Annotated in this window: 53 protein-coding genes (1 of these 53 cut by a window edge); 19 read left to right on the forward strand and 34 right to left on the reverse strand. The window is 63.6% G+C overall.

The features are described 5' to 3' along the window. On the forward strand, positions 1 to 268 hold a 268-nt coding region (locus Q0L57_RS18910), incomplete at its 5' end, for a hypothetical protein (protein WP_296744629.1). A 188-nt stretch (positions 269 to 456) separates the two neighbouring features. Here the strand turns inward: Q0L57_RS18910 and acs are convergent. The 4 genes from acs to Q0L57_RS18930 all read right to left on the reverse strand — a co-directional run bounded on the left by acs (position 457) and on the right by Q0L57_RS18930 (position 6590). Continuing rightward, entirely contained in the window at positions 457 to 2739 is a 2283-nt protein-coding gene (gene acs / locus Q0L57_RS18915) for an acetate--CoA ligase (RefSeq protein ID WP_296744630.1), read from the reverse strand. Beyond that, positions 2739 to 3773 (reverse strand): alcohol dehydrogenase AdhP, encoded by a 1035-nt coding sequence (adhP, locus tag Q0L57_RS18920; RefSeq protein WP_066278433.1) that lies wholly within the window; start codon positions 3771 to 3773, stop codon positions 2739 to 2741. The genes acs and adhP overlap by 1 nt, the downstream gene beginning before the upstream one ends. A 79-nt stretch (positions 3774 to 3852) precedes the next feature. After that, positions 3853 to 5373, reverse strand: a complete 1521-nt coding sequence (gene adh, locus Q0L57_RS18925) for an aldehyde dehydrogenase (protein WP_183937418.1) — start codon at positions 5371 to 5373, stop codon at positions 3853 to 3855. Between the two features lie 140 nt (positions 5374 to 5513). Continuing rightward, positions 5514 to 6590, reverse strand: coding sequence for a GAF domain-containing protein (locus tag Q0L57_RS18930; protein ID WP_296744631.1), 1077 nt, complete (start codon positions 6588 to 6590; stop codon positions 5514 to 5516). 298 nt (positions 6591 to 6888) lie between these two features. Between Q0L57_RS18930 and Q0L57_RS18935 the strand changes: the two genes are divergently transcribed. Further along, positions 6889 to 7646 (forward strand): IS5 family transposase gene (locus tag Q0L57_RS18935; protein ID WP_251652389.1). Its coding sequence is split into 2 segments (ribosomal slippage): positions 6889 to 7210 and positions 7210 to 7646, totalling 759 coding nucleotides; the frame shifts between segments, so codons are not numbered across the junction. 770 nt (positions 7647 to 8416) lie between these two features. Here the strand turns inward: Q0L57_RS18935 and Q0L57_RS18940 are convergent. Genes Q0L57_RS18940 through Q0L57_RS18945 form a run of 3 tightly spaced genes read right to left on the reverse strand, consistent with a single transcriptional unit; the run spans position 8417 to position 10360 of the window. Then, positions 8417 to 9370 (reverse strand): replication initiator protein A, encoded by a 954-nt coding sequence (locus Q0L57_RS18940; protein ID WP_296744632.1) that lies wholly within the window; start codon positions 9368 to 9370, stop codon positions 8417 to 8419. Between the two features lie 46 nt (positions 9371 to 9416). Beyond that, entirely contained in the window at positions 9417 to 9710 is a 294-nt protein-coding gene (locus tag Q0L57_RS34290; protein WP_366940933.1) for a ribbon-helix-helix domain-containing protein, read from the reverse strand. Between the two features lie 2 nt (positions 9711 to 9712). Further along, positions 9713 to 10360 carry a ParA family protein gene (locus Q0L57_RS18945; RefSeq protein ID WP_296744633.1) on the reverse strand — a complete coding sequence of 216 codons (648 nt, stop codon included), beginning with the start codon at positions 10358 to 10360 and terminating at the stop codon, positions 9713 to 9715. 284 nt (positions 10361 to 10644) lie between these two features. On the opposite strand from Q0L57_RS18945, the gene Q0L57_RS18950 reads away from it, so the two are divergent. Further along, complete coding sequence (locus Q0L57_RS18950; protein ID WP_296744634.1) at positions 10645 to 14274, forward strand: ATP-binding protein; 3630 nt, start codon at positions 10645 to 10647, stop codon at positions 14272 to 14274. Positions 14275 to 14279: 5 nt separating this feature from the next. Next, a complete protein-coding gene (locus tag Q0L57_RS18955; RefSeq protein WP_296744635.1) occupies positions 14280 to 14657 on the forward strand; it encodes a response regulator in 378 nt (125 codons plus the stop codon). A gap of 304 nt (positions 14658 to 14961) precedes the next feature. On the opposite strand, the gene Q0L57_RS18960 is transcribed toward Q0L57_RS18955, so the two are convergent. The 5 genes from Q0L57_RS18960 to Q0L57_RS18980 all read right to left on the reverse strand — a co-directional run bounded on the left by Q0L57_RS18960 (position 14962) and on the right by Q0L57_RS18980 (position 19838). Further along, complete coding sequence (locus Q0L57_RS18960; protein WP_296744636.1) at positions 14962 to 15570, reverse strand: hypothetical protein; 609 nt, start codon at positions 15568 to 15570, stop codon at positions 14962 to 14964. A 147-nt stretch (positions 15571 to 15717) separates the two neighbouring features. Next, the gene (locus Q0L57_RS18965; protein WP_296744637.1) at positions 15718 to 16779 is read right to left on the reverse strand and encodes a BsuBI/PstI family type II restriction endonuclease; all 1062 of its coding nucleotides are present in this window, start codon (positions 16777 to 16779) and stop codon (positions 15718 to 15720) included. Beyond that, entirely contained in the window at positions 16776 to 18548 is a 1773-nt protein-coding gene (locus tag Q0L57_RS18970) for an N-6 DNA methylase (RefSeq protein WP_296744638.1), read from the reverse strand. Before Q0L57_RS18970 ends, Q0L57_RS18965 begins: the two co-directional genes overlap by 4 nt. Then, positions 18545 to 19120: a recombinase family protein gene (locus Q0L57_RS18975; protein WP_296744639.1), complete on the reverse strand. Its 576-nt coding sequence runs from the start codon at positions 19118 to 19120 to the stop codon at positions 18545 to 18547. Before Q0L57_RS18975 ends, Q0L57_RS18970 begins: the two co-directional genes overlap by 4 nt. A 241-nt stretch (positions 19121 to 19361) precedes the next feature. Next, positions 19362 to 19838 carry an acyl-ACP desaturase gene (locus Q0L57_RS18980; RefSeq protein WP_018251177.1) on the reverse strand — a complete coding sequence of 159 codons (477 nt, stop codon included), beginning with the start codon at positions 19836 to 19838 and terminating at the stop codon, positions 19362 to 19364. Between the two features lie 197 nt (positions 19839 to 20035). Here Q0L57_RS18980 and Q0L57_RS18985 point away from each other — a divergent pair, with 197 nt between their 5' ends. The 5 genes from Q0L57_RS18985 to Q0L57_RS19005 all read left to right on the forward strand — a co-directional run bounded on the left by Q0L57_RS18985 (position 20036) and on the right by Q0L57_RS19005 (position 23785). Next, positions 20036 to 20317: a PepSY domain-containing protein gene (locus Q0L57_RS18985; RefSeq protein ID WP_018251178.1), complete on the forward strand. Its 282-nt coding sequence runs from the start codon at positions 20036 to 20038 to the stop codon at positions 20315 to 20317. A 2-nt stretch (positions 20318 to 20319) separates the two neighbouring features. After that, positions 20320 to 20922 (forward strand): cytochrome b/b6 domain-containing protein, encoded by a 603-nt coding sequence (locus Q0L57_RS18990; RefSeq protein ID WP_043060773.1) that lies wholly within the window; start codon positions 20320 to 20322, stop codon positions 20920 to 20922. After that, entirely contained in the window at positions 20903 to 21589 is a 687-nt protein-coding gene (locus Q0L57_RS18995; RefSeq protein ID WP_026189132.1) for a response regulator transcription factor, read from the forward strand. Before Q0L57_RS18990 ends, Q0L57_RS18995 begins: the two co-directional genes overlap by 20 nt. Next, on the forward strand, positions 21582 to 22910 hold the full coding sequence (locus Q0L57_RS19000) for a HAMP domain-containing sensor histidine kinase (protein ID WP_018251181.1): 1329 nt from the start codon (positions 21582 to 21584) through the stop codon (positions 22908 to 22910). Before Q0L57_RS18995 ends, Q0L57_RS19000 begins: the two co-directional genes overlap by 8 nt. 164 nt (positions 22911 to 23074) lie before the next feature. Then, positions 23075 to 23785, forward strand: a complete 711-nt coding sequence (locus Q0L57_RS19005) for a VIT family protein (RefSeq protein ID WP_018251182.1) — start codon at positions 23075 to 23077, stop codon at positions 23783 to 23785. A gap of 102 nt (positions 23786 to 23887) precedes the next feature. Here Q0L57_RS19005 and Q0L57_RS19010 read toward each other — a convergent pair whose 3' ends face one another. Together Q0L57_RS19010 and Q0L57_RS19015 are read right to left on the reverse strand one after the other, a co-directional pair. After that, complete coding sequence (locus Q0L57_RS19010; RefSeq protein ID WP_018251183.1) at positions 23888 to 27055, reverse strand: CusA/CzcA family heavy metal efflux RND transporter; 3168 nt, start codon at positions 27053 to 27055, stop codon at positions 23888 to 23890. Beyond that, positions 27052 to 28308: a TolC family protein gene (locus Q0L57_RS19015; RefSeq protein ID WP_018251184.1), complete on the reverse strand. Its 1257-nt coding sequence runs from the start codon at positions 28306 to 28308 to the stop codon at positions 27052 to 27054. The genes Q0L57_RS19010 and Q0L57_RS19015 overlap by 4 nt, the downstream gene beginning before the upstream one ends. Before the next feature lie 408 nt (positions 28309 to 28716). Here Q0L57_RS19015 and katG point away from each other — a divergent pair, with 408 nt between their 5' ends. Continuing rightward, a complete protein-coding gene (gene katG, locus Q0L57_RS19020) occupies positions 28717 to 30987 on the forward strand; it encodes a catalase/peroxidase HPI (protein ID WP_231376779.1) in 2271 nt (756 codons plus the stop codon). 521 nt (positions 30988 to 31508) lie between these two features. Here katG and Q0L57_RS19025 read toward each other — a convergent pair. Both Q0L57_RS19025 and Q0L57_RS19030 read right to left on the reverse strand, forming a co-directional pair. Then, complete coding sequence (locus Q0L57_RS19025) at positions 31509 to 31862, reverse strand: hypothetical protein (RefSeq protein ID WP_018251186.1); 354 nt, start codon at positions 31860 to 31862, stop codon at positions 31509 to 31511. A 23-nt stretch (positions 31863 to 31885) separates the two neighbouring features. Beyond that, the gene (locus tag Q0L57_RS19030; RefSeq protein ID WP_018251187.1) at positions 31886 to 32395 is read right to left on the reverse strand and encodes a hypothetical protein; all 510 of its coding nucleotides are present in this window, start codon (positions 32393 to 32395) and stop codon (positions 31886 to 31888) included. 340 nt (positions 32396 to 32735) lie between these two features. Here Q0L57_RS19030 and Q0L57_RS19035 point away from each other — a divergent pair, with 340 nt between their 5' ends. Next, the gene (locus tag Q0L57_RS19035) at positions 32736 to 33380 is read left to right on the forward strand and encodes a recombinase family protein (RefSeq protein WP_038069700.1); all 645 of its coding nucleotides are present in this window, start codon (positions 32736 to 32738) and stop codon (positions 33378 to 33380) included. Between the two features lie 23 nt (positions 33381 to 33403). Here Q0L57_RS19035 and Q0L57_RS19040 read toward each other — a convergent pair whose 3' ends face one another. Further along, a complete protein-coding gene (locus Q0L57_RS19040; protein WP_232834220.1) occupies positions 33404 to 34837 on the reverse strand; it encodes a transposase in 1434 nt (477 codons plus the stop codon). Positions 34838 to 35042: 205 nt separating this feature from the next. Between Q0L57_RS19040 and Q0L57_RS19045 the strand changes: the two genes are divergently transcribed. Genes Q0L57_RS19045 through Q0L57_RS19055 form a run of 3 tightly spaced genes read left to right on the forward strand, consistent with a single transcriptional unit; the run spans position 35043 to position 38261 of the window. Further along, on the forward strand, positions 35043 to 35639 hold the full coding sequence (locus Q0L57_RS19045; protein WP_043061477.1) for a recombinase family protein: 597 nt from the start codon (positions 35043 to 35045) through the stop codon (positions 35637 to 35639). Further along, positions 35632 to 37284, forward strand: a complete 1653-nt coding sequence (locus Q0L57_RS19050; protein WP_043061476.1) for an IS481 family transposase — start codon at positions 35632 to 35634, stop codon at positions 37282 to 37284. Before Q0L57_RS19045 ends, Q0L57_RS19050 begins: the two co-directional genes overlap by 8 nt. Beyond that, a complete protein-coding gene (locus Q0L57_RS19055) occupies positions 37284 to 38261 on the forward strand; it encodes an AAA family ATPase (RefSeq protein ID WP_043061475.1) in 978 nt (325 codons plus the stop codon). Before Q0L57_RS19050 ends, Q0L57_RS19055 begins: the two co-directional genes overlap by 1 nt. A 106-nt stretch (positions 38262 to 38367) precedes the next feature. On the opposite strand, the gene Q0L57_RS19060 is transcribed toward Q0L57_RS19055, so the two are convergent. The 3 genes from Q0L57_RS19060 to Q0L57_RS19070 all read right to left on the reverse strand — a co-directional run bounded on the left by Q0L57_RS19060 (position 38368) and on the right by Q0L57_RS19070 (position 39829). Then, entirely contained in the window at positions 38368 to 38742 is a 375-nt protein-coding gene (locus Q0L57_RS19060; protein ID WP_296744640.1) for a hypothetical protein, read from the reverse strand. A 119-nt stretch (positions 38743 to 38861) separates the two neighbouring features. Beyond that, the gene (locus Q0L57_RS19065) at positions 38862 to 39509 is read right to left on the reverse strand and encodes an abortive infection system antitoxin AbiGi family protein (protein ID WP_043061332.1); all 648 of its coding nucleotides are present in this window, start codon (positions 39507 to 39509) and stop codon (positions 38862 to 38864) included. Positions 39510 to 39562: 53 nt separating this feature from the next. Next, a complete protein-coding gene (locus Q0L57_RS19070; protein WP_366940935.1) occupies positions 39563 to 39829 on the reverse strand; it encodes a DUF2026 family protein in 267 nt (88 codons plus the stop codon). A gap of 31 nt (positions 39830 to 39860) precedes the next feature. Here Q0L57_RS19070 and Q0L57_RS19075 point away from each other — a divergent pair, with 31 nt between their 5' ends. Then, the gene (locus Q0L57_RS19075) at positions 39861 to 40625 is read left to right on the forward strand and encodes a hypothetical protein (protein ID WP_296744641.1); all 765 of its coding nucleotides are present in this window, start codon (positions 39861 to 39863) and stop codon (positions 40623 to 40625) included. A gap of 64 nt (positions 40626 to 40689) precedes the next feature. Here Q0L57_RS19075 and Q0L57_RS19080 read toward each other — a convergent pair whose 3' ends face one another. Genes Q0L57_RS19080 through Q0L57_RS19090 form a run of 3 tightly spaced genes read right to left on the reverse strand, consistent with a single transcriptional unit; the run spans position 40690 to position 43597 of the window. Beyond that, the gene (locus Q0L57_RS19080) at positions 40690 to 41556 is read right to left on the reverse strand and encodes a hypothetical protein (RefSeq protein ID WP_116462766.1); all 867 of its coding nucleotides are present in this window, start codon (positions 41554 to 41556) and stop codon (positions 40690 to 40692) included. Then, on the reverse strand, positions 41553 to 42980 hold the full coding sequence (locus Q0L57_RS19085; protein WP_241769347.1) for a relaxase/mobilization nuclease domain-containing protein: 1428 nt from the start codon (positions 42978 to 42980) through the stop codon (positions 41553 to 41555). The genes Q0L57_RS19080 and Q0L57_RS19085 overlap by 4 nt, the downstream gene beginning before the upstream one ends. Beyond that, positions 42977 to 43597: a ribbon-helix-helix domain-containing protein gene (locus Q0L57_RS19090; RefSeq protein WP_217498064.1), complete on the reverse strand. Its 621-nt coding sequence runs from the start codon at positions 43595 to 43597 to the stop codon at positions 42977 to 42979. The genes Q0L57_RS19085 and Q0L57_RS19090 overlap by 4 nt, the downstream gene beginning before the upstream one ends. A gap of 314 nt (positions 43598 to 43911) precedes the next feature. Between Q0L57_RS19090 and Q0L57_RS19095 the strand changes: the two genes are divergently transcribed. Beyond that, positions 43912 to 44178, forward strand: a complete 267-nt coding sequence (locus tag Q0L57_RS19095; protein WP_043061316.1) for a hypothetical protein — start codon at positions 43912 to 43914, stop codon at positions 44176 to 44178. A 725-nt stretch (positions 44179 to 44903) separates the two neighbouring features. Here the strand turns inward: Q0L57_RS19095 and Q0L57_RS19100 are convergent. The 3 genes from Q0L57_RS19100 to Q0L57_RS19110 form a co-directional block, all read right to left on the reverse strand. After that, complete coding sequence (locus Q0L57_RS19100) at positions 44904 to 45245, reverse strand: hypothetical protein (protein ID WP_043061317.1); 342 nt, start codon at positions 45243 to 45245, stop codon at positions 44904 to 44906. Continuing rightward, a complete protein-coding gene (locus tag Q0L57_RS19105; protein WP_244885654.1) occupies positions 45242 to 45916 on the reverse strand; it encodes a ParA family protein in 675 nt (224 codons plus the stop codon). Before Q0L57_RS19105 ends, Q0L57_RS19100 begins: the two co-directional genes overlap by 4 nt. Positions 45917 to 48471: 2555 nt before the next feature. Then, complete coding sequence (locus Q0L57_RS19110; RefSeq protein WP_061780325.1) at positions 48472 to 48864, reverse strand: DUF3768 domain-containing protein; 393 nt, start codon at positions 48862 to 48864, stop codon at positions 48472 to 48474. A 265-nt stretch (positions 48865 to 49129) separates the two neighbouring features. Between Q0L57_RS19110 and Q0L57_RS19115 the strand changes: the two genes are divergently transcribed. Continuing rightward, positions 49130 to 49456, forward strand: a complete 327-nt coding sequence (locus Q0L57_RS19115) for a hypothetical protein (RefSeq protein ID WP_043061319.1) — start codon at positions 49130 to 49132, stop codon at positions 49454 to 49456. Positions 49457 to 49468: 12 nt separating this feature from the next. Further along, complete coding sequence (locus Q0L57_RS19120) at positions 49469 to 50122, forward strand: SOS response-associated peptidase (protein ID WP_052814254.1); 654 nt, start codon at positions 49469 to 49471, stop codon at positions 50120 to 50122. A 13-nt stretch (positions 50123 to 50135) separates the two neighbouring features. On the opposite strand, the gene Q0L57_RS19125 is transcribed toward Q0L57_RS19120, so the two are convergent. The 8 genes from Q0L57_RS19125 to Q0L57_RS19160 form a co-directional block, all read right to left on the reverse strand. Then, positions 50136 to 50327 carry a hypothetical protein gene (locus Q0L57_RS19125; protein ID WP_043061320.1) on the reverse strand — a complete coding sequence of 64 codons (192 nt, stop codon included), beginning with the start codon at positions 50325 to 50327 and terminating at the stop codon, positions 50136 to 50138. A gap of 133 nt (positions 50328 to 50460) precedes the next feature. Next, positions 50461 to 50625, reverse strand: a complete 165-nt coding sequence (locus Q0L57_RS19130; protein WP_165800937.1) for a hypothetical protein — start codon at positions 50623 to 50625, stop codon at positions 50461 to 50463. Positions 50626 to 51263: 638 nt separating this feature from the next. After that, entirely contained in the window at positions 51264 to 51728 is a 465-nt protein-coding gene (locus Q0L57_RS19135; protein WP_043061321.1) for a hypothetical protein, read from the reverse strand. Further along, on the reverse strand, positions 51728 to 52660 hold the full coding sequence (locus tag Q0L57_RS19140) for a hypothetical protein (protein ID WP_043061322.1): 933 nt from the start codon (positions 52658 to 52660) through the stop codon (positions 51728 to 51730). The genes Q0L57_RS19135 and Q0L57_RS19140 overlap by 1 nt, the downstream gene beginning before the upstream one ends. Positions 52661 to 52670: 10 nt before the next feature. Further along, entirely contained in the window at positions 52671 to 52847 is a 177-nt protein-coding gene (locus tag Q0L57_RS19145) for a hypothetical protein (RefSeq protein ID WP_156477747.1), read from the reverse strand. Positions 52848 to 53067: 220 nt separating this feature from the next. Next, on the reverse strand, positions 53068 to 53475 hold the full coding sequence (locus Q0L57_RS19150; RefSeq protein WP_043061323.1) for a single-stranded DNA-binding protein: 408 nt from the start codon (positions 53473 to 53475) through the stop codon (positions 53068 to 53070). Between the two features lie 887 nt (positions 53476 to 54362). Continuing rightward, positions 54363 to 54860: a MucR family transcriptional regulator gene (locus Q0L57_RS19155; RefSeq protein ID WP_043061324.1), complete on the reverse strand. Its 498-nt coding sequence runs from the start codon at positions 54858 to 54860 to the stop codon at positions 54363 to 54365. A 237-nt stretch (positions 54861 to 55097) separates the two neighbouring features. After that, positions 55098 to 56057: a DUF2493 domain-containing protein gene (locus Q0L57_RS19160; RefSeq protein WP_052814255.1), complete on the reverse strand. Its 960-nt coding sequence runs from the start codon at positions 56055 to 56057 to the stop codon at positions 55098 to 55100. Positions 56058 to 56675: 618 nt separating this feature from the next. Here Q0L57_RS19160 and Q0L57_RS19165 point away from each other — a divergent pair. Beyond that, positions 56676 to 56831: the 5' portion of a hypothetical protein gene (locus Q0L57_RS19165; protein ID WP_157846251.1), read on the forward strand. 9 nt of this gene lie beyond the right edge of the window; 156 of the gene's 165 nt are visible here — the first part of the coding sequence; the start codon lies at positions 56676 to 56678; its stop codon lies beyond the right edge, outside the window.

Below are 56831 nucleotides of genomic sequence, written 5' to 3' on the forward strand. Positions count from 1 at the left end.
TATGATGCTATCGCCAGCACTTGCGCGACACCGATACCTTCTACAGGTGTGCTTCATCGCGGTCGCATCCACGGTCTGCGTGTTGGTGACAGACGCATTTGCGTTCAGATCACCGGCCAATCTGGCCTGGATGATCGGACTCCCCGTTGCAGTGGGAATGATCGCGAACGTCGGTTGGGGTCGACGATGCTTCATGGCTATGGCCCTGCTGGGCGTTGCGCTGATCGTCGGAACGTTGATTGGTGTGAACTTCACCAGCTATGGCTGATGTCCGTCATCGCATCCTCAGACTGGCAGAAAGCGTGAGCAGGCCGACTACGATTGCGAGCGGGCGCGGATGATGGCGAGCACATTGTCATTTAGCATGAGCAGCCCGTCCCGCCCGCTGTCAGGTAATCTGAGCAGGAAGTCGCTCTGTTTGCGAGCAGAGGCTGCTATGATTGCAAGCGCCTACACCTAGGCGCTGATGCGGTTGGCCACGAGTTCGTCGACCACCGCAGGGTCGGCCAAGGTTGACATGTCTCCGACTTCGCCCGGTTTCCCTTCGGCAATCTTGCGCAGAATGCGGCGCATGATCTTGCCGCTGCGCGTCTTGGGTAGGCTGGGCGCAAACTGGATCGCATCGGGCGTGGCGATCGGACCGATCTCGCTGCGCACCCATTTGCACAGCGCGGCACGCAGGGCCTCGTCGCCATCCTGATCCGCGTTGAGCGTCACGAAGGCGTAAATGCCTTGTCCCTTGATATCGTGCGGCATGCCCACCACCGCCGCTTCCGCCACACGCTCATGCGCCACCAGCGCGCTTTCGACTTCGGCGGTGCCCATGCGGTGGCCCGATACGTTGATCACATCATCCACCCGGCCGGTAATCCAGTAATCGCCATCGGCATCGCGACGTGCGCCGTCTCCGGTGAAATAGCTGCCCGGGTAGGTGCTGAAATAGGTCTGAAAGAAGCGTTCGTGATTGCCGTAAACCGTGCGCATCTGACCGGGCCAGCTACGGGTGAGGACGAGATTGCCCTCCACCGCGCCGGCCAGTGTGCGGCCTTCGGCATCGACCAGTTCCGGAAATACACCCGGCAGCGGCTTGGTCGCCGATCCTGGCTTCGCCTCCGCCGTGCCGTTCACGGGCGCGATCAGCGCCGCGCCAGTTTCGGTCTGCCACCATGTGTCGACGATGTCGCAACGCTCGCCGCCGATCACGCGGTGATACCAGTTCCAGGCCTCGGGATTGATCGGCTCGCCTACGGTGCCGAGCAGCCGCAGCCGGGACAGATCGTGTTGTTTCACCGGCTCCTCTCCTTCGCGCATCAGCGCGCGGATCGCGGTCGGCGCGGTGTAGAACACGGTGACGCCCAGACGCTGGCACGTTTCCCATAGGCGTCCGGCATCAGGATAGGTCGGCACGCCGTCAAACATTACCGTGCTGGCGCCGTTCGCGAGCGGCCCGTAAACGACATAGCTGTGGCCCGTGATCCAACCGACATCGGCCGTGCACCAGAATAGATCGTCGTCGGCTAACCCGAATAGAAGATCCGTGGTGAGCGTGACCCACAGGAGATAACCGCCGGTGCTGTGCAGCACGCCCTTGGGCTTGCCGGTCGATCCGCTGGTGTAGAGAATGAACAGCGGATCTTCCGCATTCATTGGCTCGGGCGGACAATCGGCATCGACCCCTTTGCTCAAGTCGTGCCACCACCAATCGCGGCCCTCCTTGAGATCGACCTCGGTCGTCGTCCGCTGTACGACGATAACCGTTTCGACCCCGCCCGCCTTTGCACAGGCCGCGTCGACATTGGCCTTTAGGGGAACCGACCTGCCGCCGCGCCTGCCTTCATTGGCGGTGATAACGAGCTTGGCGCCGCAATCGGAAATACGATCAGACAGACTATCGGGTGAAAAGCCACCGAACACCACCGAATGTACCCCGCCGATTCGTGTGCAGGCAAGCATGGCGATCGCGGCTTCGGGTACCATCGGCATGTACAGGACTACCCGATCTCCCTTGGCGACTCCGCGGCCCTTCAACACATTGGCGAAACGACAGACTTCCGTATGCAGTTCGCGGTAAGTGAGGGTTCGCCCCTCGCCCGGCTCGTCCCCTTCGAAAACGATGGCGGCGTTGTCGCCACGGGCATCCAGATGGCGATCGAGGCAGTTGACCGAAACATTCAGTTCGCCGTCGGCAAACCAGCGAATGCCGAAGTCGGCTTTGTCGAAGCTGCTCTCGTCCGCTTTGGTCGGGAAGACGCTCCAGTTCAGGCGGCATGCCTCGGCCAGCCAAAAGGCGTCGGGATCGCGCTCCACCGATGCTTGCATCGCGTGAAGCCTGTCGGTTGCCGCCAACATGGTGATCTCGGCCTTCTCATAGACACGGCTTCGCACGAGAAAGCGTCGGCCCGTTCCGTTGTCGAGGCTGAACATCCCGCCCCGTCCCTCCACCACGTCGAGGATCAGCTGCGTGTGCTTCCATGCCGCGAATTGCTGCGCCCCGATATAGACTGGCGTGGTGCCTATGGTGCCGAGCAGCACGTCCGATCCGCCAAGGCAAAACTCGCTGCGGGGATAAACCATCGGGCTGGAACCGTCGCAGCAACCGCCCGACTGGTGGACCAGCACCGGGCCGTGACGGTCGACGATTTCGGCCAGCAGCGCCGCTCCCGCCTCGGTGGCAATCACACGGCGAACCAAAGCGGCCCGCCCCATTTTTCCCTCGTCCTGCTCGTCACCGTTCGCCATTATACGGTCAGGTCGAGGACGACCCGCCCTTCGATCTGGCCCTGCCGCATACGGTCGAACACCGAGTTGATGTCTTCGAGACCGGCAGTCGAGATCGTCGCCTTCACCTTGCCGTCGCCAGCGAATTCGAGCGATTCCTGCAGGTCCAGCCTGGTGCCGACGATGGAGCCGCGTATGGTAATACCGTTCAGTACCATGCCGAAGATGTTGAGCGGGAAATCACCCGGCGGCAGGCCGTTAAGCGCGACGGTGCCGCCGCGCCCGATCATGCCGACCGCCTGTTCAAAGGCCTTTTCGCTCACCGCGGTCACCAGCGCGCCGCGCGCGCCTCCGCTGGTCAATCGCCTTACCGTCGTGGCGGGATCATTGTCCGTCCGTGCGTTGACCGTCTCCACCGCACCGAGCCTGCGGGCGAGGTCGAGTTTGGCGTCGTCGACGTCGACGGCGACCACCTTCATCCCCATGGCCACCGCATATTGTACCGCCATATGGCCGAGACCGCCGATGCCGGAGATGACGACCGCATCGCCGGGCCGGGTATCGGTCATCTTCAGGCCCTTGTAGACCGTCACGCCCGCGCACAACACCGGCGCGATTTCGTTGAAGCCGACATTGTCCGGCAGGTGGCCGACATAATTGGGGTCGGCCAGCACGTAGTCGGCGAACCCGCCATTGACCGAATAGCCGGTGTTCAACTGGCTTTCGCACAGCGTCTCCCATCCACCGAGGCAGTGCGTGCAGTGACCGCAAGCGGTGTAGAGCCAAGGCACGCCGACCCGGTCGCCTTCCTTCACGTGGGTCACGCCCTTGCCCACAGCGGAGACAAAGCCCACGCCTTCGTGGCCCGGGATAAAGGGCGGCTCGGGCTTTACCGGCCAGTCGCCTTCTGCGGCGTGGAGGTCGGTGTGACACACACCGGAGGCCTGAATGGCAACCTGGATCATGCCGGGCTGGACCTCGGGCACCGGAACTTCCTCGATCCGCAGTGGCTCGCCAAAGGCGCGCACGACGGCGGCTTTCATGGTCTTGCTCATGACATCTCTCCTGTAGTTTTATCGTTCGAAGGCCGGGCGGCGGGCGAAACTCCGCGTCGCCGTGCCCGGGCTGTTCGCCTCAGAAGAAGCCGAGCTTCTTCGGGCTGTAACTGACCAGCATGTTCTTGGTCTGCTGATAGTGGTCGAGCATCATGCGGTGGTTTTCGCGCCCGATGCCGGATTGCTTGTAGCCGCCGAACGCCGCGTGGGCGGGATAGGCATGGTAGCAATTGGTCCACACACGTCCCGCGCGGATCGCGCGGCCGAAGCGGTAGCAGGTGTTCGCATCCCGGCTCCACACGCCCGCGCCCAGGCCATAAAGCGTATCGTTGGCGATGTTCAGCGCCTCATCCTGGTCCTTGAAGGTGGTGACCGACAGGACCGGTCCGAAGATTTCCTCCTGAAAAATCCGCATCCGGTTATGGCCACGGAACACGGTGGGTTTTACATAGTAGCCGCCTGCAAGATCGCCTTCGAACCGGGCTGCCTCGCCGCCGGTCAGCAGTTCGGCGCCCTCCTGTTTGCCGATATCGATGTAGGATAGGATCTTCTGCTGCTGTTCGGATGATGCCTGCGCGCCGATCATTGTCTCCAGATCGAGCGGATTGCCTGCCTTGATCGCCTCAACGCGCTGGATCGCGCGTTCCATGAAGCGGTCGTAAATGTTCTCATGCACCAGTGCCCGGCTTGGACAGGTGCATACCTCGCCTTGGTTGAGCGCGAACATCACTAGGCCCTCGATCGCCTTGTCGAGATAATCGTCGTCCTCGCGACATACGTCCTCGAAAAAGATGTTCGGACTTTTCCCGCCGAGCTCCAGCGTCACCGGGATCAGGTTCTCGCTGGCATATTGCATGATGAGCCGACCCGTCGTCGTCTCGCCCGTGAAGGCAATCTTCGCGATGCGGTTGCTGCTGGCGAGCGGCTTGCCGGCTTCCAAGCCGAAGCCGTTGACCACGTTGACCACCCCGGCGGGCAGCAGGTCGCCGATGATTTCCATCAGGACCATGATCGACGCCGGCGTCTGTTCGGCCGGTTTCAATACCACGCAATTGCCTGCCGCCAGTGCCGGTGCGAGTTTCCACACCGCCATCAGGATCGGGAAGTTCCACGGAATAATCTGGCCGACCACGCCCAGTGGCTCATGGAAATGATAAGCGACCGTATCGTGATCGATCTCCGAGATACCGCCTTCCTGCGCGCGGATGCAGCCTGCGAAATAGCGGAAGTGATCGATCGCCAGCGGAATGTCCGCGGCCATTGTCTCGCGTAGCGGTTTTCCGTTGTCCCAGGTTTCCGCGATGGCGAGCTCGCGAAGATTTTCCTCCATCCGGTCCGCGATCCGATTGAGGATCAAGGCTCGCTCGCTAACGCTGGTGCGGCCCCAGGCCTCCTTCGCCGCATGCGCCGCATCCAGCGCGGCTTCGACATCGGCCGCCTGACTGCGTGCCACCTGACCAATGGATCTGCCGGTAATCGACGAGATGTTGTCGAAATAGCGCCCGTCCTTGGGCGCGGTCCACTTTCCGCCGATGAAGTTGTCGTAGCGTTCCGCGAACGGCACCGTCATCGAAGTGGCGGGGTTGGTCTGTATGTCCATCACGTCATCCTCTCGAAACCGCCGGATCCTTCCGGTCGCGAGGACGATAGTTCCGCGAGATGGCGGCGGTGCACAGGGACTGCCGGTTGATGGAATGGGTCGATTGTCTCGCTATCGAGACAATGGGGAGACCAGATATGTCAGCGACGCTGCAAACCTACCCTTTCCATTCGACGATAGAGAGTAGCTCGACCGATGCCGAGTTCCTTTGCCGCCTTGGTGGCGTTGCCGTCTGCCCGCGCCAGCGCGCGGCGCAAGAAAGCCCGTTCCGAGTCAGCGAACGAGGTGGCTTCTTCGCCACCGAGGATATTCGAAGCCGTGCGGCGGCCCCCGAGACACGCGTTGGTCAGTTTGAACCGATGCCTTGCAGCGAAGGTCGCGCCGATGACCAGATCGTCCCGATCAACGGCCAGCAAGGCTGCATCGCCGCCTGGCAGATTGGCATCGATGATCCGGTACGAGGCGAAATGCGCGCGAAAGATGCCGCTCTCGATCCGGCGAGCGGCATCCTGCACGATCTTCTGAACGAGCATTCCCATCGCGGCGCTGTGGTCGTAGCGGCAGTTCGAGATATCCAAGGCGCCGACAAGCTGGCCGGTCGCATCGCGCACCGGCGCATCCATGCAGCTTATGCCCGTATTCCGGCTGGCGAAGTGTTCATCTCGATGGATCGTGACCGGTCGACCCTCGATCAGGCAGGTGCCGATCCCGTTCGTGCCTTCCCGGCTTTCGCTCCACACTCCGCCGGGCGTCAAGCCGATCCGATCGAAAAGCTCGCGGTCACCCGCGAGGCTACGCGCTTCCAGAACGACACCGTCATTGTCCGACAGCATCACGGCGCAACCCGTGGCAGAGACGATCTGGAACAGCTGGTCGAGCAAGGGACGCGCGACCTCCAGCATCAACTCACAGCGTTGCCGCCGCTGAATCAGGTCACTTGCAGATACAAGATCTGGAACCCGATCGGCTCCTGCGTCGAGACCGTGCTTTAGGCCCGAACGACACCAGCTGGCAGCAACAAGCGAATGCGCGGCACTGGCTGAGCAATGCAGGACCTCTTCGACAACTGCTTCATGCCGATCCTTCATCGCGCCGGGATACACGAAATGTCGCCAGTTGTCGAACCAATGCCGTAGTGTTCTGCATCCCGCCAGCGGCCTTTGGTGTGAAGAAAGGTATCCTTGCGTCGATAAATTGACATCACGCTGACCGGTCACCCTGCCTGCATCGTGCCATCCGGCAATTGCTTGCAGCCGCCCATCGGTTCGTCCGTCAGTCAGGACAGGTCGCTCATTTTGCGCTTACTACGGAGCCTGAACCAGATCCAGACGTTTCCATCATTGAACTCCAACCTTGAGCTGAGAAGATTTCCGATTTCCGATTTCCGAACGGAAACGGACTGTTCTGACTGTCTTTCATACCCTTCCGATCGGGAATGGTATGAGAGCCTAGTTAGGGGCAGGACCCATTGATGTGAGCGTCGCGATCTGATTCAGGCTCCGCGAGGAGACCGGAATGAGTGACCTGTTTTGGCTGACGGATGAGCAGATTGAGCGGCTGCGGCCGTTCTTTCCCAAGAGCCACGGCCGGCCGCGGGTGGACGACCGACGGGTTCTGAGCGGCATCGTCTTCGTCAACCGCAATGGGCTGCGCTGGCGAGATGCGCCCAGCGCCTATGGGCCACACAAGACGCTCTACAACCGGTGGAAGCGCCGGGGTGAGGCAGGCGTGTTCACGCGGATGATGGAAGGGCTGGCGGCGGCAGGCGCCGAGCCGAAGACGGTTATGATCGACGCCACCTACCTGAAGGCGCACCGCACGGCATCGAGCCTGCGGGTAAAAAGGGGGGCCTTGGCCGCCTGATAGGCCGCACCAAGGGCGGCATGAACACCAAGCTCCATGCCGTAGCCGATGCGAACGGACGCCCCTTGAGCTTCTTTATGACCGCCGGGCAGGTCAGCGACTACACCGGTGCGGCCGCGTTGCTGGACGACCTGCCGAAGGCTCAGTGGCTGCTAGGTGACCGCGGCTACGACGCCGACTGGTTCAGGGATGCGCTCCAGGCCAAGGGCATCCAACCCTGCATCCCAGGGCGGCGGTCCCGCAACGAGCCGGTCAGGTACGACAAGCGCCGCTATCGGCGACGTAACCGCATCGAGATCATGTTCGGCCGCCTCAAGGACTGGCGCCGCGTCGCAACCCGCTACGACCGCTGCCCGACCGTCTTCTTCTCCGCCATCGCCCTCGCTGCCACCGTCATCTTCTGGCTGTAATCAACGAGTCCTGACCTTAAAGCATGATCGCGCGCTTGGTGGGTGCCACTGCGGTAAGCATGTAACTGTCCCAAAACACCATCGTTTTTGGGACGGCAGCTATCGCCTGCGGTCTCCCGAAAGCCGCATGTCCGGAAACCACCCAGACCTAGCCATTAGATCGGCTCCGGGCACAACCCGGAAGCGGTCATTGAGTGTGGGGCGCTCCGCTGGACGGCGGTGCCCGGACGCATACACAATCACACGTCCCACCAACTTGCTGCTGTTCGCTATCCGTTCGCGTCTAGCGTACGTAAACCGCACTTTCGTGCAGTGAGCCCCGATAGGCGCACACCGCCGGATCGGCTTGGCTTCTCCCGGAAGCCTGCGGCCGATAGGCCGCCCCTGTGGCGGCGATAGCCGGCACGCAGCAAAGGCTCATTGCCCCTTAGGGCAATTCCGCATCCCCTTTCCTTGTCGTTTGATCCGCGTGTCCGCGGTTAAGTGATTCTGTTAAATAGGAATCGTTAAAAAGGTTAAGGGTCGAAAAGAGGTCAAAAAACCGCGTTTGTGCAATAGGTTGAGAAACCGTCCGGTGTGTGATCCCACGTGATTCGGTGTGTGATCCCACGATAGTGGGGTGTGTGATCCCACGACGGTTAGGTGTGTGATCCCACGATGACCGCTTGCCTCTTTGCGGGTCGATTATTGCTCAATCCACACTCTCAGCGCTCGTTGTCCGCTGTCGCCTTTGATGCGGATGAGCCTTGCGGTGTGTGATACCACGATAGTCAGCGTTCTCCGGCGAGCTTGTCCATTAGGTCGTCCACCTCGGCAGCGCGGCGGCGATCGGCATCGAACCGGTTCCGACGTTCCTGCTCGGCTTCCAACCTGGCAGTCAGCGCCAGCGCCTCAGCTTCACCCCGAAGTCGGAACAGCACGGCAGGACTGCCATCGGCTGTTGCAGCCATCTGCATCGCATAATCGGGGAGCTGGTCGGCCTCCACCACTTTGCGCAGCATCCGATTGAACTCTTTCGGTTTGCTGTCGCTGCCGGTCTTGTCGCGCAACACCTCAACGCGACACGTCCACCCGCCCTTCTGGTTGCCGGCGTGCTTGCGCGCGATACGATACAGGGCGCGCTCCAGCCCGCCAGTCAGCAGGAAATAATCCTGGTGCATGGTGAGAAGCGACCGCTCCCCCATTATGCCCTCATACACCCAATCCGACAGCGTGATGGTCATCCCGCGCGGTTGATCGGTGTCCGGGTCCACCTCCAGCGTCCATTTATCGAGCCAGTTGAAACCGGCCTTGGTGCGCCGCTTGGGTGCGCGGATCGAGGTCGATATAGAAGTCGTCTGAAGCCGCTGGAGTGCGGCTTGCAGCTCCTGATAGGCCCGGCCGCTAGTATCGCGCTTGATCGCCCTCAACAGGTCATAGGACGTTGTTTTAAGTGTTCGGGGAAGGTCGTTGACGCCCTGCTCCCGCATCCGGTTGAGCGTGGACGCGGCCCATATCAGAATATCGGCGTCCCAGATCGTCGCCATGCCATAGGCAGGGATCGCCTCGATCTTCACCCACGTCTCGCCGTCCGGGCTGCTATACTCGATAGGCTTCACCCTCTTGCGTTTCTGAAGCGAGAAAAACGGCCGCTCCATCGTCTCCCGCTGATCCTTCAGCGGAAGGTCGCCCATCAACGGGATGAACAGATCAAACTCGGGATTGGGATTCTGGCGCTTGGTCATGTCGCTTCAATCCTGCCGTTCTGCATTATTGCAGATGTGCACATTATCACATACGGCCGAATTGCTTGTCGGCGTCATACTTGGCGACCAGCTCGCTGATCGCCTCGGCAAGAAGGTCTTGGTGGCTGCGCCGGGTCCGCGCGGCCAAGACACGAAATGCCTCCGCCGTAGGATCGGCCGGATCGAAATATGCTCCGAGGTGATACTTTCCCGGCCGCTTGCCACTCGACCGTGCTGCACTCGAGGGTGAGGTCGACGGAGCCGGCTGATGATCCGGCTCGGGTTCGCGAGGGGAGGGGGACACTACTGCCGGCCCCAGCAGGGAAGTTCGTTTCGCCATAATCAAGCCTTCACATTTGCAGGTGTGCAATTCATCACATCATCAAATATGTGTTTCTGCAAGGCTGCAACCTCTAGAGCAGCCTTGCCTTTCGGCTCATGCTCGATGACGCCCAAGCCATAAGGCCATGCCGCTCGGTAGGCGCTGCGCTCCCGCAACACTGCACGCGCCACTCGCAAGCCGGTCGCCTCAGCAAGCGTTCTGGCATCGTCCAGCAACGTGGTTGCGGTAGGCGGGGCGGCATTCAGCACGACCACGCCCGTTCGCCCGGTACTGGTGATAAGCTGCGCCGTGCGCTTGATCGCATCGAGGTCGATCAATGACGGACGACAGGGAATGACGACCAGATCGGCACGCTGCGCCGCTGCGGCGGCTTCCGCACCCGCTGCCGGCGGTGTGTCGATGATCGTAAGCCCAAAGCCGTTGGCCTCTGCCGCATCGATCGCCTGATCAAGGCGGCGCGCACTGATCGGTTCGACGTGGGGTAATTCGGCTGTCCGTCGCTCGCTCCAGGCAGTCGCACTCTCCTGCGGATCGAGGTCGAAAAGAGCGGTCTTTATCCCGGCCGCTTCAGCGGCAACCGCCAGATTCACCGCCAGCGTCGTTTTACCGACACCCCCTTTTTGCGCTGCAAGCGTGATAATATGCAAGTGTGCACACCCTCAATAATGCTGAATTGATGATATGCAAAATGGCAGGATCGCACAATTGCTATTGCGCGAGTGCCTCATGTCCAGAGCAGAACTGTGGATTGCGCCAACGACTGACCAGCGACGGGGCGTTGCCTACGGCTGTCCCTTTTGGGGATGATGGAGCGAGGATCGCTCATCTAACATAAGTGGCTGGATCGGGCCGCTTTCTAAGTGCCGCCCGATAATCTATCTCTCGTCAGCGGCGATCGCCGTTCATGCAACTCTCAGGTATGTCGGCCGTCTTGCTCCAAGCACCAACCAGCAACACCGCTTTCCTCGATTTTCCCGGTGAGATGGCGCGCCTCATCCGCGAGAAGGATTGGACCGATACGCCGTTCGGCCCGATCGAAGGCTGGTCGACGGCGCTGCGCTCCGCCGTCAGCATCATCCTCGGCTCGCGCTTTCCAATGGTGCTCTATTGGGGCGAGACGCGCGCGCTGATCTATAACGACGCGTGGTCGCCGGTGCCGGGGCAGAAGCATCCCTGGGCGCTGGGGCGTCCAGGATATGAAGTCTGGGCCGAAATCTGGGACATCATTGGTCCGATGTTCGATCAGGTCATGAACGAAGGCTTGGCCACCTGGTCCGACGACCAGCTCCTGCCTCTCAACCGCTTCGGCTATGTCGAGGAATGCTACTTCTACTATAGCTATTCGCCGGTACGCGGCGAAACCGGCGAGGTCGAAGGCGTCTTCACCGCGGTTACCGAGACGACGCACCGCGTGCTGACGGAACGACGCGAGCGGCTGCTGCGCGAGATTTCCGAGGCGACATCGCATACGCGGACCTCGGACGATGCCGGGCAGGTCGCGGCCCAACGCATGGCCGGACTGCCGGAGGAAGCGCCGTTCTTCCTCGTCTATCTGCGTGACGAGGACGGTGCGCTGCGCCTTGTCGGCAAGGCCGGTCGTATCGATGGTGAAGACCTCGCGCCCACAAACATTCCTGCCGAGGGCCACCCGATCTGGCCATTCGTCGACGTGATGCGCAGCGGCATGCCGCTTAGGGTAGAAGGGTTGGCGCACCGTTTCGGCGACCGCCTGCCCGGCACGCCCTGGCCCGAGCCGGTCGAACAGGCGCTCGTGGTGCCGATCCTGAGCAGCCGACCGGAAGCACCCTTCGGCTTCCTCGTGGCAGGGCTTAGTGCGCGGCGCCGGCTCGACGCTGACTATCAGACGCTGTTCGAGCGCGTGGCAGGCCATATCGGCACTGCCGCCACCAATGCCGAAGCCTATGCCGAGGAGCGGCGTCGCGCCGAACAGCTCGCCGAGCTGGATCGAGCCAAGACGGCGTTCTTCTCGAACGCCAGCCATGAGTTTCGCACCCCCTTGACGCTGATGCTGGGTCCCGTCGAGGACATGCTCTCGCGTGCGGAAGGACAAAACCGCGACGAACTGGCGTTGGTGCAGCGAAACGGGCAGCGCCTGCTGCGTCTGGTCAACACGCTGCTCGATTTCAGCCGAATCGAGGCGGGCCGGGTACGTGCGGCGTTCGAGCCGACCGATCTGGCCAGCTATACCGCCGATCTCGCGTCCACATTCCGCTCGGCGATGGACAAGGCAGGGCTAGCCTACGTCATCGACGCAGCACCTCTCGATCAGCCGGTATGGGTCGATCGCGAGATGTGGGAGAAGATCGTTCTCAACCTTCTCTCCAACGCCTTCAAATATACGTTGGCGGGCGGCGTCACCGTCAAGCTTCGCGCGGAAGGTGAGAATGTCCGGCTCGATGTGATCGACACCGGCGTCGGAGTGCCCGAGGCCGAATTGCCGCTGGTGTTCGATCGCTTCCATCGCATCGAGGGGCAGCAGGGCCGCACCCACGAGGGCACCGGGATCGGCCTTGCACTGGTCAAGGACCTCGCGCAGCTTCACGGCGGCAGCGTCGAGGTTGCAAGCCGCCCTGGCGAAGGCACGACCTTCACCGTTACCGTGCCGTTCGGTCGCGCTCATGTCCCCACGGACGTTCCGGCTGCACCGGCCCAGCTTTCCACCGCAACGCGGGCCGAGACGTTCGTCTCAGAGGCGCTGCGCTGGTTGCCGGGCGGTGGAGATGCACCGGCGCAGACCCTGGCTGATCCCGCCACGAGCGAAGCATCGCGCGGGCAGACGGTTCTGCTTGCCGACGACAATGCCGACATGCGTGGCTATGTGGAACGGCTGCTGAGCGATGCCGGCTACCGGGTCGAGGCGGTTGCCGATGGGGAGGAAGCAGCCGAGCGGGTAGTGGAAGTAGCGCCCGACCTCATCCTGTCCGACGTGATGATGCCGCGGCTCGATGGCTTCGGCCTCATCAAGCGGCTGCGCTCGGACCCGGACACCGCCGATCTGCCGATCATCCTGCTGTCCGCCCGCGCCGGCGAGGAAGCATCGATCGAGGGGATCGAAGCCGGTGCCGACGATTATCTGGTGAAGCCGTTCGCCGCCCGCGAACTGCTGGCAAAGGTGGAGGGCGCGATCCGGCTAGCCCGGTTGCGCGGCGAAAACGCGGCGGAGTTGCGTGAGGCAAACCGCCAGCTTGCCGATCGCGAAGCCTTTCTGGCCGGTGTGCTGGCCAGCTCGACCGACTGCATCAAGGTGCTCGACCTCGATGGTCGCCTGACCTTCATGTCGGAAGGCGGACAGCGGATCATGGAGGTGAGCGACTTTAATCAGGTCGCAAGCTGTCCTTGGCCGGACTTCTGGACCGGCAGCGGCAACGAGCAAGCGAGGGCAGCGGTCGAGGCTGCACGCGCTGGCGAGACGCGCAGCTTCATCGGCCGGGCCAACACTTTCGCCGGCACACCGCGATGGTGGGACGTTGCCGTCAGCCCGATCATGGGGCCGGATGGCAAGCCCGAACGCATCCTGTCGGTGTCGCGCGACATCACCGCGACCCGCGAGAACGAGGAGGAGCGCAACCAGCTTGTCCGCATCGTCGAGAACAGCACCGACTTCATCGGTATGGCACGAACCGATGGCACGTCCTTCTTCCTGAACGATGCCGCGCGTGAGCTCGTCGGACTGGAAGATGCCGACATCGGCGCGATCTCCATCGCCGACTATTTTTCACCGGAGGAAGCGCGGATCGTCGCCGACGAGGTGCTGCCGCACGTCGACGAAACAGGTTCATGGTCAGGAGAGCGCACCTTCCGGCATTTCCGGACGGGTGAGCGCATTCCCGTGCTCTGCACCATCTTCCCGGTGACCGACAGCGACGGGCGACCGATGGGCTATGGCACCGTCACTCGCGACATTCGCGACCGCAAGCGTGCCGAGGAACAGCAACTGCTCCTCAACAACGAACTTGGCCATCGCCTCAAGAACGTCCTCACCGTCGTCCAGTCCGTTGCTTCGCAGACGCTGCGTCAGGCCGACAGCACCGCAGCAGCCGCGCAGGCGCTTGCCTCGCGCCTGTCGGCATTGGGCGAGGCGACCAACGTGCTGACCGCAGGCTCATGGGAATCGGCTGACCTGTTCCAGCTCGTCAGCAAGGCGTTGGCACCGCATGGCGGAGTGGGCGAGCGTATCCATGCCTCTGGCCCTAGGGTCACGCTTCAGCCCCAGGTGACGCTGGCGCTCGCACTGGCACTCCACGAGTTGGCGACCAATGCCGCAAAATATGGAGCACTATCCACACCAGAGGGACATATCGATCTCACCTGGGCTGTAACGAACGGACACAATGGCGAAGAACGCCGTTTTTCGCTGCACTGGAAGGAGGTTGGCGGACCTGAAGTCCACGTGCCGACACGGCGTGGGTTCGGTTCGACGATGATCGAGCGATCGCTTCGTGCGTATTTCCGGGGTCAGGCGCAGATTGCCTATCCGGCAACCGGCGTCGAATTTGAACTGCAATGTCCGCTCGGTGATGCGGGAACGGTGAGCGAGTAAGCGTCGTGGGTCAAAGCAAGCCGATCGATATGAACTCGATACTGATCGTCGAGGATGAAGCTATCATCCGCTTCGAGCTGATCGACCTCTTCGAGGACGAGGGTTACCGCGTCTTCGAAGCCGAAAACGCCGATGAAGCCATCGCGATCATGAAGCGGAACAGCACCATTCGCATCGTGCTGACCGATATTGACATGCCCGGGTCGATGGATGGGCTGAAGCTCGCGCATTATCTCCGCGAACGCTATCCCCCGACCCTGCTGCTCATCGCATCCGGGCGAGTGTCGGTTCCAGAAAAGGATTTGCCGGACTACAGTGCTTTTCTGTCGAAGCCGTTCGATCCAGCGCGCCTTATGCGGACCATTGATCGGATGACGCGATAGCCGGAACGGCAACTTCAGAATCAAGCATTCGGTGCCAGCTTCCCGATTTGGATCGAATGACGGGAATCCCGCCGCGCCGATCGCGCTGACGGCCGACTGCGGGTTCCGCTTTCCCAAAAACCTGTTCCCGATTGCCTCTTCTCAAAATGCCATGCCGGAACGGAGAAATGGGAAAGCGGAAATGCCATGGGACCGAACGAAGGAGGCCCGCCAGCGGCGGGCCTTGAAGTTCCTTTGACGATGAGGGGAGGCTATCGCTCACATTCTCAAAGCCGGAAAAACCAATGTAGCGGCACTACAGATTTTAGAATCCGCCTTTGATAAGGCGTTGTATCCTTGCAACCTCCTGCGCCGCTTCAAGCGCCGCTCTCATGGTCGGACTGCCTTGCAACTCTCGCATTGCCCGCATCGTCGGACTGTCGTGCAGTTCGCGCATCGCTCGCATAGTCGGATCATCGTAAAGGGTGCGCGCGGCGCGCATCGCCGGCGAGTCATAGACCTCACGCATGGCTTTCATGCCCGGCTCGTCATACGCCGCCCGCAAGGCTGCGGAGGTCGAGTTCTCCCAAGTTCCGGTTCCCAGCATACCAGACACCTTCCTCTGCGCTTCGGCAATCTGACGCACCATTCGCGGTGAATAGGAGGGAGCGACACGACGCGCCGACATCGACGCGACAGATCGACGGTCCTGTGCCGCAGCCAGATGCTTGTCGCGGCCGGTCTGCCACTTCACCTGCAACCGCCGGACGGTTGCGGCATCGGGATTGCCGAGAACCTGTCGAATGGCTGGCGTGACTTTCAACCTCGGATCGGCCGCCATCAGGTCGGCCACCTTATTGAGGGTGGGGGTGTCATCCTTTCCCGTCCCGATCGGCCGTCCGCGGCCCCGCTTACTGCTGTTCATCATGGTCATCCTTCATCTTGCTGCGGCTAAAATGACCAAGAAATCAGCACGTTCAAGTGAGAAGAAATAAAGTCGAAAAGCGAGGATAAATAGGCCGTTAGACTACGAGTGCTTCTTCTGCAGCGAGGATAAATGCCAACATTATCCTCGCTGCCTTCAAGGCCGCCCCCGCAGCCCTCCAGACGCCTGACTGAACACCACCAGCCTCTCCGGCTCGGCCGCGAACCAAGCGTAGCTTCCCCATGCGAGGCTATCGACCGTCTTCTTGAACGGCCCGGCGCTGCGATCGAGAAACGCCGTCACGAACGCAACATGCTCGGCAGGGAAGCCCGTCTCGGTGACCAACGCCTCCAGCGCCTCCTTGCGACGTTCGCTGATCGGGCCATCGGTCGCGACCACCTCCACGAACACCAGCAACGGATGCGTCGGCCCAAGGTCGACGAGGATTGTGTCGGGCAGGTTCCGATCTGCCTGAATGGTAAGACCGATCGACCGCGCCAGCTCGTCGTCGCGTGCGACCACCTTGTTGCCGCTCTCGCTGAGGAACAAGACGGCAGGATCGGCAAGGAAGGCGGGGGCGAACACCTCAACCACCGCCTTGGTGATCTCCGAGCTGGGGCCGGGCTTCATCCGGCGTGTCTCGCCGTTCGGAAAGGTGACCAGCACCTGGTCAGCACTGACGCCGGCACCACGGCGAACAATCGCCAGCCGGGCGAGGGCTCCCTTGTTCAACGCCTCGGCCTGCCACGCCGCGATCCGGGTCTGCAGCACTTCGCCGGCGAGGTCCGGGTCGAACAAAGCGGCGAAGCCCGCCTTCAGCGCATAACGCGGCTTGCTCGACGTGGTGGCAAGGTCGGTGCGCTCGGTTACCGCGCCGATCGCCACTAGCCCCTCGCGCAGCGTCTCGTCGCGGATCGGCTCGCGAGTGTTATCCTGATACCAGCGCCGGCCAGTGATCTGGCTGCCGGTGCGCAGGACGCCCGTCGCATAGCTGGCCCGGTCCAAGGCGTCGGTACGCGCCGCCTGTTCGTCAGTCATGCGATAGACGTGCTTGGGACCGAGATACGTCCCGCTGCCCTCAACCGCATCGATATATAGGGCGACGAACACCGTGCTCGCCGCCAGCATCCGGGTCAGATAAGCGCGATTGGGCGCTCCATCGGGGAAGATCTCCTGCAGCCGGGCATGAACCTCCTCACGGGTCAGCAGCGGCGTCATGGGGCGACCTGCCCATAGAGGCGCGCCAGTTCGTCCTCGATGGCGACACCGCGGCAGACCAGTGCCTCCACCTTTTTCATCGCGGCGGGTGAGGGCAGGGGCAAAGCTTCCATCTCGAACGCCGATACCGCGACACTGCCGTTAATGCAGCGGAAGAGCTGGTCGACGATCGCGCTGTTCAACACTGCCGCGACCGTTGCCGGCGACACCGCCGGTCGCGCGCATGGCCTGACCATGTTCAGATGGTTCTCGACCACCACGCCGCCATGCTGCGCGATAAAGTCCGCCGGCAGCTCGGCCGCGATCAGGCGGCGCGCCTGCTCCTTCGCGGTGGTACGCTGGACCAGAACGCACGCCTCCTCGACCAGCAGCCAGGCGTCGCCACGCTCGATCTTGAAATAGGGCGCGTGATTGCGCTTCTCGGCCCGGAACGCGAAGCGACCGTCCGCCGACACCGCCTCCGCCCAGATCAGCGGATGTGCCCCGCGTGCGGGGCGGAGCCGCATCTGGTCCTTGTAGCGGTTCCACACCAGCGGCCCCGTCGAGACGCGGTAGCCCCAGTCGGCAAGCCGCGCTGGCATTGTCTCGGCCTTGGCGATCAGGGCGCTGTGCCGCGGCTCGCGCGGCGCCAGCCACGGTTGCGAGGCGGGGGAGGGCAGGCCGATCGTACCGTTGCGGATGACACGGGCCTCGCGCTCGTTCGCAACCTCGACATAATGAACCTGGGCGCGGCCGGGCTTGGCGCCCCGCTTGTAGGCCGCCAGCAATGTCTCCTGAAGCACGTCCTCGAACACGCCGCGTCGGGCATGGACGAAATCGATCGCGACGGGTGGCGCCTCCTTGGCAATCAGCTCGCGCAGCGCGGAATAGTAATGCCCCGACAGGAAGCTGGTCGGCGTCAGATAGGCGATCGTCCCGCCCTTCTTCGTCCAGCGCACGGCAATATCCGTGAACACACCATAGAGATTGGCGTGACCGTAGAGGCCGCGTGCGAACCGCTGGCGTTGCTCGGGGGTGAGGGTGACGCGGCCATATGGAGGATTCCCGATCACCAAGTCGAAGCGGGCGCTGGGCGCCTCCTCCAGCGTGTCGGCGACGCGCACGATGATCGGGGCGGGGCGACCTGCAGCGGTGGTCACGTCCGCCAGCAGCAACTCGATCGCATTCTGCCCGAAACCGGCGGCATAGGGGTCCAACTCCAGCCCGGTCAGACGGGTGCCGATCTGCCGCAACACGATCGCCGGCTCGGTCGCGGGAAGCGCTGCGATCATCCGTTCGGCTGCAGGCAACAAGAACGCGCCCCCGCCGCTCGCCGGATCGAGTACGCGTGCACGGGTCCAGTCGATCCCCTGTTCCTCGGCCATATCGAGCAACCGGTTCGCCAGCGCCGGCGGGGTGTAGAATGCCCCCATCGCTCCGCGCTCCCTTGCCGCAAGTAGTGTCGTGTAGAGGCCGGTCAGGAAATAGACCGCCTCGGTGATCGGCAGCGGCGCGGCTTCGCGCCCAACGGCCTGCGCCAACTCGGCGACCGTGCGATCGAGCCGGCCATAGGGTGCGGCAAACGGTGGACTGAGGGTCGCATGGGGTCGAGCCTCAATGCGATAGGTGTCGATCGCAACGCGGGTGAACAGCGCGGCCATGTCTCGGCGTCGGGGTTCGGGCAGCGTCTCTGCCCAAGCTCGCGCAAGCTGGCGAGCGCGGGCCAGCTCGTAGCGTTGCGCGTCGAGGTCTGCAGGCAGGTCGCGGAGCAGGGCAGGGGCCAGGCTCATGCCGCGGCCGATTGGTTGCGGTGATCGCGAAGCACACGCTGCACGGTCGATCGTGAGACGCGGAACAGGCTGGCGAGCTGCGCCGGCGATCCTTGGCCGGATTCCGCTTTGGCAACAATCTCGGCCCGCTGCTGCCGGGTGAGGCTTGGCCGGCGACCCAGCAGGCGTCCAGCCTGGCGCGCGTGCGCCAGCCCGCTCATGGTGCGCTCGCGGATCATGGCGCGCTCGAACTCGGCGAATGCCCCCAGCGTCTGCGTCATCAATCGTCCTGCCGGCGTCGTCGTGTCCACGGCCTCGGTCAGCGATCGGAACCCGGCACCGGCTGCCGCGACTTCCTCCAGCGTGAATAGGAGGTCGCGCAGCGAACGGGACAGGCGATCGAGCTTCCACACCACCAATACGTCACCCCGCTGCAGGCTTTGGATCGCACGCGCCAATTCGGGCCGATCAGCCTGTCCGCCTGAGGCTTCCTCGCGGAGGATGGGATCGCACCCCGCCGCAGCGAGCGCGGCGACCTGTGCATCGAGGTCTTGATGATCGCCGCGGGACACCCGCGCATAGCCGATTTGCATGTCGCGTTCTGACACGGGATTTTGACACCTGTAAACCCGCGGAAATGCATGGATCGACCTGCAGTGTCACAACCGAACGTGGCTGTTGAAAATCTCGCGTTCGAATTGATGTTGCGCGATTAGGGCACTGAGCGCTCTTTCAGGCCCCATTCGGCTGGCGTGTGTTAAAAACCTATCGAACGATCCCGATTTGATGCGCCGGCCCGCCGGGGGGATGGCCGGGCCGGCGCCTGCAGCTGGCTTAGCGACGGGGGAGCTTTGCCAGGGCAGCCTTGTAAGCCGCGTAATGCGTGCCTTCGTCGACCGCGATCTGGCGGAACATCTGCGCCACCTTGGTGTCGCCGGCCGCCTCCGCCTCTTTGGCGAAATTCACGTACATCGTGACATTCTCGTAGTGCTCACCCTTCATGGCGTCCTCGAGATTCACATTGTTGGTGCTGCCGAGCCGCAGCGCTTGCGCTTCACGATCGAAGTGCTCGTTGGCTTCGACGTTGGCTGACGCGCGGAAGAGCTTGGCGAGTTCGGGTTTTCCCGCCGCCTGCGCCTGGTCGGCGTACCGCAGATACTTCAGGTTGGCATAGGCCTCCCCATGCATCGCGGCCTCGAGGTTCGCCCGCGTGCTGGCGGCGAGCGGGCGGGTCGGCTCCGACGGCGCGGCGGTCACGCTGACGGCGAAAATGGTCGCGGCACCGGCGGCAGCGACGATCAAGGACTTCATCATGGTCGATACTCCATTGCCGCCGGAAATGCGGCTGCCCCGCTATCGAACCCGGTCCTGACGACGACCTGACAGGCCGATGGCCAGCGCATTTTTCGAGACGTGGGAAATACTCGCCGCGCTGTCAGGATTCGGTCAGGCGCTGCTGCGATCTTCCGGTCATCGAGGCTATCCCGCCTCTGACAGGAGCTCGTTCGATGATCCGATTCGCCCCCCTGAAGGTCGCAGGCTTTCTCGCCGCCATTGCAGCCGCGCCGATGGCGATGGCGGCACCCGTCTGCACGAAGGCACCACAGGCCAAATGGATGACGCCGGCACAGATGAAAAGCCGCGTCGCGAAGATGGGCTATCGCGACGTCAAGGTCTTTCAGGTGTCGGGCAGCTGCTACGAGATCTACGCCCACACCAAGGACGGCAAGCGCGCCGAGGTCTATTTCAACCCGGTGAACGGCGCGATCGTTCAGAACAACGTCGACTGACGATGAACCACGTCGCTCCAGCGGCTCCTTCCCGAGACCCTGTTCGCAACCGCGGCAGGGTCAAGGTCTGGGACCCGATCGTCCGCATCTTTCACTGGACCGTGGCAGGAGGTGTCATCGCCAACCTGACGTTCCTTCGGCACGAGGAGACGCCGCATATCTATGTCGGCTACGTCGTCGTCACGGCGCTGGCGGTCCGGCTGATCTGGGGCATCATCGGCCGGCGTCACGCACGGTTCGCCAGCTTCGTGCCCAGCCCAGTCGGGCTGCTGCGCTATTTCCGCGCGATGGCTGCCCGGCGCGAGCCGCGCTACATCGGTCACAACCCGGCCGGGGGCGCGATGATCGTCGTCCTCCTTGTCCTGCTGGCGACGGTGGGGACCAGCGGATGGATGATGGGGCTCGACCAATTCTGGGGTGTGGGCTGGGTCGAGACGTTGCACGAAACTGCCGCCAATGTTCTGATCGGCGCGGTAGCCCTGCATGTCATCGGTGCGATCGTCGAGAGCGTACGGCACCGGGAAAACCTGCCGCTGGCGATGGTCACTGGCTACAAACGTGCACCAACGGGGACCGACATCGACCATGCGCCTGCTGCTGATTGAAGACAACGTCCGGCTCGGTAGCCTGGTTCGCGACGGTCTGATCCCGCAGGGTTTCGCGGTCGATTGGGTCGAGACCGTCGAGGACGCCGAGCTGGCGATGAAGGTGGCGACATATGACCTGCTACTGGTCGACCTTGGCCTGCCCGACGGAGACGGCCTGGACATCGTCCGCCGCTCCCGTCGGGACAAGAATGCGACGCCGATCCTTGTCCTAACGGCGCGAGGTGGCCTCGACGACCGCGTGACCGGACTGGACGCGGGCGCTGACGACTATCTGGTGAAACCGTTCCAGATTCCCGAACTCGCTGCACGGTGCCGTGCCCTGCTGCGACGGCCCGGGGCGTCGCTCGGCACTCAGCTCGCCGCGGGCAACGTCGTACTCGATTGTGCCTCACGGTCGGCCGAGGTGGGCGGCGCGGCGATCGAGGCGACGCCGCGTGAAATTAACCTGCTTGAGGTTCTGCTCCGCCGCGCCGGACACGTCGTCGCCAAGCCGGCACTCGAGAATACGCTATATGCGATGGATGCGGAGGTAACGCCCAATGCGCTGGAAGCAGCGGTATCGCGGCTGCGCAAGCGACTGACCGCCGCCGGGGCGGACGTGCAGGTCCGCACCGTGCACGGCGTCGGCTATGCACTTTTTGCGCCGAGCGTATCCGGTGAGTAGGTCGGGCACCGTCCGGCCAAGGCGACGGCCCCCGACCCTGTTCCGACAGATCGCAGCGCGTCTGGCGGCGTTCACGCTGCTATTCGCGGCGCTCGACGTCGGGATCGTCGTCTTCACCTACAGTCGGCAGCCCGAATCTCTCGCGCAGGAACTGCTGACGCTCGAAGCCGCAAAGGCTCCGGCAGGTGGGGTTCTATCGCCGGATCTGCTGGCGGGGCCGCCGGGGGCCGAATCCTGGTCCGCGCGCTATGTCGAACCGGGATCGCCCGAACTCCGGCGGGTGGGTCAGGCCGGGATCGACGGTGCGTCGACCCTGGTCGACTGGACGCGGCGCGAACAGACTCCTCACGGCTATCGGATATCGGGCGTCCGCGCGATCGATCGTGGCAACGAGCGGCGATGGCTGGCGATGCAGTTCGAGGGCGACGGCATCCGTCCCTATGTGCCGGTGATCGTGAACGAGATCATTCAGCACGTTTTGCTACCGCTGATCCCGTTGTCGCTGTTGCTGCTACTGTTCAACGTCTTCGCCGTTCGGCGAGTACTCCAGCCGCTTCGCCATGCCGAGCGTGAAGTGGATGCGCTGGAACCCGACAACACTCTGCTTCGCCTTTCAGAGCCGAGTGAGCCGCGCGAGGTCAATACGCTCGTCAGTGCCGTCAACCGGGCGCTTGGCCGGCTCGATGCAGCGATGGCGACCCTGCGGGAGTTCACTGCCAATGCCGCGCACGAGTTGCGCACGCCGCTGTCGATCATGCAGCTGTCGCTCGACCAGCTCCCCGCAGGCAAGCAGCGGGACGAACTGCACGCGGATGCTCGGCACTTGACCCGTCTTGTCGAACAGATGCTCGATCTTGCCCAGGCCGACGCGCTGGCCGTCGATGGCCACCTTGCCATCGACCTCGCCGACATCGGCCGAGACGTCGTGGCCGCGATGGCGCCAAAGGTGTTTGCCGCGCAGCGCGATCTACGTTTCGAGAGCTTAGGCGACACGCAGGCGATCGGACATCCCGAAGCGATTTTCCGCATCTATCGCAACCTGATCGACAACGCGCTGTCACACGCGCCTGGCGTGACGCCCATCGACGTAACCGCGGGACCGGGTCCACAGCTGGCGGTCCGTGATTACGGGCCGGGGATTGCGGAGGTCGACCTTCTTCACGTTTTCGACCGCTTCTGGCGCAAGGATCGCCGCAGCTCTAACGGAGCGGGCCTCGGCCTTGGCATTGTGCAGCGGTTGACCGAAGCGCATAATGGAACGGTCAGCGTTGAAAACGCAGCAGGTGGTGGCGCTCTGTTTCGAGTTCAGCTCAAGGCCTGATTCCTAAATCATATGCGGCATTGCCTTGTCAGGTGTTCGTCAGGTTCGTGTCGCAACGCATCCAGCGTAGCGATACCACCCATGAACCGCCGGGCGGAGCCATATACAAACTAATTCCCGCCCAACCGGCAGCCTACTTGGTCCAGGATACTTTAGGAAAGCCAATGACGACCGACGCCATCGACCATGCTCCGGGTGAACATCATCTGGTCCACCGCACCGGCTGGCTTCGCGCCGCGGTACTTGGCGCTAATGACGGCATCATATCGGTATCCAGTCTCATTGTCGGTGTCGCAGCAGCCCCCGGTGCTTCTGCGAGCACTGTTCTTATCGCCGGTGTGGCGGCCCTGGTCGGAGGTGCTCTAGCAATGGCCGCCGGCGAATATGTTTCGGTGAGCTCACAGGCGGATACAGAAAAGGCCGATCTGGCACGGGAAGCCGCTGAGCTGAAGCGGTCACCTGCGGCTGAAACACGGGAATTGGCGGCGATCTATGAGAGCCGGGGGGTCGAACCACTCCTCGCTCATCGGGTTGCGGAGCAGATGATGGCGCATGATGCGCTTGGAGCACATCGCCGTGACGAGCTTGGCCTGGCCGATGACGGCGAATCACTGCCCCTGCAGGCAGCGGTGTCGTCTGCACTGGCGTTCGCCGCAGGGGCCATCCTGCCGGTGCTTGCAGCCCTAGCACCGCATGGCGCCGTCCTTTATGTAGTGCCGGTAACAGCGCTCGTATTGCTCGCCCTGCTGGGCGCGCTCGGTGCCAGGGCAGGAGGCGCCCCTGCTGGCCGAGCCATGCTCCGGGTGGTCTTGCTCGGTGCCCTCGCCATGGGGATGACAGCGCTGATCGGCGCTCTTACCGGCACCGTGGTCTAAAACTGGCCAGTATTTGAATTCATCGCCACCTACGTCATTCGCCGTGACCGAGCGCCTCCACAGGGTGTAAGGTGGAAGCGCCCGGAACCGACCACAGATCGATCACTCAGATGCTGGGGTAGCCGCCTTCGTCGAGTGATGCTCGATCCAGGCGTACAGGCTCGGGAGCAGCAGCAGCGTCAGGATCGTCGAAGTGATGATGCCGCCGATGACTACGGTAGCGAGCGGACGCTGCACTTCTGCACCTGCCCCTGTCGCTATTGCCATCGGAATGAAGCCGACAGAGGCAACGAGTGCTGTCGACAGCACGGGACGCAAGCGGTCGTGCGCACCCTGCCGAACAGCGTCCTCGACAGGTAGCGGATCGCCCTCCCGGCCATCACGCAAGCTGTTGATATGGTCAATCAGGACGAGGCCGTTAAGCATTGCGATACCCGACAGCGCAATGAAACCGATCGCAGCGGTAATCGAGAACGGCATGCCACGAAGCCATAAGGCCAGCACGCCGCCCGTCACCGCAAACGGTATTCCTGTATAGACAATTGCCGCCTCCCGGACGCTGCCAAGCGCTGCGTAGACCAACGCGAAGATCAGGATCAGTGCGGCGGGGACGACAATCGACAGACGCTTCTGCGCTGCTTCCAACTGATGATACTGGCCGCCGAACTCAATCCGGTAACCGGGAGGCAGCTTCACCTGCCCGTCAATCGCAGCCTTTGCCTTCTGGACATAGCCTTCGAGATCGCTGGTCGACAGGTTGACCATCAACGCGGCACGACGATTGGCGTCGTCGTGGAGGATGGGCTCGACGATCCTTGTTTCCTGAAGGCGCGCAACGCGAGACAGGGGGACCATCCCATAATCGCCGACGCGCAAGGGCAAGGCCAGGATCGCCGAGGGATCAGCGCGCAGGCTCTCGGGCATACGGATGACGATCATGTGGCGGGCAGGACCATGAGGGATGAAGCCGACTTCCGCTCCGGCCAGCGCGTCCCGTATCGCCTCGTTTACGGCCTGGGTGCCAAGGCCGAGGCGCAACAGTGCTGCGTGATCGAGTTGAACGACGATGCTCTTCGGGCGGCCAGCCGTTTCGAATGCGACGCCTGCCGTGCCAGGCAGCTTCTCAAGAATCGCCTTGGCCTTTGTCGCTGCCTTTTCCAACGTGTCGTAATCGTCGCCAAAGACCTTGACCGACACATCGGCTCGAACGCCCTCCAGCATCTCGTTGAAGCGCATCTCGATCGGTTGGGCGAACTCGAAGTGTTGGCCTTTGTAGACTTGCTGAGCCACCTTCTGGATGCCGGCGACAAGCTCCTGCTTCGTTGTGGGCATGCCGTCGCCGGTCGGCCAGTCCTTCATCGGGCCGTAGAAGATGTAGAGGTCGTTCTGGTCGGGCGGCATCGGATCGGTCGCGACCTCACTGGTGCCGATCCGCGAGAAGGTACGCGTGACCTGGGGATATGCGCGACGGATAGCGATCTCGGTCTGCTTCTCGATCGCCAGGCTCTGTTCGAGCGACATGCCGACCGGTCGGTACACCATCGCCGTGATCGCGCCCTCGTCGAGCCTGGGAGTGAATTGGGAGCCCAATGTCTTGAAGACGAGAAAGGTCGCCGCGAGCAGCGCAAGCGCGCCGATGGCGAGCAGGGCGGGATGGCCGAGCGCGCGTTCCAAAACCGGCGTGTAGGCACGTTCGGCGACGCCAACGAAGCCCTTGTGATGCTCCGTATCATCGCTGCCTGCCGGCGCGCGCAGGAGCCAGGCCGATAGCGCCGGGACAATCGTGAAGGTCCAGGCGAGCCCCGCAACGATCGCCAGCATCACCGCTTGAGCCATCGGCTGGAACAGCTTGCCCTCGACGCCACCGAGGCTGAGCACCGGGACGTAAACCAGCGCGATGATGGCGATGCCGAAGAACGTCGGGCGGGCAACCATGCGCGCAGCATGTGCGACCGTCTCCCGACGCTCTTCGCTGGTAAGGTCCTCACCCTTTTCACGCCGGCGAACGGCGAGAAGGCGCAAGCTGTTCTCGACCACCACGATCGCCCCGTCGACGATCAGGCCGAAGTCGAGCGCACCGAGGCTCATCAGATTTCCTGAGACGCCGATCGTCCGCATACCCGTTACGGTGACGAGGAAGGCGAGCGGAATGACGAGTGCCACGATCAATGCCGCGCGCCAATTGCCCAACACCAGGAGCAGGACAACGGCAACGAGAAGGGCACCTTCACCCAGATTGTGCTCGACAGTAGAAATCGTGCGTTCGACCAGGTCGGCACGGCTGTATTGACGATCGATCACCATACCCTTGGGAATCGCGGCCTGGATGCCGGGCAGTGCCTGTTCGACGGCGACAGCAGTTTCGCGACTGTTCTGCCCGACCAGCATCATGATTGTGCCAAGGACGGTTTCGCGGCCGTTTTGCGTCGCCGCGCCCTGACGTGGGGCCGATGAAATCACGACATCGGCAAGGTCGCGTACCTGTATTGGAAGTACGCCGGCTGCAAACTTCACGGGGATGGCGCCAATCTGCGTCGCGTTCATCACCCGCGCATCGGTCCGAACCGTGAAACGTTCCGCACCGCGGCGAATGATCCCGCCGCCAGCGTTCTCGACGTTCTTTGAAACAGCGGCCGCGAGCTCCCCCGCCGTAACACCGTGCATCGTCAACCGCACCGGATCCGGCTGGACGACGAACTGTTCCTCCAACCCGCCATTCGTGTTGACGTCAGCGACGCCGGGGACGGCACGCATCATGGGGCGGACGGTATATTCCTGAGCCTCGTACAGCTCCATAAGCTGGCGCTGCTGGTCCATCCCTGGTGGGGGACGGCGCCATTCAAGCGTGTAATAATAGATTTCCCCGAGACCGGTCGTGATGGGCGCCAGCTGCGGTGTACTGCCAGGCGGCAGCTGATTTTGGACGGCGGTCAGGCGTTCCGTAACGAGCTGGCGCGCTTTCAGCTGGTCGGTCCCGTCCTTGTAGAGAAGCGTGACCTGACTGAGGCCCGTCTTCGTCAGTGATCGCGTCTGGTCAAGACCGGGCTGCCCCCCCATCGCACGCTCGATCGGCTGCGTGACCAGCCGCTCGATCTCCTCCGGGGCCAGTGCCGGCACCTGCGTATTGATCTGGACCTGGACCCCCGTGATGTCGGGAATGGCATCGATCTGCAGGTTCGCAAACGACCATAGACCGATCGTCGCGACCAACGCGGTGACCAGGGCGACCGCGAGCCGGTGGTGGGTGACGTAGCGGAGCCAACTGTTCATCGCGCGAGCTGCGTCCCGCCATTGAGGGCGCGCAACTGCAGAAGCGCTTCCAACGCTTCACGTCGGGTGTCGAGCACTGCGTTTACGGCGTCCATGTAGCTTTGCTGCATCTGGGTGTACGTCGTCAGTGGGATCGCGCCGAGCCGATAATTCCGGTCAGCGTCGGCAGCGGCTTCCGCGAAGCGCTTGGGGCTCTCGCCGTCCCATTTCGTCAGCGCCTCACGTTTCGCTTCATATTGAGCAGCTTGATCAAATACGTCGCGCTGAATTCGCCGCTCGGCGTTGATCAGCGTTGCATTAGCCTGCGCTTGTCTACCCTGCTCGATTGCGACGTCGCCCGCCTGCCGATTCCACAAGGGGAGTGTGGTCGACAAGCGGACGCCATAATTCGTTTCGCGAATGTCCGATCGCGCACGGTCGAAGTAGGGGCCAACGCTGATGATCGGGATACGCGCTTTCTTCGCCAGATCGACACGCAGTCCCTGCTGCTCGAACTGGGCGCGCAGCGACTTCAGTTCGAAGTTATTCTGCGCGGCGTTCGCGGCCAGAAGCGGGCCCGCGGGAAGTGCCGGGAGCGACATATCCGGACGAACGATGCGAATACGCGCAGCGAAGGGCGCTCCGCGTAGCTGATTCAGTTCGTAAAGGAATGAGTTCGCTTCGGCATCGGCCATCGCCGCTGACCGCTCTGCGCTGATCGCGCTGGCAACCAACGATGCCGCCTCGAGCTGCGGCGAGGGACCGGCGGGATCACGTGAAACGATGACACGGGCGAGCGTGCGCATCCGCCCCGCCACCTCACGCGCGGCGGCAGCCTTCTCGTCTGCCGCAAACAATCCATAGCCGATCGATCGGGCGCGTGCGGCGAGTGTTGCGTCGAATTGCTGCAAACCGATACGGGCGAGTGAAACCTGACGATCGGCAATCGCACGCCGCAATGCGATCCGGCCGCCGAACTCGATCGGCTGGACCACCGACACGGCATATGTCCGTCCCTCACCGGTTACCGCATTGTTGGCGAGGTTCTGCGCACGCCGCTGGCCGAACTCGACCACAGCCTCCGGATCGGCCCAGCGTCCGGCCGCGTTCCGCTCGACGCCGGCGGTTTCGATCTGCCGCTGATAGAATTGCCGCTCGGGATTGTTCGCGATGACATCCTGGACCAAGGCATCGAGCGTAATCGAATTCGTCGTCTGGGCAGCCGCGGGGGTGGCTGCGATCAAAACCGAGCCGGCCAGAGCCAAGGCGCGCATAGTGGTCTCCCATGCCTACACCGAGGCAACGTCAATCGGGTTGGGTTCGACAGACGACTAATTTTGGGTCGATGGAATTACAATGCTGCTCCGCGTGCGAAGGCGTACCGTCATCCAGGCTCTTGCAAGCGCTGTAGGGGGCACTCCCTGACAGACTCTCGACGTCCACCCAGCCGCCCACAGAGGTCTAATCGCGAAAACGTAGATCTTCCAGTTACCTAACGTTGGCTGTAGCCGCTTTGGATAGTAGGAAACAGCTATTTGCACTAGTGACGATTAGGTCAGCCATTCATCCTCATAAGCATTCAAAACTAAACCCGATTTTAGAATCTCGGTGCCCCCAAACTCTTTCACCTCAATATCCTCCGGGTTAGGCCGGGAAAAAATCCGAAGCGAAAGGGTATGGCGATGCCGAAATTTTTCAAAACAATGACATCCATTGGTTTGCCGCTGCTGGCCATCGGAACCCCGGCGCTCGCCCAGTTGCCGTTGACGAAGCCGACGCCGATGGCCAAGCCTCTAGCGCCTACGCCAAAGACCGCTGAAGATCGGGTCACGGGAAAGACCAACCAGGAGTGGTGGCCGGATCGGCTCGACCTCACGGCTCTCCGTCGTAACGAACAGCGCAGCAACCCCTATCAAAATTTTGATTACGCCGCTGAATTCTCGAAACTCGATCTGACGGCCGTCAAGGCCGACATTGCCAAGCTGCTGACGACGTCGCAACCATGGTGGCCGGCCGACTACGGCACCTACGCGCCCTTCTTCATTCGCATGACGTGGCATAATGCCGGCACCTATCGTGCGGCTGATGGACGTGGTGGCGAGGATGGTGCGCAGCAGCGGTTCGAACCGCTATCGAGCTGGCCCGATAACGCCAATCTCGACAAAGCGCGACGGCTGCTCTGGCCGATCAAGCAGAAGTACGGCCGGGCGCTGTCCTGGGGCGATCTCATCGTTCTGACCGGAAATGTCGCTCTTGAGCAGATGGGCTTCAAGGTCATCGGATTCGGTGGCGGGCGACGCGACGACTGGGCCGCGGAAGAGATGTTCTGGGGTCCGGAACGCGAGATGCTCACGGTCGCGCGATACGACAAGGACGGCAAGCTCATCGAGCCGCTTGCAAACAGCACGCAGGGGCTGATCTACGTCAATCCCGAGGGTCACATGAAGGATCACGATCCGGTTCATGCGATCGACGATATTCGCCAGACGTTCTCGAACATGGGAATGGACGACCGCGAGACGGCACTGCTGATCGCGGGCGGACATACCATCGGAAAGGCGCACAGCGCGCACGATCAGAAAACGTGCCAAGGCAAGGAACCTGCTGCGGCCGATATGGCATCACAGGGCCTTGGCTGGCACAGCACCTGCGCGACCGGGGTGGGCAAGGACGCTATTACTTCGCCGTTGGAGGGCGCGTGGTCGCAGGACCCGACGCATTTCACTAACAATTACAACGAGAACCTGCTGAAATATAACTGGGTGAAGACCAAGAGCCCCGGCGGCGGCACGCAGTGGGAACCCGACGACAAGCGCGCACAGAATCTGGTGCCCGACGCGTTCGACAAGACGAAGCGCCATGCGCCGATGATGATGACGACGGACGTGTCGCTGAAGCTCGACCCGGCGTGGCTCGCGACGATCGAGCGCTATCGCGCGCATCCCGATCAGTTCAAAAGCGAGTTTGGCGACGTGTGGTTCAAGCTGACCCACCGCGACCTTGGCCCGAAATCTCGCTATCTGGGCAACGAGGTGCCGGCGCAGGATTTTATCTGGCAGGATCCCGTCCCCGCAGCCCCGACCAAGACGCTATCTACCAGCGACGTGGCAGACCTTGGTCGACAGATCATGGCATCAGGACTGACTGTCCCTCAGCTGGTACGTACCGCATGGGCCGCCGCGGCGAGTTTCCGCAATACAGATTGGCGCGGGGGTGCGAACGGCGGACGGTTGGCGCTCGCGCCGGAACGGACGTGGGCAGTCAACGATCCGCAGGAGCTAGCCGTCGTGCTGCCGAAACTCGAGGCGATCCGGGATCAGTATAACGGGCGCCACCGCGACCGGCCGGTCTCGCTGGCCGATCTGATCGTGCTGGGCGGCTCCGTCGCGGTGGAGAAGGCGGCAGCGGACGCTGGCACACCCGTAAAGATCCCCTTTATGGCCGGACGCACTGACGCGAGCCAGGAACAGACCGACGTCAAAAGTTTCAACTATCTGGAGCCGAAGGCTGATGGCTTCCGCAACTACTACCTGCCCGGCCAGCGTCTGACCGCACCCGAAGCGATGGTAGACAAAGCGAGCACCCTGGGTCTGACCACGAGTGAAATGACGGTGCTGATCGGTGGTATGCGCGCGCTCAACGCCAATGCCGGCGGGTCGAGTGCCGGTGTCCTGACCACGCGACCCGGCCTGCTTACCAACGACTTCTTTGTCAACCTGCTCGACATGAACACGGCGTGGGCCCCGATGGACGCCACCAACACCCGGTTTGTCGGCAAGGATCGCAACGGCGGCCAGATCCGCTGGTATGCGACTCCGGTCGATCTGTCGTTCGGTTACACCAGCGAGCTTCGAGCGGTTAGCGAAGTCTACGCAACCCGTGGGTCGCAACAGCAGTTTGTCAACGACTTCGCCGCGGCTTGGACAAAGGTGATGAACGCTGACCGATTTTGACATTGTGAGAAATAATTTGGCAGAGAATCATGCCGATAATCACTGACCAGAAAAAACATGTCTACTCGGTTCAACCGGCGAGATTCTTACTCGTAAGAGAGTTTACTCACGATTTCTACATAAATTATGTTGAATCATTTGATATAATATTTTAAAGTCTGATTGTTGAAATAAGCCAAGACCCAGTATCGAGCTGGCCACGCCTCCATACTGGGTCCAATTAAAGAATAAGTGAATCACCAAGCATTGATTTTTCAGCCGGTGTAAAGTACTGGTCAATATCGCCGCTGAGTGTCAGCCAGCGCACAGCTTTTTATCTCCGCCGAAGATTAGGCCCTTATGGTAAGGCGGCTTGCAAGAACACCACGGCCAGCCTACCGGTATAACCACCTGCTGGCCACCTCTCGTCTACCTCACCGAATGGGACGCGGAAGACGTCGGACGAGCAACCCGCTAGACAAATGAAGAAGCGACGCGCACCCGACGCTATTTGAACGCCGGGTGCGAACGATCGTCTGGCCTCAATAGTCGTCGTCGTAGCGCCACTGTTCCCGCTCGCGACGAACGCGCTCCCAGTAGAGCCGCCGCTGCTGCTCGGCACGCCAGCGCTGCAACTGCTGGCGCCGCTGCCATTCCTGCCAGCGATAGTCCCGCTGCTGGTATTGGTAATAGGGCTGATACTGGGGCGAGCGGTAGGCGTAGTATCCGTTGGACGAGTAATCGTCGTCGTAATCGTAGTCTTGGCCGCCATACCCGCCCGAGCCGAAGCTGAGGCTGAAGCCGCCGAAGGTCTGTGCCGACGCCGGCGCGGCGAGTGCGATCGTCGAAGCGGTAGCGATGCTCGCTGCCATCGCGAGCTTGCGAATGCTGAACATGATGCCTTCCTCTCTAACGACTGTCAGCGGCAGTCATTGCCACTGCGTTCGATGGCCCGGCCGGCCAGCGCACCGCCGCCAGCGCCGAGGATCAAGCCGGTCGTGCTCGGTTGGTCATAGGGGCCACCACGTCCGATCTCGCGACCAAGCAATGCACCCGCAATCGCTCCGACGATCGTACCAGTGGTGCCCGAACGGCAGCGCTGACCCTGATAGTAGGTGCGGCGCTCGGCATAGGCACCGCGATCGGCGTAATACGGGCCCTGATCGTACTGATAGCTCTCGTAGCCATTGCGTGCGTAACGCTGGTCATACTGATACTGTGCGCGGCGCTGCCGCTCGGAGCGTTGGATTTGGCGTTGCCGCAGTTGGTTCTGATAGCGCGCGTCCTGGTCATAGTCGTACCCATCGCCCTGATATTGCTGGCGATAGCCGTCACGGCCATAATAGTCCTGCGCCGAGGCTGGAGCCGCTGCAAAGCCCGCAACAGCAACGCTGGAAATGATAACGGCAGAAATTAACCTTTTGTCCATCGGAGTTGTCCTCGCGGGCGATCCGCTGTTATTCTAATGTCTGATCCGTGTTTTAGTGTTGCTGAATACAATCGTTATCGATCATTCATCTTCGTTCCTGCTGCATGGGTGAGCTACGATGCCTGTATGCGGCAGCTTCGAAAGGCTGCCTCTTGCGGAAACAGCTTCCCGAAACGAGCGAGTAATAGGACAGCGATCTATGCCAGATCGCCAGAAAAACGACCGGTTTTCTGGCGATTGCTGTTTTTGCCTCGTCCCCCCTGCCTTGTGGTCGGAATACCCGTTGCGGAAACCACCAGCACATTGCAGGGTGTCAGATATCTTTTCTGGCGGGGTGGCGATGCTCATCGGATATGTGAGGGTGTCCAAGGCTGACGGATCGCAGACGCTGGCACCGCAGCGCGATGCGCTGCTCGCCGCAGGCGTCGATGCCTCGCGCATTTATGAGGATCTCGCGTCGGGTCGTCATGATGCACGTCCCGGCCTGACTGCCTGTCTCAAGGCATTGCAGCCCGGCAATACACTGGTGCTCTGGAAACTGGATCGCCTCGGACGCGACCTGAGGCATTTGGTCATCACCGCCGAGGCGCTGCGTGAGCGCGGCATTGGGTTGAAGGTGCTGACCGGCGCCGGCGCGCAGATTGACACCACCACCGCCAACGGCCGCCTGGCCTTTGGCATCTTCGCCGCTTTTGCAGAGTTCGAGCGCGAGTTGATCGCCGAGCGCACACAGGCCGGCCTTGCCGCGGCACGCGCGCGGGGGCGCATGGGAGGGCGACCCCGCAAGATGGACAAGGCAACGCTGGCGATAGCGATGGCCGCCATGTCCGATCGCAACGCGATCGCAGCCGATGTCGCGCGCCGTCTCGGGATGACGACGACGACACTCTATATGTACGTGAACGGTGACGGCACGCCCAAGGCGCCGGGCCAGGCACTGCTCGACGGTGTGCCATACCGCAAAGAACGGCTGCAAGCCGCGTGATAGATCACGCCGCGCCTCAGCGATCAGGCATATCGTCGAGCAGGCGAGGCGATCACGTCGTGTTCAATCGACCGGGCCGAGATCGCAGTCGGCGTCAGCGCTGCGGGGACGCATACTCCCCGGCGCGGCTTGCCCGTCAGCCGCTGGGGTCGCGCCAGGACCATCAGATTCATCACCGCCGCGCCGATCAGGAACTCTTCTTCCGCTCCGCGGATACCGCGCAGGTGAAGCCGCCTCATGCCATGCTTACCCTTGGCGTCAGCGAAGAACCGTTCAACCCCGCGCCGCAACCGCATAGACCGCTTGTAGAGCCCGGTTTCCACTTCGGCTCTGGCAAGATCGCGGACGTCCTCATCGTCCAGCCGAACCAGGGTACGACGCCGCGCCGTCGTGCATTTCTTCCGAAGCACGCACGCCTCGCAGTCACGCGCATCGGCTGCATAACGGTGTACGCCGGTGGGCAGATGGAAGGCATGATGTCGGAGCGGCTTTCCGGTCGGACAGGTAAAGCTGTCAATGTCACGATCATAGCTGAAGGCCGTTCGCGGCAGCTTGCCCTTGGTCTGTTGCGTACGGTCGATTACCGGAATGTGCGGGATTGCGCCGTGATCCCTTACGAAGCCGAGGAAGTTGGCGCTGCCATAGGCTTTGTCGGCCGCAACCCGCTTGGGACGATAATCAAAGCGATCGGCCGATCGCTCGAGCATGACGCGCCCCGCATCAACTTCCTCCGCGAACCGAGCCGGTGTCGCCTTCACATCGAGAGCGACGCCACTCGGGGTGTCGACCAGCGCATTCAGGGCGTAGCCGAACCGGCCACGCACCGTTCGCGCCGACCAAGCCGCGGCAGGGTCCGTTCGAGAGACGCCTTGGCAGCTTTTCGAGCGCGCCATTTCAAAGACGGCATCTCCTGTGTCGTGCACCCACTCCCTAACCGCGCGCGACGCGTTGGCGACATACGGCAGGTAGCCAGGAACGGTCTTGCGCTGCCAGCTCGCATCCGCAGCTATGAACGATGCATCGATCGCGGCGTCTTTTCCGCCAATCAGTCCTTCACTGATGCAGCGTCGGACCGTGCTTTCGAACAGGATCCGGAACACGTCGGCATCGCGGAAACGACCGTGCCGGTTCTTGCTGAACGTCGAGTGGTGCGGAACCTTGTCTCCCGGCGCGAGACGGCAGAACCAGCGATAGGCCAGATTGTAGCGCAGCTCCTCACACAGGCGCCGTTCGGACGTGATCGCGTAAATGCGGCCGACCAAGGCCATGCGGATGAGGAGTTCGGGATCGATCGATGGCCGTCCCCTTGCGCTGTAGTGACCGGCCAGTGCCTGTCTCAACTCGCCGATGTCGAGACATCGATCGACGCGACGCAGCAGGTGGTCTGCGGGCAACATGGCTTCTATGGTGCGGCGGGACGCCCCTTCCCGCTTACCGCGACAGGCTGGTCCCATCATAGCGACGCTCCTTTCGGCAGGGGTGAAACGAAGGAGCAACCCGGCATGTCCGGCATTTTTCAACAGGCCCGACCGTTTCTGACGAGCCGGTCGGCCTGCCTACCCCGCAACGTAAATCTGCGGGCCGGACTTTGTCAAAACTGTTCTGGAAACCGACTTCGCAAAACGGTATGCTCCGCACTGGTTTGGAGAAGATCGGACGCCCATGCGGGTCGGCTATGCGAGGGTCAGCACCAGCGACCAGAACCCCGAGCTGCAACTCGACGCGCTGCGCCGCGCGGGCTGCGAGCGGGTGTTCACCGAGAAGGCGTCGGGTGCGCGCGATGACCGGCCCGAGCTGGCACGCATTTTGGAAGACGTGCTGCGTGCCGGCGACACGCTGGTTGTGTGGAAGCTCGACCGCCTCGCCCGTTCGCTCAAGAAGCTGATCGCCACGGCCGAAGAGCTGGAGCGCGAACAGATCGGGCTGGTGTCGCTGACCGAGAGCATCGACACGACCACGCCGGGCGGGATGCTCACCTTTCATGTGTTCGGCGCGATCGCGCAGTTCGAACGCGCCCTGATCCGCGAGCGGACCACCGCCGGGCTGGTGGAAGCGCGCCGGCAAGGCCGCAAGGGCGGGCGCCCATCGGTCATGCGCCCGAGCGACGTCACCGCGGCCCGCGCCATGATGAAGGAGGGCACGCTCCCGGTGCGCGACATCGCCAAGCGCATGGGCGTGTCGGTCGCCACCCTCTACCGCTATGCCGGCAAGCGCGGCAGCGGCGTACCCGCCAAGGAGCCTGTTGCAGCCCATGGCTGACCGGGCGAAGCGACCGCCCGGAGAGGCGCTGGTCGACCTTCGCCGACGATTGTCGCTGTTGCCGCCTCGCGATCCCGGTCGCACCGAGATCGTCGCGCGTGCGGCCGAGGCCTACGGCATCTCGATTTCGACGCTGTATCGGGCGCTGCGCGAGCTGAACCGGCCCCGGTCGGTGCGCCGGTCCGACCACGGTGCGACGCGGGTCGCGCCGCAAGCGGAGATGGAACGCTATGCCGAGATCGTCGCCGCGCTGAAGATCAGGACCACCAACAAGAAAGGTCGGCACGTCTCGACCGCCCGTGGCATCGAGTTTCTGGAAACCGATGGCGTCGAGACGCCGGAGGGTCTGGTCAAGGTCGCGCCCGGGCTGCTGAAGCGGGCGACCATCGACCGGCTGCTCCGCTCGTCGGGGCTGGACTATGCCCGCGTCACCCGCCCGCACGCGGCCGTCCGTTTCCAGGCACGGCGATCCAACGAGCTGTGGCACTTCGACATGAGCCCGTCCGACCTCAAGCAGGTCGAGGCACCGCTATGGATCGAACAGGGGCGCGGCAAACCCACGCTGATGCTGTTCTCGGCCGTCGATGACTGTTCGGGCGTGGTCTATCAGGAATATCGCAGCGTCTATGGCGAGGACGCCGAGTCTGCGCTGCGTTTCCTGTTCAACGCCTTCGCCGCCAAGCCCGAACCCGAGCTGCCGTTCCAGGGCCTGCCGGTCACGATCTACATGGACAACGGCCCGGTCAGCCGGTCGCGTGTGTTCCAGTCGGTGATGGGCAGCCTCGGCATTCGCGTCCTCACCCACCTTCCGCCCAGGCTGGACGACCGGCACACCGCGGCCCGTGCCAAGGGCAAGGTCGAGCGACCGTTCCGCACGGTGAAGGAGGTGCACGAGACGCTGTACCACTTCCACAAGCCGAAGGACGAGGCGGAAGCCAATCTGTGGATGCGCCGCGCGCTGGTCACCTACAACAATGGCGCCCATCGCTCTGAGCCGCACGCCCGGATCGAGCACTGGTTGCGGCATCTACCCGGCGAGGGCGTGCGCGCCATGTGCTCGTGGGAGCGGTTTTGCGCCTTCGCCCGCGAGCCCGAACGGCGCACCGTCGCCGGCGACGCGACCGTCTCGGTCGAGGGCGCTTCCTACGAGGTGGAGCCTGAACTCGCCGGCGAAACGGTGACGTTACTCTGGGGTCTGTTCGACCAGCAGCTCTTCGTGGAGCATGACGGAAAGCGGCACGGACCCTACGAGCCGTCGCGCGGGACGGTGCCCCTATACCGCTACCGCAAATACCAGAAGAGCCGCGCCGAGGAGCGGCTCGACAAGGTGGTCCGGCTCGCCGACCAGCTCGGGCTGCCCCGTGCGACCGTGACGGGCGGCGACCGCCCGCTGCCGTCACTGCCGCCCTCGGCCGCAGGCATCGCAGTCCGGCAGACCCCTTTTCCCGAACCGGTGGCCGAGACGGCATACCCGACCGGGCTCGCCGCCCGCCACGCCATCGTCGACCAGCTACGGCGACCGCTCGGCTCGCTGCCCGAGGCGGACCGCGCCTTCATCGACGCCCTGCTGGGCGAAACGCTCGACAAGACCATCATCGCCGACCGCATCAGCGAGCGGTTCCAGGCCAAACGGGGGACAAGCTGATGCTCGCCGACGTTCAATCCAGCTATGGGCTTGCCCGCCCGTTTCATGGGGCCGGCAATTTTGAGACGGAGCATCAGCGCAACCTCGTGCGTGAGGTCTGCGCGGCGGTGCAGACCGGCCGGCTCATCGTCGTCTCCGGCCTGGTCGGATCGGGCAAAACGCATCTCCTGCGCCGCATCGAGGACGAACTGGTCAGGGCCGGCAAGGTCGCCGTCGCCAAGTCACTTGCGGTCGACAAGCGCCGCACCTCGCTGCCGTCGCTGATCGAAGCGCTGTTCTACGACCTCTCGCCCGGCGACCGCGCCCAGGTGAAGATCCCCAAGCAGGCCGAGCGGCGCGAGCGTGACCTGCGCGACATCATGCGTAAAGGGAAACGCCCGGTCGTGCTGGTGGTCGACGAAGCGCACGACCTGCACCACAAGACGCTGACCGGCCTCAAGCGGCTCATGGAGGTGGTGGCCGATGCCGGCGTGCTGCTGTCGGTCCTGCTCGTCGGCCATCCCCGGCTGCGCAACGACCTGCGTCGTCCGCAAATGGAGGAGATCGGCTACCGCACCACTACGTTCGACTATGAAGGCATCGGTGCCGAGCGCCGCGACTATGTCGCCTGGCTGCTCGGCGCCTGCGCGGCCGAGGGCGTCAAAGTCGCCGACCTGATGGACGAGGATGCGATCGACCTCGTCGCCGAGCGCCTGCGCACCCCGCTCCAGATCGAGATGCACCTGACCCTCGCCTTCGAGCAGGGTTTCCGGCTTGCCGCCAAACCGGTCACGGCCGAAATCGTTGAGCAGGTGCTGTCGCGGGCAATCGACGACCTCGAACCCACGCTGACCCGCAACGGTTACGACGCCGGCGCACTCGCCAGCCAGCTCAACACCCGGCCGTCCGACGTGCGTGCGTTTCTCGCCGGAACGCTGGACACCGAACATACCCGCGAACTGACCGAGCGGCTCCGCGAAGCCGGGGTGCCGATATGATGCTATCGCCAGCACTTGCGCGACACCGATACCTTCTACAGGTGTGCTTCTGAGCGACTCTTTACCCGACCTTCGACGCGGGATGCCGGGTTTAATGCCCTTGGCGTTAAGAGCATTCCTGACCCGACGGCGTCATAGCCGCGATCACTGAGCAGCCACTGCGCCCTTGGCCTCCGCTGCCAAGCTCCTGTTCAAGAAGCAGACCGGACTGTGGATCATCAAAGTAACTGACCGGCGCGTAAATAGAGGGCGCGGCAGTCCTTTTGCCCCGCTTTCGTGACCGGGTCTGCTTGAACAAGCGGGCGATCGCCAGAGGAGAGGCGCGCATTACCTTCGTTTCCATGGGAGAGAAAACGTCAGTATTGCAGACCCCGCAGACGACATCCTTCAGCAACCACTTGCCGTCGTCACCGCCCATGCCCGCCGGGACGACGTGCTCTTCAGTATAAGGGCCGTCGGAAGGACAGTAGATGCAGGTCACGCTTGATCTCCGTGGTGAGCAAAGCTTGTCGGTCGTTCCGTGCAGTCTCGCCTGCCGTGCCGACAACGCTTACATCCAGACAGCGCAACCGATTGAGATCCGTTTCAACACCCAAGCGCTCAGCCCGACAACGCCATCTCGATCCTGTCTTCGCTCCAGTAGGGATCGATGAACGGACACTCGTAGCTCGGGCCGACATGATCGAGCTTAGCGGAGGCGAAGAAGCCTCTGGCGGCATCGTGGAGCGTTTCGGGAATAATTAGGAACGCCGGTTCCGTCTCTGCAAACGGTAGGTCGCCGACGTGTCGCCACTCGCGCTCCCACTCGAAAAGGTAGGTCGAGACACCATAGGTGCCGGGCAAGTCCACAAAGGGCGCCAAATTCCAGACCGGAGCGGCCGGATCGCCGGCTGCGCTATGGACCAGGGCATTGATCGCCTGCGCCTGCGGCGTATCCTTATAGGCATAGAGGATCGGCCCGCCGCCTCGCTCGACCAGAAACTCCTTGCGAAAGCCGATCCCGTGCTGACCTCGCGCGTCAGCCAGGCGCTTGAAGTGATGAAGCGGCACCTCACTAAAACAGACCGAGCGCTTGGCGTGCGGAAGATGGCGTCCGGCACCGAACGCCTTCATCGCGACAATGCGCCGCTCGTACAGGATCGCAATTGCGTTATCATAGGCCGATTTGAACTTAGACTCCTTGGCGAAGTGGACTACGTATTTGGACATGTCCTTCCATGCAGGATCAATTGTGCCGATCAGCGGCATCGCAGGGGCCATGGGCTAGGCGAACCGGAGCGGCATCGTGCAACTGCCATGGCTTACCAAGCTCCTCGCGCGACGGTCGCCGGCAGCCGCAGGTCACGAACCAGCCCGTCATTGCTGCCGATCGTCAGCGATGGCTTCTGCTTACCTCGACGCGTGCCGAACCATGTTTCAGCGATGTGGATAATATCGGTGTTGATAGGCCGGTCTAGGACGTGATCGATCAAGCGCTCGCTCAGCTCCGGATCGGGCATCGTAAAGTAGTCGCCGGCCTTCTTTAGCTGGTTGAGGTCGGGTGCTTCATCGGATATCGGCCTCGCAATCTATGCCAAGGCTGGCGGCATTCCTTGGAAGTTGGCTGACACCAAGGCGGAAACGGCCTTCATCGGCATTTCCTATGCCGTTCGTAATGACGACAGCGGTAGTCCACGTTTCGTAACCTGCTGCAGTCAGGTTTTCGATGAGGACGGCGCCGGATTAGAATTTATCGCGTTTGATACCAATGAAATTCAGGTACAACGGGAGAACCCGTTTTTGTCTCGTGCCGAGATGTTCCGAGTGATCACGCGGTCGCTCGAACTCTACAGGCGACGACACGGGGGACGCTCACCTCGACGCGTGATGATCCACAAGACCACCGAATTCAAAAGCGACGAGATCGCTGGTTGCTTCGAAGCGCTACCGGTCTGCGAAGCGGTCGATCTCATCCAAGTCGTTGATGAGGTCGGGTGGCGTGGTGTCTGGTGGGAGCAGGACCCCAACAATCCACGCCGCAATCAGGCCGCCGCATATCCGGTCAAACGGGGAACGCTGGTACAGCTCGGCCCACGAGACGCGCTGCTTTGGATACACGGCGCGGTAGACGGCTTGGGCAAGCGGCCGCACCTTCAGGGCGGGCGGGGAACTCCCAAGCCGATCCGGCTTGTGCGCCACGCCGGACATGGCTCGTGGGATGACACGGCTATGGCGGCATTGGCGCTTTCCAAGATGAATTGGAACAACGACGGACTCTACGATCCCCTACCCGTGACCATGAGCTACGCCAAGGTCCTAGCGCGGGTTCTTAAACGAATGCCCCGCTTGGGGAGTACCCCGTTTCAGTTCCGCTTCTTCATGTGACGCGCTCATTGACATGTGGCGCACGGCTTCAGCGTCTCTTCCTCAGATTGTACGTGATTCAAAGCTATCGATCACGGAGTATTTCTTCCCTCGCGCCGACGTTCTTCGGATCAGATGCCAACTCAGGTCTGTCGCCGACACTCAGGCGATCTGAAATCGTCTGATGCAACGCAGCCAATCCGCTTGCTAGGCTCTGCTCAGGCAGCGCAACACCCTCCCGCCTTGCCGCCGCCATGATGTCCATCGCACCAGCGAGCTCCGGCTCAGCGTAGAGCATTGCGCCCTCCCCCGCTTGCCACACCTCGACCAGCGCCTCGGACCGCGCGCGCTGCGCCTCGGCCGATCGGTCCGCCGCTATTGTCGAGCGCGGCAATGGCGGCATCACAGCACCTCGACGCTCCAGTTCGTCGCGGGTGATCGCAGCCAACTTGTATCGCAGACGGCGGCCTGCGCGATCGTCTGTCGGTGACGGGCGGTACTGGCTAATCAGAAGAGCGGTCAGCGCCGCAGTATCGACCGTCCGCGCCTTCTCCCGCCAATCCACGATGGCGCGGCGGGTTGAAGTGCGGTCTGCGGGTTGGCTGATGACGAAGAGCTCGAGCAGCGGATCGTCGAGGACATCGGCCGGCAATGGAGCGGCGTTGCCAGCGGCCGCGGCATGCGCCCAGCCCGCGACCTGCGCAACACGGGCGAACCCCTCCCCCATCTCGCCCCGGGTCTCGGAGACTTCGGACGCGAGATGCTCGAGATTAGGCTGGAGGTCCGTCGCGATGGCCTGCGCAGCATCGATGGTCTCGAGCCTTGCAAGGATGTCGGCCTGATTTGCTTCGAGGCGCTTGCTGCGTTCGCCGATCTCTTCGACCTGGTCCTGCATCAGTGTCAGCGCGTCAAGAATGGCGGCTAGGGCGGCAGTCTGACTGACATCGCTCATCGCGTCGGCCCTCCCCTACCAGGGCTTCGATCCCGCTCCCGCTCGCGGGCCATCCGCGCGCGTTCTCGCTCCTGAACCTGACGCATTACCTCGTCGATATCGGTCGGTGCGGTTGCCGGATCGTGGCGGGTGATTGGTGTCCGAGTTTCCTCCTTCTGCCGCTCGGGGTCGACGGGTTCGGGCGAGCGGACCGCATCCGTCTGATCGCGAAGACGACGTGCCTCGATCCGGTCCCTCATCGCGCTGGACCGGGCGATCGCGGCGGCGATCGGGTCCGCTGGCGCATCGCTTGCCTCCGCTTCGAGTCCACCAAGTCGGGTGTCCAACGCCCGCAGCACGCGGAGCGTATGGGCGGCCTGGATGGAGTTCGGTTCGGGGTCGGGCAGAACCTCGACGAACCGTTGCAGGCTTTTCGCGACCGTCTGGTTGACGACCGACGGGGTGGCACTGAGCTCGGCGATCGACTGCAGATAGGCGTCCCTGACGACGGCCTGTTGCTCGGTAAGGATAGCCCGAACCGGATCGGCTGTGGTCGCGTTCGCGAAGCGTTGTGCGCGCGCGAGGCGGTTCGTGTCGAGCCGCGGTACCTGGCCGTTTGCTCGCACTTTCCTGGCAGCGATCGGCTCATGCTTGGGGTCTACCCCCCTCGCCTTCGCCGGCGTCGCATTCGCCTCTATGCCGCGGTCGCGCAGCTTCTGGGCGAAGCGCTGGCGGTAGCGGAAGAGGTCGTCACGGGTGGGGTGAAAACGTCGACCATCATGGTCGCGCCGTGCGAAGGTCAGGTGAACGTGCGGATGATCCCGGTCAATGTGGAGCGACGCGACCCAGGACCGGTTCGCGAATTCCTCCCGCGCGAAATCCAGCGCGGCCGCCTTGAGGCGTTCGGGATCGGTACCCGATGGCATCGAAAGGATCATCGATAGCGACGTCGCGCCCTTGCGGCGGGCATCGTCGCCCATCTCCCATTCCTGCCAATCCTGCGCGAGCTCCTGCATGGCGCGTCCGTCACGGAGCACCTCCTCGTCGCTCGTATACAGCGCCAATTGCTTGTCGGTGCCGTGACCAAGGCGACTGATGTAGGCGAAATTGGCGAGCACGTGCCCGCTGCCATGCTGACGTCCCGTGATGCGAACGAGGACCTCGGGGACCCGGCGTGCGGTTCGGTCCATCGTCGCGATAGCGCGACGACTGACGGCGCCTTGGGCGCCCGCACCGAATGCCTGCTTCGTCGCATAAGGTTGGCGACCGCCACCCGGTCGGCTCGTGGCCTTCGGGAACATGGAGGCGACCGCGAGCCTCAGCATTGTTCCGCCCTGCTTTGCTGGTGGAGGCGACCCGCCCCCGCTGCCGAGCCTCTGCTTCTTCGCTGGCGCGAAGATCCCCGCCATCGTGTCGAGCGTGCCCGGCGACAGGTTGAGGCTCACGCGCGCGGTGCTCCGAACGCGCCGGTCCAATACGCGACTTCGCCCCCGACATAGGCGGACAGGCTGCGCCGAGTGGCGTGCAGAACGATCTTCAGGTCGGCGCACGTCTCCAGAAAGGGTTCCGCAATCCGCGCGATGTCGAGGCTGCTCTCGGGCTGGTTGGCGGCATTCATGGCATGGACCGCCTGGTTGATGTTGCGGCCGATCAGAAGGATCTGCTTGCGGACTTTTCCGACCTCCTCCTTCATGGCCGGGCATAGCCGGAGCTGCGCGGCCTTGTCCCAGAGCTGCCAGCGCAGGGCGCGTTTGATCCACTCGTTGCGGGACAGGCCGAGCGGCGCGCCAACAATATCGATCGCCTCGATCTCGCGCCGGTTGAGGCGGACCGTCACCCGGACCTGCTCGTCTGAATGACCCTCGTGATCGAGCCTACCTGCCGCCCCCGCGATGGGCAGGTCATCATGTTCCGACGCAAGCACCGTGCGCGTGAGGATCTGCGCGATCCAGGCGCTCCGGGTCTGGCCATGGGCGGCCGCGACGCGGTCGATCTCCGCGATCAGATCGTCCTTGAGCCGAAGACTGATCACCACTTTCAAAGCCCCGTGCAGCGGTGCCATCGAGCCAATGTATTACATTGGTGCCAGATGGCATATCCTGCCATCCCTCATAATTGATCCACCCTCGTACAAAAACCAATTAGATGGAGTGAAATCATTCCAGACGCGGAGTGGGCTGTATTGCCGAGGTTATTGCAAGCACATGGACGCCTGATATGTTCGACAGTCGAACGGCCTTGGCAGTCGTCATTGATGCCGGTCCGGTATCGACACCGTCGATCTGGACAAGATCAATACCCTGATACCTAGTAATCTTGGAGAGGGTCGGCCATGTTTGTGCTGTCCACGAATTGCAGCACAAGAGAGAACGCCACATGCCTCGTGCGAAATCCAACACCGGTGATCTGGCGGCCATCGCGGCGAGACGCGAGGCGCTGCTTGCCGAACTGGCGCGCGTCGACGAGCAGGCGAAGCAAGCGACGGAAGCGGCCCGTGACGCCGGTCGTCCTGTCCTTCTGGCCGCGCTCGAGCGGGTCAAGATCGCTGCCATCGAGAAGTCCGACGCCCGCACGATCGCAGCGGCGCTCGCCTCCCATGGCGGCAAGGCAGTGGCTGAACGACTGGCCGCGCTCTCGGGCTGATCGGTCGGCCGGGGCGAGCGTATTCTGGAGGATCGCATGTCCGACCAACGGCGTGTCAGCGGCAGCCGTTCGCGGATCCGATCGCGCGAAGGGAACAGGGCATCAGAGCGGCGTTCCCGCGACCCCCTCCCCCTCTCCGCTTGCCGGCGACCAGTCCCCGGAGCTCGGATAGCTGTCGTGAACGGTCGCTCGACGGATCGTCGGTAGCACACCCGTCGTAGCGGATGCCGTTCCCGCGATCGCACCAGTCCGTCGCAGCGAGGACGGCACCGGCTCCCGGCAACCAAGGCTCCTCGGCCGCTAGCCTCGCGCCTTTCACCAGCCCCATCGCGGTCGCAACGGGTACGATGGCGGGACATGGGCGATCGTGCGGAGTCGCTGACGTTGCCTAGATCATGACGACCAGGCGATCCGATCGAGGCTATCGGCAGATAGCGAGCTCCGTTGCCGCTGGTCCGCTTCCCAACGGCCGCTGACCCGCGTTTGGCGTGCACGCGCAAGCCCCAACGCGACGCTACCTGACACAGGAACGGTCACCCTGCGGCCGATCAATCACACCGATTCGTCGCTCGGCATGAGGAGCGACGGGGATGGTCCCTGGCGGTCAGCCCCCCTCCCCTTCCGGCCGGTGTATGACGCCGGCTGTGCTGGCGGAGTGCCATCGACGGGGCGGTCGCGATCATGGCCGGGAGACTTACCCCCTCCCCTCCCCGGTCAGCTTGTCGTCACTTCCCGGCTTTTGCCTTCCGCGCCTCTTCGGTCAGGGCCAAGTCAAGGAGAAGCGTCATTGCCTCACCCTTTGAAACGCGGTTGCGCCAGACGAAGTCCTCGAAGCGAGCACGATCCTCGGGACGGCACCGGACGTGCACCGCGTCGGTAAAGGTCGGCTGCCGGACCTTGGGCGCCGGCCGCTGCGCCGGTGCGGGAGCCGGCTTTTCGGAGCGAAAGCCCAGCCCCTCCCCTGCTGATTTGGCTGCGGCCAGCTGTTCAGCGGTGGGGACCGGAATGTCATCATCAGCGGCGAAGCTGGTGATCGATCGACGCGATGCCGCAGGCTTCTCGCTCATGCGCCCAGTCCTTCCTTGAGCAGCGTCACTACGTCGAACGCGAAGGCGTTAGCGTTCGCCTTCGCGCTGTCGAGTGAACCGACATCCGCCGCAGTCATGTCGTCCAGCGTACCGCCCATACTGAACAGGCCGCGGAATGCACCGCGCTCGGCGATAGCGGTCGAGATCATCGGGACGTCTGCATCTTCCAGATTGCCGACGACGGCTTTCAGGTCACGCGGCCACAGCCTCGTCGAAGCAGGCGTCCGCGTCAGAACCGCGGCAAAGGGCAAGGGGCGCTGGCGCGCGGTACCGGCATTGCGAATCGCCTTGAACGCGCGCGCAGCTTCCATGGCGTCGAGTTCGGAGCCCTGGATCGGGACAAGGGCGAGATGCGACATCATCAGTGCGTTGGTCGCCCGCGCGCTGGCCTTCCCTTCCAGGTCGACGATGACATAGTCGGCGCGTTTACGCGCCGCGTCGATCGTACTGATGATCTCGTCCTCATCGATCTCGGGTACCACCTCGATATTGTCAGGCTTCCCGTCCTTCGCCGCCCAGCGTGACAGCGGGAAATTCGGGTCGGCGTCGATCATCACGACGCTCGACCCTTTCGAAGCGAGAACCGTCGCGAGAATGAGCGAGGTAGTGGTCTTCCCCACCCCGCCCTTCGGGGACAGCATCGATATCACCGGCAACAGATGTCTCCTCAGGTTGATCGGCGGATGTGCACATGTGACGCACCAACCACGCCGCGAACGTGTGACCAAAGTTGCACAAGCCCCCATTGGTGACAAGTGCGCGATGGTCGCTTGCGCACTTTATTGACATGTAAGCCGTGTGAACATGGGCACCGCGTGAGCATTGCGGGCGTTGGATGGCTGGCAATGGGTCAGGCACCGGACGCGGCTTGCACTCGCGTCCGACAAGCGACCACAGTGCCGCGTTCCCGACAGCATCGCCCCGTGCGCCAGGGGACCGCCTTCGCTCGGCGATCGGACGGCACGTTCAAGCGCCACGTGTGAGCATGCTCACATTGAGTACATGCTCACGAGGAAACTCGCAGAGGCACTCGCCCTCCCCTGCCCTCACGCCTGCTTAGGACGACCAGCGTCTATTCCACGCAACCGCGTTCAGCCAGCGATGGGAGTTGACCGAGTTTCGCCGACCGAGCAATCAGCGCAACCAAACCGCCGAGGCGTTGTCCGATCGCCTTTCGCGACCGGCGACGTCAGCGATCCCAGTGCAGCCTTGGTGTGGTCGTAAGCTCACCGCGGCGACATGTTCACACCGCACTCATGTACACATGGCTCTGATGTTCACCCTGGTCACACGTTCACATAGCTAGGACGTTCACCTTGGCGACATGCTCACCGCCTGAATATGTTCACCTCGATACCCGTGGAACGGCCTCGCCACATCATTGGCCATCCTGTCACCGCCCGCACCCGAACCGCGCGGCGCTGCCGCGGGGAGGGGGGGCAGGTCGTCGGCGCTCTGCTGGTGAGTGCAGCTACCTGGGACGAATAGGCTCCTGTACTGGCGAGAGGCGCAACCGCGCTTCAGCCGCGACGATCCTCCTTGAACCTGTCGACAATGCGCCCATGTTCACGCTGTGAACGTTTGCGCGCGCCGTTGTGCGTATCACCGCCCCGCGAGAAGACCCTGCGGCAGAGAGCAAGCTGGACCGAATTCCTACCGGCTCGCGGCTACTTGGTCGCGAGGTTTATACGTTCACCGCGCTGACATGTTCACGCCGTGCACACGTCCCAACCTTCAGAATGCTCACACCGTGAACGTTAGCCATGTGCTCACTCGGTGCACATTGTACACTTTGCGCACATGGTCGTCGGAGGCATGGTGCACCGGCTTGCCTCGGTGGCGGCCACGTCGCCGGCCGGAATGGTCGCTGCGCCCAGGCAATAACCAACGGTCGCCCTGACCATCTAGCCGCACACCAGCCAGACATACGACGCCGATCGCAGAATGGCGTCGCCCACCAGCAGCGTTGCGTCGGCCGGAAACGACGGCCGATAGCTTTGGCCGCGCCGGATCCAGAGGCCATCCAAGCTCGGCAGGGTTGACAAGGGGAGGTCGCCCAAATGCGATGCCGCGTCATGCGCGCCGACTTTGCGAGCCAAAGATGCGCCGAAAGAAGCTGACGAACGCTCGGCAGGTGCCGCCGCACAATTTCGACCTCGATGTCGCGCGGCCGCTTTGCCACTACACCTCTGCTCCGTGCAGCCGGCGGCCAGGAAGCCGGCGGCGTGCCCCGCGGGGCACGCCGTCGCTTCGGAACCGGGTGTTGGAAACCAAGAGTGAGCTTGGCGCGAACGCCTTTAGCCGGGCGGCCTGGACATACGCGTCCGCCACCCGGTCAATCGAACCGGCTCTCACTCTTCGGGGTTTCCACGCCCCGGCCCGCGTCTCCGCAGGCGCCTCATCCTTACCGAACGGCTGCACCGCGGCGCAACCCGCCATTGTCCCGCTATTCTGTGGTATCTCTTGAAGAAGCCTTCTCCCTTGGGCCAGCGCCCGCCGCGATCGCCTAGAGACCGACGACAGGGAGAGAAAATCGCGAGGATCCCCCCTCAAGGTCTGACGGCTCACTCCTCCCAGAGCGGCTTGGGATTGCGGCGACGCTTGGCCTTTGATGGCCGGGGGAGGGGGGATGCCGCATCGAGCTCCCGATTGATTGCCGCCAGGTCCGAACGCCACGCCTGGATACGAGCCGATTGGTCATGCATGGAAAGCCTCCGTCTGTTCGAGTGAAGACGAGGTGCCGCTGGACGGTCGGTTGGGGCCGGGGTCCAGGACTGCGCCAGCAGCCGCGCGAGCGGGGCGTGGGGGAGCCGATTGTCTCGGCCCTGGAGCGCCAGCGGAACGGGCCGGGAGAATTGGGGGAACCGCGCATCCTTGACGCCGACCCCGGCCGGCCGTCACACTGGGGAGACGTCGACGACAGCCTCTTCTTTTCTTCCCGTTGGACGCGGCGATCCGCGAGCAAGCGACATGCCCCAACGAGGTAACGAGCCCAAGACGGCCCCGATATGACGCGGCCGTGCAGGTGCAGCTTCGCCGGGTTGACCGAGCGCGGTCACGGCATCGCTGCGTGGGTCACCATGATCGATGGCGACAGCTCCCCTGACCATCGCGATCCTCGGCCTGGCGCCTCTCGCCGGATCGGACGCACTGGGCGCGCTGCCAGCACCGGACCCCGGCGGCAGGACCGCCGGAGCCCGACCGATCAGCGCTCGTCGGCGCGCATGATCGTCAGGACGCGTACCGTCACGGATGGGTCTGAGGGGTCTTCCGAGCCGGCGGACAGGTCGGCGTTGTAATAGTCGATCTTCCACATGCAGGCTGCGCCTTCAAAGTCGAACGTGCCGAGGTCGTGTTCGCCATAAGGGTCGTTCGCGCGCGTGAAGGCGTCATAGCCCCGGATCGCTCGGAGGAGTTCGGCGCGCTTGCGGAAGTTGCGGAAGATGCCAACGTCGCCGATCAGTTCGGCGATCCCGCTGGTCATCATGACCCGGTCGGTGCCGGGCTGGGTGATGTGATCGCGCAGCCGGTCGTTGAGGCGCGCGATCGCGCTGGCGGCATCGGCGGTACTTGCAGGCCGGGGGGTGGCATCGGACATGACGGTCTCCTTGACGCTCGAGCCCCGGTGATCGGGGCCTTTCGACACGCGGCAGGACCGCCGGGGCATAGCCGCCCGGCGCACCCGAAGGGTCGAAACGGCAGTGGAGAAGCCCGCGCCAGCGGGCTTGCGCCGGGCTGCGCCTCGGCGAGGACGTGCGCGCCAGGAAAGTCCCGGATGATCGCCGGAAGAGAGTAGGGGGCCGCCCTGCCAAGCCGCCCCACCATGCTGGACGAAAGCGGAGCCGACCCGCTATCCTTCATCGATGGAGACCGGCGCCGACATCATCGCCCTGTGGCCCCGCTGGCTGGAAAACGTCGGCGAGATGCGTCGGATGAACGCGCTCGTTCGCGTACGCTGCGCGGTCTGCGGGACGATACTGCGCGTCGACCTCGACGACATCGTTGCCCGCCATGGCGTGGGCTATTCGCTGGTCGACAAGCTGGAGCGCTGCCGAATGGTCGGCTGTGCGGGCTCGACCTTCTATCTCGCATCGCGGACCTACGGGCAGGCCTGGACGGCGCTGCTGCGCGATCCGGCGTTGCTCGGGAGCTTCGCGACGTTGCCACCGGTCCGTACCGCGCTCGGTTGACGGCCCACAGCGATGTGCACCAACTACCGCCGCACCAAGGGCTTCGATCAAGTCTGCGAGGAGTTCTACGAGACGCGCATCCCCGTACGCTTTCCCGAGCGTCATCAGGCACCCAATCTGGAGCCGCAGCCCGAGGTTCGTCCCACCAATCGCGCGGTCGTCTTGCGCGCGCAGGAGGACGGGGTTGCGCTGACCTGGATGCGCTGGGGATTGATCCCCTTCTTCCATAAGGGGCCGGTCAGCGGCTGGAAGGCTGCGACGTTCAATGCCCGTGCCGAGGGCGTGAAGACGGCGCCGTCGTTTCGCGATGCCTTCAAGCGACGCCGCTGCCTCATCGCTGCCGAAGGGTGGGTCGAGTGGAAGGGGGAGGGCAAGCCGAAACCCAAATTCTACGTCGCTCCGCGGGACGGCGCACCGATCTGCTTCGCCGGCCTGTGGGATCGGGCGAGGACGCAGGACGCGGGCGAGATCGAGAGCTTCACGATGGTGACGCAGCCGCCGGGCGCGCTGAGTGATCTCCATGACCGCGCGCCGGTTGTGTTGCGGCAGGAGGATTGGGCGCGTTGGCTCGATCTGGAGGCGCCGGTCGATGACCTGCTGACGACCGAGCCCGCCGATCTCTATAGCATCCGGCCGTTTCACGAGGTCACCGGCGGCCTGCTCTGAGGCCGTCAGGTGGTCAGCCGTCGGCCTCGTCGATCAGCTTCTGCACGCGGGCGATGGGGGTATCGTCGATCGGTCGGATCGTCTCGTCGCATCCCGGACAATCGATCGTCCGCGCGAGGCGAAGCGTCTTGAACGCGATGTTGAGTGTCCGACCGCACGCCGGGCATTCGGTTTGCGCGGCGATGTCATCGAGCTCGTGCGCCATCGCGCGACGATAGCCGGGATCAGCGGATCTGGTGAGCCGGTGAACCGCTCCACCGGGCCCGGGCGGGTTCGATGCCCGCCCGGGCCCTTGGTCGAGACGGGGAGGGGAGGGGGGCCTTTCAGCCCCCGGGATGTCAGGCAAAAGGGTCGTATTCGTTGACGATGATGTGCGAGCTGTCGTGATCTTCGGCGGTGATGACGGCGTATTGGGTGCCGATGGCGATGACCATGGTGGCGACCATGAGGCTGCGGGCGAGGCTGAGGGCGGATTTGCGGGCGATCCAGATGTCGTTGAACATGTCCGAGGCTCCTGTGAAGCCGACGGGGTTCATCCCCGCTCGACAGGCGCCCGACAGGACGGGGAGGGGCCGCGATCACTTTTCGCCGGCACGGCAAAAAGCCGTAGCGAAGCGCCCGGACCCTTCACGGGTTGATCGTACAAGGACCCGCACCGGCCCAAGGATTGCGCCTCCAAGAGCGGGGTGAACCTCGTCGGCCGGGAGCGTCGTGGCTGAAGCACTGGGCCGCCCTCGACGTTCACCACGTCGGCGATCCGGTCGCTCCCTTTCCTCGCGCGCCCACTCCGCGTGCCGCGATGGCAAGACCAGTGCTATGCGCCAGCGATCCTATTGCGCTCGACAGGCACAGCGCGCCGGTTGCCTGCGATCGGCCCCGTTGTGCGCCACTGCCTTCGTCAGCTGATCGTCACCCGGATGGGCCGAGACCCGTCAGGGGCTCGGTGGAGCGTCAAGCGGAATAGAGCGGCGGTCCCGGCGACAGCCGGGAGACGTCGACGATGTGTTCTGCTACGGGGACTGGAACAGCAGCGTCATACCTGCGGTGCGTTGCCGGTCGAGGTCGGATACTGATCCTTCGCACCGGGCAAGGGGAGGGGGTACCGCCGGCATGGGTGCCCCACCCGCCTGCAAAGCATCGATCAGTCGAAGCCCTCGCGCGGCGGCTGCGCGCTCGGCGGGACGTAGGTGGCATTCTTGACCGTCTCCTCCTGACGCAAAACCCAGTCGAGCGGACCGGTAGGCCAGAAGCGGGCCGGCGCGATGACGCGGCCATCGAACTCAAGCGGCGTCGCGTAGCGGGTGGCGACAGCGGCGAGCACGTTCAGGATGATGAGCGTCAGCAGCAGCCAGAGCAGGCTGCAGAGTGCTGTCCGGCCCATGCCGGTTGCGCCTCCGAACCAACCCAGGCCGCTCGTCATCGTGACCGCGAGGCCCTGCGCGGCGAGAAGGCCGACAATCCCCGCCGGCACCATCAGCTTGAGACGCAGGATCGCCGACCAGAATAGTCCGGCGATGAGGTGGGGCAGCAGCAACACGCCGATGCCGATGGCGATGAGCCGCGCATCGTCGGGAAGCGCTGCAAGGAAGGCAGGATCGAAACGCATCAGCGCAGCAGCCAGGACAAGCCCTGTGCCACGGCAGCGCGGGCACGTTCGCGCTTGCCGACAGGCGGGGGCGGTGCGGGAGCGGGATCTGCGTCAGGAAGGACGGAGGTCAGCGCCTGCTCTGAATAGTTCAGCACCAGCATGTTTCGGATACGCGCGGCGGGGAGGTAGATGGCGCCGCCAACCGGCTTTGCCTCCTCCACCACCAGTCCGGCAGCGACCGACGCGCCCGCATCGTCGCGCCGCATCATCGAGCCCCAGCTGCGCGGCAAGCTGAGATGACCCTTCTCCTTGGGTTTGCCGCCGATCATGTAGATGAAGCGATTGGGCTCCGACAGGGTCAGCGCCTTGATCTCGCCGTCGTCCGACAGACGGATATCGGCGATCCCTCCCGCGTAGCCGAGGCCGCGACCGTCTTCGACCGCGTCGGTGAGGACATAGGCGAGCTGGAAATAGCCATGGTTCGTCGGATCGATGATGTGCTGGAATGCCCAGCCCTGGGTGTGGCTGTCGAGCCCGTCGAGCACCAGCGCCAATCCCCTGTGCCGGATCATGACGGCGACGAGATAGGACAGAAAGATGAGGATGAAGGCAAACTCGATCAGGCCGAGCGGCTCGCCCGGGCCGAGGTCGCGGGCATTGGGACCTGAGGTCGGGCGGATCATCAAACCGGCGACGACGCGATAAGGCGAGACCAGCCCAGGTCGTTCGGGCCCGCTGAGAATTGCGACGATCCCGTCGCATACGATCGCACCGAACAGATGCGCCGCGAGGCTGATGCCACCCGCCAGCGCGAGGCTGTTGAGCGCGGTAAGCGGTTGATCGGGCCGTCGTACGCCGTGGCGTCGGCCCAGATTGTTCCAGAAGATAAGCCCGGTGATGCCCGGGAGCAGCCACAGCAGTGCGGTAAGAAGGGAAAAGGTGAGGCTCAATGCGAGACGTTCAGCGTCGCGTGGTCTCGTTATTGGTTACCGCCTGGGGCGCGTCGACTGCGGTGCCTTCGCGACGGGTGCGTTCGGTCTGCGCCTGCGACAGGCGCCGAGCGAGCTGGAAATAGCCACCCGCGGCGGCGGCTGCGCGACCGATCGCGCGCTGCTGCCTGACGTTCGTGACGAGCATTGCATCATCTCCCGGCCGAGGGGTCTTGGCCGCTTGTGGTCAACATAACGCTCGAAACGGTAAAAAGGTAGAGTGCGGGATCACGTCATCGGCGCGAGCACGGTCCTTCGACCTGCCACTTGGGCATCGTGTCTCAACCGACAAAGGTTAGGAAGGGATGCCTGGCGCGAGGCAGCACGAAAGAGCCCGGGAGCCGAAGCTCCCGGGCCGCCCGCCCCGATCAGAAGGGGATGTCGTCGTCCTCATTGTCCTGCGCGGCGCCCTGCTGCTGCTGGCGGGACTTGCCGTAGGAGAGGAAGGTGACCTCGTCGGCGATAATTTCGACGCCGAACCGCTCGATGTCCTGTTGGTCGGTCCAGCGGGTGTAGTGGATCCGACCGCGCACCATCACCTTCTGGCCCTTCTCGACATATTCGGCGACGGTCTTGGCGACACCGTTGAAGCAGGTGATCCGGTGCCATTCGGTATCCTCGAGTCGGCGGCCGTTTTCCTTGAGGACCTTGCCCTCACTGTCGCGCTTCGGCCGCGAGGTCGCGAGGCTGAAGCTGGTGATCTTGGTGCCGCCCTGGGTGGTGCGGGTCTCGGGGGCGGCGCCGACGTTGCCGGCGAGGATGACGAGGTTCTGCATGTCGAGGTTCCTTTGTCCTGCTCGAGGGTTCGTTCCCTCGGCTGAACACCGTCAAAGACGGCCAGGCCGGTGGCTCCACCGGAGCGCGCAGACGCGAAGGGAAACCCCATGGCGAGGAGTGGTGCGGGCAGCCGCGAAGCGGCAACTCGGTCCGAAGCCATGCGGGTTGGAGCCGATGGACGGCCGGCTTAGGTCGTTCAGTGAGGAGAGGGGATGGACCCTCTTCAGGCAGTCGAGCGGAACCACGATATTCGTGAAACCGCATCCGGCCTGCGACCTCGCTGCCACCCCCGCCCCGGATTCGGGCGGCACCTTCGATCGTCGTTCCCCCACTGACCTGCGCTGCAATCGCATCGAGGGCTGGAGCGATCGAACGGTTGCGGGCCGAACCGGAGCAGCACCATCATCCTTCATACCAATGCATGTCGAGGCACGTTGCCGACAGGGGACGTCAGGGGCGAGCAGGGGGGCGCGGCTGCGACACCGACCCTCCCAACGCCACAGGCATACGCGCCTTGGCCGAACCGCGCCCGAAGTCGAGAATGTTCCCTATACAACGACGCTCCGCGCAGCCTGGGGCGATCGAGCAACGAACGCGGACGTCTGATACCTCCTCTCGACAGGGGGTGGGAAGCCTGGTGCCGACCCCACGCGACGCCGGCTTCTCCGACGTCGGCGGCAGCCCGGTCTCTCCTATGAGCCCCGCCGATCAGTTGCGAGCAGACCTCAATACCCGGACCCGGGTTCGCCGAGCGGTCGGGCAGGCGACCTCCGCTCGACGATCCCCTGATCCGATGAACGGCTCGATCGCGCGGCCGAACCGGTCGGCGCGTGTCGAGGGGCGACAACCAACCGGCCGATGGCGCGCTCGCGCCCGCCGTCCGCAATCAGGCCGGCGTGACGGCGCCCTTCGCGCGGCGGGGCTTGCGCGCCGGCACGGCCGACGCCGCGGTCGTCTCGGCCGGTGTCTTGGGCTTGCGACCGAGGCCGATCTTCTTCGCCATGGCACGCCGCGCCTCGCTGTAGGCGGGCGCGACCATCGGATAGTCGGGCTTCAGCTTGTAGCGTGCGCGATACTCATCCGGGGTCAGGCCGTGCGTGGAGAGGTGCCGGCGCAAGGTCCGATAGGGCTTTCCGTCGATCATCGAGATGATGCGATCGGGTGAGGCCAGGGATTTGCGCACGGTGACGGCAGGAGCGTGATCGACCGCAGTGACTTCGACGGCGTCCTCTGAGGCTTCGCCGCTGACCAATTGCGTGATCGACGCGTAAATCGCTGTCAGAAAGGCGGGCACGGCCTCCGGATCGGCGCGCGTGTTCGGGTTCGATAGCCAGGCTGCGGTCACTTCGGTGGCGAGTTCGATCGTGTTCACAGTCTCGGTCATCCTGTCCCTTTCCGTCGTCCACCACAGGGTGGATGCGACGATCACGCAGCGCGCTCGGAAGAGATAATAGCATTGGTGCAGCGACGTGCCACTGATAACCGCTGATAACCGCTGTTGCGTGCGATGCGATGTCGATCGCGGAAAAGCGAAACGCCAAGGCTGCCGGACACCGCCAGGAAATGGGGACCAGCCCCCTCATAGCGAGGACCGCCGGCGCACCGGCGGTCCCGTCGTCGATCAGGCGCGACTGACCTCGCGCTTCTGATCGAGCGCGGCCGGGGGCGTCCCGAGCGGTCCCCGGCGGTCGACGACGCGGACGCCCGCTTTCTTGGCATCGATGACGAGGCGCTCGGTCACGCCATTGCCCTGAAAGGCGATGAGATAGCGCGGGCGGAGCGACAGCATCTGCTCGTTGCGACGAAAACCGGCGCGATCGCCGAGCTTGCGGTCGAGACCGAATCGAACCTGCTGGACGCCGTGCTGCTCGGCCCAGGACGCCGCGATGCGCTCGATCCCCTTCATGTCGCCGCCATGGACGAGGTACATGTCCCCGACCCGCTCGCGGACGGCGTTGAGCGTGCGCAGGAGATTGTCGCCGAACGTCTTCATGTCCCCGTCGCAGGTGAACGTCAGCCGGCCGCCGGCGAAGACGACGGGGGTTCCGACCGCGGTGTTGGCATCGCGGACGCGCTCACGCCGCGCGCGCAAGAACGCCTGACCATCGACGATTGCCGAGGTAACCCCCAGTGAGATGCGATTGCCGGTGGCGGGCACCCAGGATCGACCGGTCTCGCGCATGTAATGCGCCGCGGCAGTGTCGCGCATCTGCTCGTAGCAGCCGGCCGCCTCCTCGATCTTCTTCGCGAGCTCGACCTTCTCCTCAAGGTTCGTGCTGTTGATCTCGGAGCCGTCCTGCTCGGCGATCAGCAGTCTGATCTCGTCGGTAAGACGATCGATGGTGGCGTGCTTCTTCGCGGCCGCGCGGTGGAACAGGTTCACCAGGCCCCAGCCCAATTCCTCGATGTCGCGCTCCAGGGACGTGTTGAAGAGGGTCGCGAAGAGGTCGCTCCAGATCGCTGTCGTGGTCTGATCGAGGGCCTCGCTCGGGGGCGGTGCCATCCCGGGCAGTTCGTCGGAGCGCGGCTCGAGGTGGCCCAGTTCGAGAGCGGCGAGCGCCGCGGCGAGGGAAGTAGTCATGGCGACAGCCTTTCATTGCAGAGGCCGGCGGCCTTTTCCGCCGGATGCGCACCTCCTGGGACGCCGCAGCAGAGCCCGACGCACCGCCGCTTCGCGGCGGGGAACCCGCGAAAGTCGGGGTGGCGCGGGCAGCCGCGGTACGCGGCAACACGGCCCGGCTTTCGCGGGTTGCGGGGGGATCGCGGGGGCCTATGTGCCGCATCCCTCCGGCGAAAAGGGCGCACGCGGAAGGTCCGCGAAAGGATGCTCGTCACGATCCCCTTCGACGTCATCGCCACGACTGGCCAGCGATGCCGCGCCATGTCGCGTCCGGTAGGAGCATCTCCCCGGCATCGTCGCGACCTAGCGAGGTGACTGGCCGCCTGGGCCCTCTTGCTCCTGCTGCGTCAGCGAGAGTGGCTGCGGATAGAACTACACATCACTGCGGGGTCCGCCCCGCCAGATCCTCGGTCGGCGTGCTCCCGACCCGACAGCGAGTGGCGACGGTGGGAGATCCCTTCGACCGTAAGGGCGAGCCGCGACAAAAGAGCAGACGCATGCCGGCGCGCGCGGCACAGCCCCGCTAGTGCGCCGACGATCAGCCCTGTTGCCCGCGCCGTTCGTGCTTACGCGGACCTCGTGATCTCTCCCAAATCGGGCCGCTACGCGACCGCGCGCAACCCCGATCCGGGCGGCACCAAGGGCGGTCCGTTCGAACGCTGGGACGCGGAGGCGAATGAGCGAAAAGACTTGGGCGCGTCGATCGAGCCGTCACTGCAAGTCGGCTCGCAGGTA

It is taken from the genome of Mesorhizobium sp., assembly GCF_024509055.1.
Lineage (GTDB): Bacteria > Pseudomonadota > Alphaproteobacteria > Rhizobiales > Rhizobiaceae > Mesorhizobium.

Excerpts from the sequence above, each read along its gene's own strand:
- Q0L57_RS19120 (WP_052814254.1), top strand. The coding sequence starts at position 49,469 with ATGTGCACCAACTACCGCCGCACCAAGGGCTTCGATCAAGTCTGCGAG.
- Q0L57_RS18990 (WP_043060773.1), top strand. The coding sequence starts at position 20,320 with ATGAACCACGTCGCTCCAGCGGCTCCTTCCCGAGACCCTGTTCGCAAC.
- Q0L57_RS18975 (WP_296744639.1), bottom strand. The coding sequence starts at position 19,120 with ATGCAAATCGGCTATGCGCGGGTGTCCCGCGGCGATCATCAAGACCTC.
- Q0L57_RS19005 (WP_018251182.1), top strand. The coding sequence starts at position 23,075 with ATGACGACCGACGCCATCGACCATGCTCCGGGTGAACATCATCTGGTC.
- Q0L57_RS18970 (WP_296744638.1), bottom strand. The coding sequence starts at position 18,548 with ATGAGCCTGGCCCCTGCCCTGCTCCGCGACCTGCCTGCAGACCTCGAC.
- Q0L57_RS19095 (WP_043061316.1), top strand. The coding sequence starts at position 43,912 with ATGCCTCGTGCGAAATCCAACACCGGTGATCTGGCGGCCATCGCGGCG.
- Q0L57_RS19145 (WP_156477747.1), bottom strand. The coding sequence starts at position 52,847 with ATGCTCGTCACGAACGTCAGGCAGCAGCGCGCGATCGGTCGCGCAGCC.
- Q0L57_RS19100 (WP_043061317.1), bottom strand. The coding sequence starts at position 45,245 with ATGAGCGAGAAGCCTGCGGCATCGCGTCGATCGATCACCAGCTTCGCC.
- Q0L57_RS19025 (WP_018251186.1), bottom strand. The coding sequence starts at position 31,862 with ATGTTCAGCATTCGCAAGCTCGCGATGGCAGCGAGCATCGCTACCGCT.
- Q0L57_RS19010 (WP_018251183.1), bottom strand. The coding sequence starts at position 27,055 with ATGAACAGTTGGCTCCGCTACGTCACCCACCACCGGCTCGCGGTCGCC.
- Q0L57_RS19115 (WP_043061319.1), top strand. The coding sequence starts at position 49,130 with ATGGAGACCGGCGCCGACATCATCGCCCTGTGGCCCCGCTGGCTGGAA.
- katG (WP_231376779.1), top strand. The coding sequence starts at position 28,717 with ATGCCGAAATTTTTCAAAACAATGACATCCATTGGTTTGCCGCTGCTG.
- Q0L57_RS19125 (WP_043061320.1), bottom strand. The coding sequence starts at position 50,327 with ATGGCGCACGAGCTCGATGACATCGCCGCGCAAACCGAATGCCCGGCG.
- Q0L57_RS19110 (WP_061780325.1), bottom strand. The coding sequence starts at position 48,864 with ATGTCCGATGCCACCCCCCGGCCTGCAAGTACCGCCGATGCCGCCAGC.
- Q0L57_RS19055 (WP_043061475.1), top strand. The coding sequence starts at position 37,284 with ATGCTCGCCGACGTTCAATCCAGCTATGGGCTTGCCCGCCCGTTTCAT.
- Q0L57_RS34290 (WP_366940933.1), bottom strand. The coding sequence starts at position 9,710 with ATGGCGAAACGAACTTCCCTGCTGGGGCCGGCAGTAGTGTCCCCCTCC.
- Q0L57_RS19090 (WP_217498064.1), bottom strand. The coding sequence starts at position 43,597 with ATGGCACCGCTGCACGGGGCTTTGAAAGTGGTGATCAGTCTTCGGCTC.
- Q0L57_RS18960 (WP_296744636.1), bottom strand. The coding sequence starts at position 15,570 with ATGACCATGATGAACAGCAGTAAGCGGGGCCGCGGACGGCCGATCGGG.
- acs (WP_296744630.1), bottom strand. The coding sequence starts at position 2,739 with ATGGCGAACGGTGACGAGCAGGACGAGGGAAAAATGGGGCGGGCCGCT.
- adh (WP_183937418.1), bottom strand. The coding sequence starts at position 5,373 with ATGGACATACAGACCAACCCCGCCACTTCGATGACGGTGCCGTTCGCG.
- Q0L57_RS19135 (WP_043061321.1), bottom strand. The coding sequence starts at position 51,728 with ATGCGTTTCGATCCTGCCTTCCTTGCAGCGCTTCCCGACGATGCGCGG.
- Q0L57_RS18995 (WP_026189132.1), top strand. The coding sequence starts at position 20,903 with ATGCGCCTGCTGCTGATTGAAGACAACGTCCGGCTCGGTAGCCTGGTT.
- Q0L57_RS19130 (WP_165800937.1), bottom strand. The coding sequence starts at position 50,625 with ATGTTCAACGACATCTGGATCGCCCGCAAATCCGCCCTCAGCCTCGCC.
- Q0L57_RS19040 (WP_232834220.1), bottom strand. The coding sequence starts at position 34,837 with ATGATGGGACCAGCCTGTCGCGGTAAGCGGGAAGGGGCGTCCCGCCGC.
- Q0L57_RS18965 (WP_296744637.1), bottom strand. The coding sequence starts at position 16,779 with ATGACGCCGCTGCTGACCCGTGAGGAGGTTCATGCCCGGCTGCAGGAG.
- Q0L57_RS19030 (WP_018251187.1), bottom strand. The coding sequence starts at position 32,395 with ATGGACAAAAGGTTAATTTCTGCCGTTATCATTTCCAGCGTTGCTGTT.
- Q0L57_RS18985 (WP_018251178.1), top strand. The coding sequence starts at position 20,036 with ATGATCCGATTCGCCCCCCTGAAGGTCGCAGGCTTTCTCGCCGCCATT.
- Q0L57_RS18980 (WP_018251177.1), bottom strand. The coding sequence starts at position 19,838 with ATGAAGTCCTTGATCGTCGCTGCCGCCGGTGCCGCGACCATTTTCGCC.
- adhP (WP_066278433.1), bottom strand. The coding sequence starts at position 3,773 with ATGAGCAAGACCATGAAAGCCGCCGTCGTGCGCGCCTTTGGCGAGCCA.
- Q0L57_RS19050 (WP_043061476.1), top strand. The coding sequence starts at position 35,632 with ATGGCTGACCGGGCGAAGCGACCGCCCGGAGAGGCGCTGGTCGACCTT.
- Q0L57_RS19150 (WP_043061323.1), bottom strand. The coding sequence starts at position 53,475 with ATGCAGAACCTCGTCATCCTCGCCGGCAACGTCGGCGCCGCCCCCGAG.
- Q0L57_RS18940 (WP_296744632.1), bottom strand. The coding sequence starts at position 9,370 with ATGACCAAGCGCCAGAATCCCAATCCCGAGTTTGATCTGTTCATCCCG.
- Q0L57_RS19045 (WP_043061477.1), top strand. The coding sequence starts at position 35,043 with ATGCGGGTCGGCTATGCGAGGGTCAGCACCAGCGACCAGAACCCCGAG.
- Q0L57_RS19015 (WP_018251184.1), bottom strand. The coding sequence starts at position 28,308 with ATGCGCGCCTTGGCTCTGGCCGGCTCGGTTTTGATCGCAGCCACCCCC.
- Q0L57_RS19065 (WP_043061332.1), bottom strand. The coding sequence starts at position 39,509 with ATGCCGCTGATCGGCACAATTGATCCTGCATGGAAGGACATGTCCAAA.
- Q0L57_RS19155 (WP_043061324.1), bottom strand. The coding sequence starts at position 54,860 with ATGACCGAGACTGTGAACACGATCGAACTCGCCACCGAAGTGACCGCA.
- Q0L57_RS19035 (WP_038069700.1), top strand. The coding sequence starts at position 32,736 with ATGCTCATCGGATATGTGAGGGTGTCCAAGGCTGACGGATCGCAGACG.
- Q0L57_RS19080 (WP_116462766.1), bottom strand. The coding sequence starts at position 41,556 with ATGAGCGATGTCAGTCAGACTGCCGCCCTAGCCGCCATTCTTGACGCG.
- Q0L57_RS19160 (WP_052814255.1), bottom strand. The coding sequence starts at position 56,057 with ATGACTACTTCCCTCGCCGCGGCGCTCGCCGCTCTCGAACTGGGCCAC.